We start from the raw sequence: 57,671 nt of genomic DNA, 5'->3' as shown, positions 1-57,671 counted from the left end.
GCAAAACAAAAAACAATTGCAGTAAGTCAATCCGGCAAAACTATATTTAGCGGAGCAAAAGCTTCAGTAGTTGTAAATGGTAAAACAATTTCAATAAGTTCTTATCCGAAAGCTGTTTTTGCAAAAGAAACTCTTAATGATGATTTAGGAAAAGGTCTAAAATATACGCTTACTTATAAAGATAAAAGTAAAGCGACGGTAGTTCAGAGTTTTTATACGTATAACGATCAGGACTATTTTATTACTCAATTAGAAATTTTGGGTAACGGGCAACAAATCGCAACCAACTATATTGCTCCATTAGATTTAGGAAAAATTGCTTTTGACAAAATAGAAAATCTGCAAACGGTTTTTGTTCCTTATGATAATGATGCCTTCATTAGTTATAACTCTAAAAAGTTAGATACCATTTCTTATAATACAAGTGCCGAAGTTGGAATCATATTTAATAATACTTCCCGTAACGGTTTTATCGTAGGTTCTCTTGAACATACAATCTGGAAAAGTGCCGTAAAAACGATCAATCAAAACAAACAACCTTTGTTTTCTGCCTGGGCAGGATATTCAGAAAAAGAGAACACGCGTGATAGTATTGCCCACGGGATTGTAAAAGCGGATAAAGTTGCTTCTCCAAAATTTTTCGTAGGATACTATTCAGATTGGAGAAACGGTATGGAACAATATGCGAAAACAAATCGCATTGTAGAAAAGCCTTTTGTTTTTGCATGGGACAAACCAACTCCGGTAGGCTGGAACAGTTGGGGAGTTTTGATGGAGAAAATTAATTTTGAGAACACGACTAAAGTGGCTGATTTCTTTGCTAATTCAGTTCCGGAATTTCGTGTTGGCAATACCGCTTATATTGATCTTGATTCGTTTTGGGACAATATGGTTAAAGGTGGTTTTACCGGTGATTTTAGTAAACTAAAAGAATTTGCAGATTATTGCAAAAAGAAAGGTTTAGAGCCGGGAGCATACTGGGCGCCATTTACAGATTGGGGATGGAAAGATGGCCCAAACCGCAAAGCCGAAGGAAGTGATTATACGTTTGGAGAATTGTGGACAAAAACCGGAAACACTTATTTTGATTTTGATGGCGCGAGAGCGATAGATCCTACACATCCGGGAACGCTTAAACGTGTTGATTATGTGATTAATAAACTGATAGAGTGTGGTTTTAAGATGATTAAAATCGACTTTTTAGGTCACGCAGCTGCCGAATCGACTTCGTTTTATGATAAAAATGTAACTACAGGAATGCGGGCTTATAAAGTAGGTATGGAACATTTAGTAAATGCGCTGGATGGCCAAATGCTTATTTATGCAGCAATTTCTCCAAACATGGCTACATCTCGTTATGCGCACATTCGCCGTATTGCATGTGATGCCTGGAAAACAATCGAGCAAACACAATATACCTTAAATAGTGTAAACTACGGTTGGTGGCAAACGTATTCATACGATTATATAGATGCAGATCACGTTGTTTTTGCTGATGTTACAGAAGGAGAGAACCGTGCGAGATTAATTTCGTCCGTTATTACAGGAACTTTAATTACGGGTGACGATTATAGCAAAGACGGAATCTGGAGCAAACGCGCAAAAGAATGGCTTCAGAATAAAGAAATACTTAAGATTGTAGAAAATGGTGTAGCGTTCCGTCCGGTAGAAGGGAACACAGGAAAGTTGACTACTGAAGTTTTTGAACAAAAAATAGGTAACGATTGGTACATCAGTATTTTGAATTACGGAAATACGAGTAAAACATATGCGCTTCCTTTAGAACGATTAGGCATAAAAAACGGAAATTATAAATTACACGATGTTTTTACTGCAGAAAATATTGAAGTAAAAAACAACACTATAAATCTAAGTCTTGGGGCTAAAGATGCTCGTTTATTTAAAATTGTAAAATAAATTACCGGCATGAATAAATACCTCTTAAGAAAAGCGATACTTGTATGGGTACTCTTTAGTGCATTCAATACAGCCAATGCTGCGGTAATATTGCCGTCATTCTTTACCGATAATATGGTGCTGCAACAAAAAAGTGCAGTTCCGTTTTGGGGAGAAAGCGACGCAAAATCAGTAAACATTAAAACTTCCTGGGATAAAAAATCATATACAGGCAAAGTAGTGAACGGCAAATGGAATGTAGTTTTGAAAACCCCAATTTATGGAGGACCTTATACGATTACCATAAATGACGGAACGATTAAAACGCTAAAGAATGTTTTGATTGGCGAAGTTTGGTTGTGTTCCGGACAGAGTAATATGGAAATGCCATTAAAAGGCTGGGGAAAAATTGATCATTATAAAGAAGAAATATCCAATGCCAATTATCCTCAAATACGATTATTACAGGCCGAACATATAGAAAGTACGCTACCATTAAATACACTAAAAGTACAACACGGCGGATGGAATGTTTGCAGCCCTGAAACCGTAGCTGATTTTAGCGCAACGGCTTATTTTTTTGCCAGAAAGATTTACAAAGAAAAAAATATCCCAATAGGGTTAATTCATTCTTCCTGGGGAGGAACACTAATTGAAGCATGGACAAGTTCCGGAGCGTTAACCACTATTCATGATTTTGATACCGAAATTCAGGCAATGAAATCGGAGGTTGATGCAGCAGCATTATTAAAAAAGTATAATGCTGATATGGAGGATTGGGAAATGAAATTAAGAGGTTCAGATCAAGGATTTGAGACTGGAAAAATAATTTGGGCAACACCCAATTTTGATGATTCATCCTGGAAAACAATGACATTGCCTTCATTTTTTGACAGCAACGGATTAGGCAATTTTGATGGTATTGTTTGGTTTAGAAAAAAGGTAACACTTTCAGAAAATAGTATAAAAAAAGACCTGATCATCAGTTATTATGCAGATGATGATGATATGATTTGGGTAAACGGAAATTATATTGGTGAAACCAAGGGATATAATGTAAAACGTCATTACACAATCCCCTCTCAATTTCTAAGAAAAGGCGAAAACACCATAACCATCAGGGTTTTTGACGGATCAGGAAATGGTGGAATTTACGGAGACGAAAACTTTGCTGCAAAATCAGAAAAAGAAACCATTTCGTTAGCCGGAGACTGGAAATATAATATTGGTGCAGATAGTAAAAATTTGCCTGCTAAACCGTATTTGGCTCAAGGCCAAAACAGACCAAGCGCCATATACAACGCAATGATCGCACCTTTGACAGATTATAAAATAAAAGGAGTAATCTGGTATCAGGGAGAAAGCAATGCAGAAAGAGCATACCAATATCAAAAGTTATTTCAGTTGTTGATAAACGATTGGAGGGATAAATTTAAAGATAAAAATTTGCCTTTTTTCTTTGTTCAGTTAGCCAATTACAAACAACAAAAACAAGAACCGGGAGAGTCAGATTGGGCAGAGTTGAGAGAAGCACAGTTTAAGGCTTTAAAGTTGCCAAACACCGGAATGGCGGTTACAACTGATATTGGGAACGGAGAAGATATTCATCCAAAAAACAAACAAGATGTTGGAGGTCGTTTGGCCAGTATAGCTTTGGCAAAAGTATACAATACCAAAATTGATTATTCCGGACCATTGTATAAATCCTATAGCATAAAAGGAAATACAGCTACAATAGATTTTGACTTTAATAAAAATATAAAAGCGCGAGACGATGCACTTAAAGGATTTAGTATAGCAGGATCAGACCAGAAATTTTATTGGGCAGATGCTAAAGTAGTCAAGGGAAAAGTTGAGGTATATTCTCAGGAAGTACCAAATCCGGTGTCTGTTCGCTACAATTGGGCTGATAATCCTATTGGGAATTTAACGAATGCATCAGGATTACCGGCATCATCGTTTAGAACAGATATTTGGGCAGGAATTACACAAGAAAAGAAATAGAAATAAAAATATAGTAAAAATGAAAAAACATATTACCACTTTAAGGCAATCTTTTGGGATAGCATTTTTTATGCTGGCGAGTTATTGCAGCCCGGTTACGGCGCAACAAATTATCTCAGTAAAAACAAAAAGTAATGCGCTTGTTTTGCAGGTAACTCCCGGAAAAGAATTGAACACCATTTATTTAGGAGAAAAACTGGCAAATGATTTTGAGTACGTAAAAATACAAGCTCAGTTCAAACAGGGAGTAGATTATTCGGGGATTTATAATGCAGCTTATACACCATCGGGTTCTAAAAACTTACTGGAGCCGGCAATTGCAGTAACGCATGCTGACGGAAATAATTCATTGGATTTATTATATGTAGAGCATAAAACAACAACAATAAGTACAGGGGTTTCTCAAACAGAAATTACATTAAAAGATAATGTATATCCGGTTGAGGTTCATATGTTTATTCAGTCCTACTATGATACTGATGTTATCGAGCAATGGACAACAATTAAACACACAGAGAAAAGTAACATTACTTTGAACAAATATGCTTCGGCTAATTTGTATCTGAAAGGATACAACAACTTTTATCTGAATCAATATCACGGAGACTGGGTAAAAGAAATGCAGCCTGAAGAAACAAAACTGACTCACGGTATCAAAGTATTGGATTCTAAATTAGGATCGCGTGCCAATTTGTTTCAGCCGTCGGTTTTTATGGTTTCTCTGGATAAACCGGCAACCGAGGATGAGGGGAAAGTTTTGTTTGCAGGTTTAGAATGGTCAGGAAATTTCCGTACAGATTTAGAATTGGATCCATTGAATAATCTTCGTGTTATTTCAGGGATTAATAATGCAGCGGCAGCTTATTCTTTGGCAAAAAACACAGTATTTACAACGCCTAAATTTTGGTATACATTATCTTCTAAAGGAAGAGGAAATGCAAGTCGTAATTTGCACGACTGGTCAAGGAATTATAAAATTTTAGACGGAAAAGGAAGTCGTTTGACATTGCTGAACAACTGGGAAGCTACTTATTTTAACTTTGATGAAGATAAACTAAAAGTACTTATTGCTGATAGTAAAAAACTGGGCGTTGATATGTTTTTATTAGACGACGGATGGTTCGGAAATAATTATCCTCGTAATAATGACGATGCAGCTCTTGGAGATTGGGATGTAAACAAAAAGAAATTACCAAACGGAATTGGAACTTTGGTAAAAACAGCCAAAGACAATCAGGTAAAATTCGGAATCTGGATCGAGCCTGAAATGGTAAGTCCAGCGAGTGATTTGTACAAAAAACATCCGGAATGGGTTATCAAACAACCAGGAAGAGCAGAACATTATTTCCGTAACCAATTGGTATTGGATTTATCAAACCCAAAAGTACAGGATTTTGTTTATGGAATTGTGGACAATCTTTTTACCGAAAATCCGGAATTAGCCTATATCAAATGGGATTGTAATGCAGTAATTTACAATGCGTACTCGAGCAATCTAAAAGACAAACAAAATAATTTTTATACAGATTATGTAACGGGATTGTATAATGTTTTGGAACGTATTCGTGCCAAATATCCTAAAGTACCTATGATGTTATGCTCCGGTGGTGGAGGAAGAGTGGATTATGCAGCATTAAAATACTTTACGGAGTTCTGGCCAAGTGATAATACAGATCCTCTGGAGCGCGTATTTATGCAATGGGAATACTCTTATTTCTATCCTGCTTTGACCATTGCTGCACACGTAACAGATTGGGGAAAACAACCCATAAAATACCGTACAGATGTTGCGATGATGGGAAGATTAGGTTTTGATATTGTAGTGAAAGACCTGAATGAAAAAGATTTGGCTTTTGTTCAACTAGCGATTAAAAATTATGGTGCATTGAGCAACACCATCTGGCAAGGAGATCAATATCGTTTGCAAAATCCTCTTGGTAATGATGCAGCAGCAGTGATGTTTGTAAATAAAAATGGTAACGAAGCAGTAGTATTTGGTTATTCAGTTAATTCTAGATACGAAGCGGGAACACATCTTCCGATAAAACTAAAAGGATTACAAGCAGGACAAAATTATAAAGTAGAAGAAATCAACGTATATCCGGATAAAAAGCCAGTTGTAGAGACTGCAACTTATTCAGGTGATTTTTTAATGCAGGTTGGAATTAATCCAAATGTGAATTCTTCGAATACAAGTGTTGTTTTAAAAATTACAAAGGCCTAAATCTCAAACATTAGTATATATTTGTATTATCATTTCTAAATAAATACCTATTAAAAACGTTTTATGAAGCAAATTATTCAGCAGATAAAAAATCTTGAATCTATAAATTCCTTCTCTAAACATGAACAATTGGTTCAGGGAATAATTAATTCTATTGATGAAAAAGTAGTAACCAAAGGAGATTTACTTCCGTCTGTAAATACTTTTATAAACGAGTTGGGGTTTGCGAGAGAAACCATTGCGAAGGCTTATAAAGAACTTGTTCATAGAGGCATAATCGAATCTAAAAACCGATTAGGGTATTTTGTTGCTACCAATGATGTGAAACAAGAATTAAAAGTCGCATTGCTGATATTTGCATTTGATATTTTTCAGGAAACGTTTTATGAGAATTTCAGAAAAGGTCTTGGAAAAAATATTCAGTTGGATATCTTTTTTCACCATAATAATTTTGATACGTTCGAAAGTATTGTTCAGAATATAAAAGGAAAATACGGAATGTTTGTTATTGCTCCAATTCCGAGTAAAAAAACGCCGGCTGTTTTAAAACAATTGCCTACCAACAGAGTATTACTGGTAGACCGTTTTATAGAAACAGATGAAGATTACAATTATGTTGCACAAGAGTTTGGAGATTCGTCTTACAATGCTTTTGTGCAGCTTAAAGATAAAATTAAAAAGTACGACGAAATCATTTTCTTTTTCAAACCATCGTCTGCAGAGCCTGATGAAATCTTAAATTCGTTTAAAAGATTCATGAAGGATTATGATATCAAAGGTGTTATAAAAGAAGAGTATGTGTCCGGTTCTCTGGAGAAAGGAAAAGTATATTTTACGATTCACAATCTCGAGCTTTGGGAAATGCTCAAAGACTCCAAAATAAAAGGACTCAAAATAGGTTCAGATATTGGTTTTATATCCCACAATGATGATATCGTAAAAGAAATCATCTTTGATGGCGTTACCACATTCTCAACTGATTTCTCTGAAATGGGAAAAAAAGCAGCTAATTTTGTTCTGAACCGTAAAAAAATTCAGGAGATTATTCCAACCATTTTAGTTGATAGAAATTCGTTGTAGTTTATGAGTGTATTGTCCATTGTTAGTTTTTTACTAATTACCGGTTTTATAGCCTTATTTTCAGCTTTAAAAACACGCACAAAAAAAGTACAAACCACGAACGGGCTTTTTTTTGCAGATCATAATAACAATTTTTTTATAGTAGGAGGAGCACTATTATTAAGTAATATTAGTGCAAATCAATTTATAGGCGAAAACGAATCCATATACACCAACAATATGAGCGTTATAGCATGGGGCGTAAGCTCTGTGTTTGCGATGTTGCTTGTGGCGGAGTTCTTTTTGCCTATTTATTTTCGTACCGGAGCCATGACAATTCCCGATTATCTGGGAAAACGTTACGATAATTCGACCAAAAAACTGGTGTCAATTGTATTCCTGTGCAGTTATATAGTAAATTTATTGCCAGCCGTTTTATATGGTGGTGCAGTTGCTCTTACCGGAATGTTCAATTTTTTACTGCCTTTGCAATTAACCTATTGGCAAAATATCTGGATTATGGTTTGGGTTATTGGCCTGACAGGATGTGCATATTCAGTTCTGGGAGGATTAAGGGCGATCTCTATAAGTGATACTATTTTAAGTGTTGGATTATTGACGATTGGAATTGCTTTTCCATACTTCGGATTTAAATTTTTAGGCAATGGCGATTGGTCAAAAGGATTCCATATTTTGCTTTCTCAAAATACAGAGCACTTAAATGCTATTGGAGGCGCTCATGATGAAATTCCTTTGAGTACCATTTTTACAGGTATGTTTATAATGAACCTTTATTATTGGGGAATGGAACAGTTTATCGTTCAGCAAGCGCTTTCGGCAAAAAGTTTATCACACAGTCAAAAAGGCATGGGATTAGCTTGTCTAGGCAAATTGCTTTGTCCTTTTATTATTAATATTCCCGGATTGATAGGCGTTCACCTTTATAAAAATCTTGAAAACACTGCTGAGGTTTTTCCTTTGGTTGTAAAAGATACATTGCCGGCTATTATGATTGGATTAACTGCTGCCGTTGTTTTAGGAGCAGCAATTAGTACTTTTAATGCAGGATTGAACAGTAGTAGTACACTTTTTGTCCTTAACCTTTATAAACCCTGGTTAGAGAAAAGAAACAAAGAAGTTACAGAGAAACATTTGGTATATACAGGACGTAAATTCGAGATCATTGTTTCTGCTTTGGCCATGTTTTCGGCGCCTTTTATAATGTTTAGTAAAGCAGGTTTTTATACTTATCTGCAACAGCTTGGCGGAATGTTTTGTCTGCCAATTTTTACTATTATTCTGGTTGGTTTTGTTTCGAAAAAAGTCCCGCCGCAAGCCGCTAAAATCGGAATGATATTTTTTATATTTAGTTACATCATCTTTAATTATATATTGAATATTCAGTTGCATTATTTGCATATGCTCGCAATATTATTTGTTTTCACTACAATATGTATGTTGGCAGTTTCTAAGTTTTATCCTAATTATCATTATACCGAAATCAAACTTGAATCTGTTAAACTGTCTCCATGGAAAAACCGTTACTGGTATTTTGGCGCATTGTTGATAGGTATGATAAGTATATTCGTTTTGTTTTCGAAATGGGGAATAGCTTAGGAAAGGATCAGAGGAGCAAAGGGATAAAGGAACAAAAGGTTTTCTTGTAGAGACGTACAGTTTTTTGTACGTCTTTTTTTGTTCGGTACAACCCCAACAGGATTTTAAAACCTGTCGGGTTTAAGAGCGTAAAAATCTTCGGCGATAAAGGTTTTCTTGTAGAGATGCTTTTGCGTCTTTTTTTGTGTTCAATACAAACCCGACAGGGTTTTAAAACCTGTCGGGTTTAACAGCATAAAATTCTTCGGCGATAAATAATCTCTCTTATTTCTGGGATGCATAGGTATGGCAGCGTTCCTAAATATTGTCTTTTATAAGATAAAAGTTTAATTTTTTGGTAACAGAAAGATATTGTAGCGTATTATAAAGTGTTAAATACATTAAAAATTATGTGCTAAAATTCACAAATTAGTCTCTTTGTCAGATTATTAAGAATGGTTTTGAGGCTTTTATCGCTGTTTTTTTTGTGTTTTGCTTAACATTGTGCAAAATGTAATTTGTAAGTTTTGAATTACGAGATAATCTTCATTATCACTTTTTTATAAGAGATGGTGCTTATTTATGCCTGAGATTTCTCTATTTATTCCTTGGTTTATTTATTTTTTTCTTTTTAAAGTTTAAAATTTATACTAAAGCCGAAAAAAAAACTCGAAAAAAATATCAATTTCCTAAAACATAAATTTGGATGTTATGAAAATATTTGTATGTTTGTAATGTTGTAGTATAGTATAGTATAAGTCAATTCGTTTTCTCATATTTTAAATGCTCAATATTCAAAAAACCAAACAAAAGATTTTATTAACTAAAAACCAAATCATTATGAGAATTGCAATAAGATACTTATGCTTCTTAGTAGTTATGATGTCCGCCGGTACACTTTATTCCCAAACCATCACCGGTAAAGTTACAGATAATGAAAATTTACCACTGCCCGGTGCCACAGTACTTGTAAAAGGCACACAAAACTCAACCGTAACTGATATTGACGGAAGTTACAAAATTACAAATGTTAAATCAGGATCTTCTTTAGAATTTAGTTTTATTGGATTCAATTCACAAAGTGTTTCTGCCAATAATGCAGTTGTAAATGTTGCATTAAAACCAAGCTCACAGGAACTAAATGAAATTGTTATTGTAGGTGCAAAGGTAAAACGTAGCGATCTTACGGGTGCTGTGGGAAATGTTTCGGGCGATAAATTGACTGAAACACCAACGGCCAACGTTGTACAGGCATTGCAAGGACGTGCGGCTGGGGTTTATGTAACACAAAGTGGTAAACCCGGAGATAGTGGTGATATTAAAATTAGAGGAAATAACTCGATACAATATGGTACAAAGCCAATATTTGTAGTCGATGGTCTTATTATAGAAGGTGGATTCGAATCGATCAACCCGAATGATATTGCTAACGTTGATATTTTAAAGGATGCATCTTCTACAGCTATTTACGGAGCCAGAGGAGCAAACGGAGTTGTTGTAATTACGACCAAAAAAGGAACAAAAGGAGAAGGTAAAGTAAACTTTGATACCTGGGTTGGATTGTCTGAGTTTAGTAAAATGTTACCATTGATGAACGGTCAGCAATTATTTGATCTTAGAGTTGACGCTTTTGCGAATCAATACATGGATCAGAACCCAACAGGAGATCGTGCTGCTTATATCAACCAAATTAAATCTGACGGTTCTAAGGTATTTGCTCCTTATGAATTAGACTCTTATAGAAATGGTAAAAGTTATAATTGGTTAGATGAGATCAAGCGTACAGGTGTACAGACGAATTATAATCTTTCATTTTCTGGAGGCGGAGACAAAGGTTCCTACTTTATGAGTTTCAGTTATGCTGATCAGGATGGTTTACTTAAAAATTCTTCCTTTAAAAGATATAATGGTAAAATCAACCTGACACAAGATGTAAAAACATGGTTGCAGGTAGGTACAAATACTACTTTTTCAAATAGCAAAGCTACTTACATTAATGATAGTGCTTTTCCTAATGCTTTAGGAGCGAATCCTTTATTGCCAATTGATCCTAATGCAACGTATTTGAAATACGGAGATGCTTTAAATTCAGATGCTTACAATCCTATAAGAAGTTTAACTATAGATGATAATAGTACAAAGAACCGCTTGATGTCAAGTAATTACGTAAATATTAAAGCAGCTGAAGGATTAAATTTCAGGACTACTTTTTCTGTAGATGTTCTTGATCAGGCTAACTTTAAATATTATCCATCAGATACAGGACAATCGATAAGAAATTCTGCAAGCGGAGAAGCAAATCACTATAGATATAGTGAGTTAAACTACCAATGGGACAATACGGTAACCTATAATAAAACAATTGGTAAACATGATTTAAATGCGCTTGGAGCTTTCTCAATTCAAAAAAACACAAATAACAACTCTGAAGTTACTGCAAGAGGATTTGCATCTGATGATTTTACTTATATGTATTTGGATGGTGCTTCGCAAAAAAATAATTTCACACTTAAATCTGATTTTATAACGACAACATTAATGTCATATACAGGAAGATTAAATTATTCTTACGATAAAAAATATTTCGCAACCGTTACAACACGTTTAGATGGTTCTTCTCGTTTTGGAGGTAACAATAAGTGGGGAACTTTCCCTTCTGTGGCTTTAGGCTGGGATGTTGCTAAAGAATTTTTACAATCTGTAGAAGCTATCAAATTATTAAAACTTCGTGCAAGTTACGGTATTGCAGGTAACCAAAACATTCCTAATTATGCATATGTGAGTCAATACAGACCACAATATACTAATGGAACAGCAATATTAAGATCAGATGGTCGTTTGGGAAATCCTGATTTACAGTGGGAAAAACAAAAGCAATTTGATTTAGGTTTAGACTTTGCCTCGGCGAATAATAGATTGTCTATAACTGTAGATTATTTTAATACAACAAATGATAATTTATTAATGGAAAGAACATTATCAACCGTTACCGGATTCAAGAATATGATAGATAATGTTGGTACAATGGTAAATAAAGGAATTGAATTTGGTGCCACTTATAAAATCTTAAAACAAAATGATTTGAGTTGGGATGTTTCAGGAAATATTTCATCTGCTAAAAATAAAATTACAAAATTATATGGCGGAGCAGATGTAATTTACAAAAAGGGCGGTTGGACTGGTGTCGAAATTCAAAGAGAAGGAAATTTATTTGTGGGTAAATCAATCAATTCTATTTACGTTTATCAGTTTGATAAAATTGCTCAAACAGCTGATATGGCTGAAATCAGTAAAATTGATTTTGGAGGAAGAACAGTTAAACCTGGGGATCTTGTTCCGGTTGACAGAAACAAAGATGGTAAAATCGATGATAATGACCGCTATGTAGTAGGAAATACAGATCCTGATTTTTACGGAGGATTTGCAACTGATTTTACTTACAGAGGTTTTGGATTGAATGCTGTATTTGCTTACTCTTATGGAGGAAAAAAAATCAGTTCAGCTTACGAAAGTTATATGAATTCAGGCGGAATGAGCGCTGCTCATACAGATCTTTTAGATCGTTGGACACCGGAAAATACAAATACAAATGTGCCAAGAGCGTATTATGGTGGCGGAAGATTCAATACTTACGAAACATCACTGGCCATCCAGAATTCATCTTTCTTACGTTTGAATGCACTTACATTATCTTATAATTTACCAAGTCTGTTTTTAGAAAAAGTATATCTTCAAAATCTACGTCTGTATGTTACAGGATCTAATTTATTTACGATCACAAAATACAAAGGTTACGATCCGGAAGGTGGAGATGCATATCCTAATTCAAGAATGTTTGTTTTAGGCTTGAATGTTTCATTATAACAATTGTTTTGGCAATAATTAAAAATACAATTATGAAAATAAAAATTTTAACAGCAATGGCATTCGTAATGCTTTTTGCTTCCTGTTCAGATTTTTTAGAGCAGGATCCAAATACTTCTCTTACAGAAGAACAGGCTTTTTCGACATTAAAAAATATAGACCCAATTGTTTTAGGAATGTATATCTCATGGAGAAATATACAAAAAGACAGGGGAGGCTTGATGTTTCAATTAGGAACAGATGAAACACAACAAGGTGCACTTCAGGTAATGACTACTCCCGGGCAAGCAGGATTAGATTATTATAATGGGTTTCTTTCTAAAGAGAATACCGCATTGGCAGAACAATGGGATTCTCGTTGGCCGGTGGTAAGTACTGCTGCAAAAGCCATATTTGCATTAAACAAGAATACAGAAGCTGATATTGAAAAAAGAAAAATATTATTAGGAGAAGCTAGTTTTATTAGAGCTACCATAATGTTTGAGTTAACACAGTATTGGGGAGAAATCCCAATTCTTGATGAAACACATAGCAAAGAATTAGGTCACGGAAGACAACCTTTGAAAGATGTCTATGCCTTTATTATAAATGACCTTAAGGTAGCTGAAGAAAACTTACCTCTTACACAAAAAAATCCATCTTTTCCTGTAAAATATCTGGCACAGGCACTATTGGGTAAAGTATACTTATATGCTCCTGAAGCATCTGGTGCACACGATTATACCCTGGCTAAAGAAGCATTTGCTAAGGTTATAAATTCCGGTAAATATAATCTGTTAGCAACTTATGCGGATGTTTTTAGCCCAGATCACGCTAATTCTTCAGAATCACTTTATGAGTTTCAGTTTACCAATGATTATCCGGATAACAACCAAATACAATGGCAAACAGGATCCAGAGCATTAGCAAACATAGATCAGTACGCTTATTTTGGAGGATACGATTTGTTGTTGCCTACAAAGTATTGTTATAATGATAAAACGAGCGGCGGAATTTGGGAATCTGGTGATAAGCGTAAAGATGCCAGTATCCGTTATGATTTTACTTATAAAGGTATTGTACCAACAATTCCGTCAGGTTTTGGAGGAGATGAACTAGATCCACACATAAAAAAGTATGAGGATATTCGTATCGATGGGAAACAATCGTTCTGGAATTCAGGTAAAAATAAACCTTACATCCGTTATTCAGATGTATTGCTTTGCTATGCAGAGTGTTTGAATGAATTAGGAAATACTCCTGACGCAGAAGGATTTGTAAATCAGGTTCGTAAACGTGGTTTTGGAGGATCATTACCTGCAGGAATGGAGTGGAGCGGACTTTCGAAAGAACAATTTAAAGAGCAGATGCTTGATGAGCGTATGCGCGAATTAGCTTTTGAAGGGTGGAGAAGAATGGATCTTATTCGTTCCGGAAAATTGGTACAGTACGTAAAAGCACGCAACAAATGGACTGCTGAAAGCGGTACCATTGCAGAATTCCACACTAGATATCCAATTCCTTTGGTAGAGATTCAGCTAAACGATGACATAAGCGATGCTGATCAGAATCCAGGTTATTAATATCAATTAAGACAGTTTTAATGTAATTTTTTATTTTTTGGTCTTGTGATTTTGGTTAGTCACAGTTTTGATTTGTAATGCCATTTTGGATTTAGGTAATAACAGTACTTAGGGAGTTTTCTGTTAGAAAAAACTTATTCCAAAATGGCATTCATTTTTTAATGTTTACAATTCGTAAACCAAGCAAGTAACAATATGAAGTTTAACACTATTCAGATTTATATATTTTTATTGGTTTTTACTATTTTATCATTTAGTATTTATGCTCAAAACAAAGTGAGTCTAAACTCTACTGATATTGTTTGGAAAGTCAAACCACAAGTAGAAGTAGGGCAGGACAGTCTTAAAATGCTTACATCAAATTATGCAGCTACAAATTGGGTAAATGCTGTTGTTCCCGGTACAATTTTTAATTCATATGTAGTAAGCGGATTAGAGAAAGATCCCAACTTTGGAGATAATATCTATCAGGTTGATAAAGCAAAATACGATCGCAGTTTTTGGTATCGCACGGAATTTAGCATTCCTGAAAATTTTACGAAAGATATTATCTGGCTTAATTTTGAAGGAATCAATCGTGAAGGAGATATTTACCTTAACGGAAAAAAGCTGGCGACTTTAAGCGGCATGATGCAACGTGGGAAATTTGATATTACCAAATTGATACATCGCAAAGAAAAAAACGTATTGGCAGTTTTGGTAAGTATTCCAAAAACACCTTTGAATAATTACGGAAGTCCAACTTATATTTCAAGCGCAGGCTGGGATTGGATGCCTTATGTACCGGGATTAAATTCAGGAATTACAGATGATGTTTATCTTACTAATACAAACAAAATAACCATTGCAGATCCTTGGATTCATACTAATCTGCCTTCAAACGCACGTGCCGATTTGGAAGTAAAAGTAGATCTTAAAAACTCATCTGCACAAAATCAGGAAGGAGTCCTAACAGGCGTTATAATGCCGGGAAACATTACTTTTTCTAAAAAAATCAATTTAGAGGCTAATGGGATTACCAGTATAAATTTAAGCAAAGAACAGTTTCCTGAACTTTCGATTCAGAACCCTAAATTATGGTGGCCAAATGGCTACGGAGATCCTAATTTATACACCTGTCAGTTTACTTTTAAAATAGGCGATGTCGTTTCAGATGCTCAAAAAATAACCCTCGGAATCAAAAAATACACTTACGATACGGAAGGCGGCGTTTTGCATGTTTCGATCAACGGAAAACGCGTTTTTCTTAAAGGAGGAAACTGGGGAATGAGCGAATATATGCTTCGTTGCAGAGGAGATGAATACGATCTTAAAGTGAAGCTCCATAAAGAAATGAATTATAATATCATCCGTAACTGGTTAGGTTCTACTACAGATGATGAATTTTACCAGGCTTGCGATAAATACGGTATTATGGTTTGGGATGATTTTTGGCTCAATGCAAATCCTAACTTACCCTTAGATATTCACGTTTTTAACAGCAATGTTATTGAGAAAATAAAACGTGTTAGAAATCACTCCAGTATAGCAGTTTGGTGTGGTAATAACGAAGGTTTGCCACAGCCTCCGCTTAACGGCTGGATCGCTGAAAATATCAAAACTTTTGATAATGATGATCGTTATTACCAGCCTTGTTCCAACACAGGAAACCTAAGCGGTAGCGGACTTTGGGGGAATAAAGATCCGAGGTTTTATTTTACAAAATATCCTGCAGCTTACGTGGGCACGGGAGATGGACCAAGTTGGGGTTTAAGAACCGAAATTGGTACAGCCGTTTTTCCAAACATCGAAAGTTTTAAGAAATTTATTCCTGAAAAAGACTGGTGGCCAAGAAACGAGATGTGGGACAAACATTTCTTTGGAGAAAAAGCCTTTAATGCTTCGCCGGATAATTATGATAAAAGTATCAATGAACGTTACGGAAAACTAAATAATCTCGAAGAATATACCTCAAAAGCCCAATTACTAAATATCGAAACCAACAAAGCCATGTACGAAGGCTGGTTGGATCATATGTGGGAGGATGCTTCAGGGATTATGATCTGGATGAGTCAGTCTTCATACCCTAGTATGGTTTGGCAGACGTATGATTATTATTACGACTTGACAGGAGCGTATTGGGGCGTAAAATCAGCTTGTGAGCCCATGCACATTCAATGGAATTCGGTAAATAATTCGGTTAAAGTAATCAATACAACAGGAACTGATTTCAAGAATTTAAAAGCTGAGGCCGAAGTTTATAATATGGATGGAAAACCGGTATCAAAATTCAAACAAAATGCGATTGTAGATTCGTATTCGAATACTGCGACAGAAAGTTTTGTGATTCCGTTTTATTCAAATCAAAAAGATCTTGCTTTCCAGAAAAATACGACAGCTTCTTCGACAGATGGAGGAAATACGAGAGACATTACAGACGGAGATTCTAATAGCCGCTGGGCAAGTAAAGCAACAGATGACGAATGGGTTTACGTAGATCTTGAAAATGAATACACCGTAAATCGAGTAGTTTTGAATTGGGAAAATGCATATGGGAAAGAATATAAAATTCAGGTAAGCACAGACGCTAAAAACTGGATAGATGCAAGTGTGATAAAAGAAGGAAAGCAAGGACTGGAAACCATTTCTTTTGATGAAGTAAAAGCACGTTATGTTAGAATGTTAGGCATAAAACGCGGTTCAGGCTGGGGATATTCACTGTATGATTTCAAGGTTTTTGGTGCTGATGCCAACACATCAGATTTGAGTCCGGTACATTTTATCAGATTAAAATTAAAAGACGCCCAAAACAAATTAGTGAGTGAAAACTTTTATTGGAGAGGAATCAACATGAAAAATTTTACGGATTTGAATAAACTCCCAAAAGCAAACGTAAATGTTTCAAATAAAGTGGTAAAACAAAATGGGAAATATGTTATAAAATCAAAAGTTTCAAGTCCGTCAGGGATTGCTTTTGGAGTTCACATACAAGTATTGAATGATAAAACCGAAGCCCAGATTTTGCCGGCAATTATAAGCGATAGTTATTTTACTTTACTAAAAGGAGAAAGCAAAGAAGTAACTGTAGAATTTGATGAAACACTTTTGAAAAATGGTGAAAAACCAGTAATAAAAGCAATTCCATACAATAAATAATAAGATTTGTATCCTAACAGGTTTCCAAAACCTGTTAGGTATGATTATGAAGACTTAAGAACATAATTTTAAACCTACAAGGTTGTGAAAACCTTACAGGATGCATAAAAACAATAAAAAACGACAATTATGAATATCAGAAAATTAAAAACACTGCTTTTTATACTATTGCCTCTCTTAGGCTATTCGCAAACCAATCCGTTAGAATTGTGGTACAACAAACCCGCCTCACAATGGGAAGAAACATTGCCACTAGGAAATGGACGTCTAGGTATCATGCCTGATGGCGGGGTTACAACCGAAAAATTAGTTCTGAACGAAATTACCTTGTGGAGCGGATCTTCGCAAGATGCCAACAATTATAAAGCCTATTCTTTTTTACCTCAGATCAGAGAATTGTTATTAGCCAATAAAAACAAAGAAGCCCAAAAACTGATCGATGAGCATTTTATATGCACAGGAGCTGGTTCAGGAAGCGGAAATGGAGCTGATGTACCATTTGGAGCATATCAGGTTTTGGGAAATATGACACTGAAATTTGATTACAAAACCCAATCAAAACCGGTAAATTACAGCAGGAATCTGGATATTCAAACCGCAGTTGCCGGAACTCAGTTTACGATTGACGGCGTAACGTATAAACGTGAATATTTTACAGGATTTGGAGATGATGCAGGTTTTGTAAGATTGACAGCAAGCAAAAAAGGAAAATTGAATTTCACTGTTCAATTAGACCGTCCGGAGCGTTTTAAAACCGTAAACGGTACCGATAATTCTCTTGTAATGACAGGACAGTTAAACAACGGAACTGACGGAAAAGGAATGAAATATAAAGCTAAGATAAAATCGCAGCTAATTGATGGAAATGCATCCTATACCAATAACGCAATTGAAATAAAAAACGCAACCGAAGTAATATTGTTTATCTCTGCCGGAACAGATTATAAAGATAAAAACTTCGAATCATCTGTAGATAAAATTCTGGATGCAGCAATGCAGAAAAAGTATGCCGATCAGAAGAAAAAACATATTGAAAATTATCAAAAGCTGTTCAATCGTGTGGTGCTGAACATCGGAAAAACGGCAAAAAACACATTGCCTACAAATGAGCGTTTAGATACTTTTATAAAACAGCCAGATTCAGACACGGGACTTCCGGTTTTATTTTATCAATACGGACGTTATTTAAGTATTAGCAGCACTAGACTAGGATTGTTGCCTCCAAATTTGCAGGGATTATGGGCGAAAGATGTACAAACGCCATGGAACGCAGATTATCATTTAGACGTAAATGTTCAGATGAATCACTGGGCATTGGAAACAGCCAATTTATCAGAATTGAATCTTCCATTAAAAGATTTGACTAAAGATCTTGTACCAAATGGAGAAAAAACAGCAAAAGCTTATTACAATGCTGATGGTTGGGTAGCACATGTTATTACAAACGTTTGGGGTTTTACAGAACCGGGAGAAAGTGCTTCATGGGGAATCACAAAATCGGGTTCAGGCTGGTTGTGCAACAATTTGTGGAGCCATTATTTGTACACCAATGATCAGGCATATTTGGCTGAAATTTATCCTATTTTGAAAGGAGCTGCACAATTTTATAAAAATATGTTAGTAAAAGATCCTGAAACGGGCTGGTTAGTAACATCGCCATCTGTATCACCGGAGAACTCATTTTTGTTACCAAACGGAGATGCATCTCATGTTTGTATGGGACCTACAATCGACAATCAGATTATTCGCGAATTGTTTAATAACGTGATAATCGCCTCTAAAAAACTTGGTTTAGATAATGATTTGAGTCTTGAACTAGACAAACAATTAAAATTATTACCGCCCCCGGGAGTTGTTAGTCCTGACGGAAGAATTATGGAATGGTTGAAAGATTATAAAGAAGAAGATCCTCAACACCGTCATATTTCTCATTTATATGGTTTATACCCAGGATCTTTGATTACTCCTGAAAACAAACCAGAATTGGTTGACGCAATTAAAAAAACACTTGAAGTAAGAGGAGATGATGGAACAAGTTGGTCAATTGCATACAAAATGCTGTTTTGGGCTCGTTTAAAAGATGGAAACAGAGCTTACAAATTATTAAAGACAATACTTAGGCAAACACACGATACCAATATTAATTACGGACCAGGCGGAGGTGTATATCCTAATTTACTTTCTGCAGGACCACCATTTCAAATTGATGGTAATTTTGGAGCAGCAGCAGGAATTGGCGAAATGCTGATTCAAAGTCATGCAGGGTTTATTGAATTATTACCTGCAATGCCGGATGCTTGGTTAAACGAAGGTGAAGTAAAAGGACTAAAAGCCGAAGGAAACTTTACGATAAACATCAAATGGGAAAAAGGTAAAGTAACAAAGTATGAAGTTTTATCTCCTATACCTACAAAAGTAAAAGTGAAGGTGAATGGAGAAATGAAAGAAGTTACTTCTACAAAATTATAAAATACACTTTTTAGACAATTAAGATTAAAAAAAATCGCGCCAAGCCGTAAAGCCGTCAAGTTTACACACATTTTTCTTTGCGACTCTGCGACTTTGCGCGAGATTTATTTGGCAAAGTCCCAAAGTTTAGGGATAGATATTTCCTTAATTTAATGACATTGCAAAAATGAAATTATGTTTCATAAATTCCCATCTTAAATCATGAATTTTACTAAAATAATACTCTTTGGAACATTATTATGTTCGATAGTTCTGGGAGCGCAAACCACAGAAAAAATAACCTCGCACGTAAACCCGTTTATAGGTACAGGAGCAGCTCATGGATCACCACTTTCAGGAAATAATTATCCCGGAGCAACAGTTCCGTTTGGAATGGTACAATTGAGTCCTGATACCCGTAACACACCAGATTGGAGCGTTGCAAGCGGTTATAATTATAATGATAATACGATTGCAGGTTTCAGCCACACTCATTTAAGCGGAACTGGTGTAGCTGAATTATTCGACGTGATGTTAATGCCTTTTAGTGGTACAATAGTAAAAGAAGAAGCAGGACAAAATGCGTATCAATCTAAATTTTCTCATGAAAAAGAAACTGCAAAACCGGGTTATTACAGTGTCGAACTTTTAGATTATCAGATAAAAGCCGAGCTTACGGCAACGACACACGCAGGTTTTCATAAATACAGTTTTCCTAAAAACAAAGAAGCTCATATCGTGATTGATCTGGATCATTCGATGAAAAAGTCCGATTGGAATACGCGCATTATTGCATCGCAATTGTCATTTCCTAATGATCATACGGTCGAAGGTTATCGCATTATTACGGGTTGGGCGCCAATGCGAAAGGTGTTTTTTCATGCCGAATTTTCACAACCTATAATTCGTAATCATGTTACGGATGGCGGAAATGTTTATGATAATCCCAGAATAGTCAATGGGAATGCCATTCGTGCGATACTGGATTTTGATACTTCAAAACAACAAGAAGTTTTGGTAAAAGTGGGTATCTCGGCAACTAGTATCGAAAATGCACGTCTGAATGTACAATCTGAAATTCCTGCCTGGGATTTTGATGGAACTGTAAATACTGCTGATGCTGTTTGGGAAAAAGAACTCAGTAAAATAAAAATTGAAGGTACAGCAGAACAAAAACAAATTTTTTATACGGCTTTGTATCACACTTTTATTCAGCCCAATACTTTATCAGATGTAAGCGGAGATTATCCATCAGCTGATTTTACAACCAGAAAATCATCAAAACCCTATTATTCAACATTCTCTTTGTGGGATACGTACCGTGGTGCGCACCCTTTGTACACCATTTTGCAGCCGGAACGTTCTATTGATTTTGTAAATAGTATGTTGGAATACTACAAAGTCTTTGGTTATTTACCAATATGGCAATTATGGGGACAGGAAAATTACTGTATGATAGGCAATCATGCTATTCCGGTCGTGGTTGATGCTGTGCTGAAAAATTTACCTGGCATTGATTTAGATTTGGCATTCGAAGCCGTTAAAAATTCTGCAACTCGTGAACATCCCGGATCTCCGTTTGGTATTTGGGAAAAGTACGGATACATTCCTGAGAACTTAAAATCACAGTCGGTTTCATTGACGCTTGAAATGGCTTACGACGATTGGTGTGTGGCTGAATTAGCGAAGAAGTTAGGTAAAATGGAGGATTACAATCATTTTACAAAACGTTCTCAATTCTATAGAAATCTATATGACAAGGAAATAGGTTTCTTTAGGGCCAAAGATGACAAAGGCAATTGGATTGGTCCTTTCGATCCATTGAAATATGGCGCAAATGGAGGATATCCGTTTACAGAAGGAAATGGTTGGCAATACTTTTGGTATGTTCCACAAGACGTAAAAGCATTAGTAAATTTAGTAGGAGGAGATCATCTTTTTACCAAAAAACTAGATGCTTTTTTTACATTAGAAGACAAACCCGAAGAAGTAAATGACAATGCTTCAGGATTTATTGGACAATATGCTCACGGGAACGAACCAAGTCATCATATTGCGTATTTATATAATTACGCAGGTCAGCCTTGGAAAACCCAGCAATATGTCGCAGAGATTTTGAAGAAAATGTACAACACAACTTCGTCCGGTTATTCCGGTAATGATGATTGCGGAGAACTTTCGGCTTGGTATGTCTTTAGTGCTATTGGTTTTTATCCTGTTAATCCTGCGAGTAGTGTTTATGTTATTGGATCACCAATAGTTAAAGAAGCTTCTATTGAGTTAAAAGGAGGAAAGACATTTAAAGTTATCGCAAAAAATGTTTCTGATAAAAATATTTATATCCAAAGTGCCAAATTGAATGGTAAAACCTATACCAAAACTTTTATTCATCAATCAGATATTGATAATGGTGGAGTTTTAGAATTTATTATGGGATCAAAACCAAATAAAAAAAGGGGAAGTAAATTAGAGGATAGACCAGTTAATTAGATTTAAAATTATAAAATTGCCCACGGATTATGCGGGTTGAACGGGTTTTCGCAGATTTTAATTTTATTATTAGAAAGCAATCTTGTCATCTCGACAGAGGAGAGATCACACAAGAAACTCCACAACTAAAAGAGCTGATCTTTGTCGATCTGCTGGTGTGATCCTTCGTTCCTCAGCATGACAAGATTGCGGAAATTGTATTAGTATAAAACCTGCTAGGTCTAATACTTGAATTGCCTCCGCAAGAAGCTAACATGATCTTGTCATCTCGACAGAGGAGAGATCACACAAGAAACTCCGCAACTAAAAGAGCCAATCTTTGTCGATCTTATAGTGTGATCCTTCGTTCCGCAAGATGACAAGATTGTGTCAGTTTTATTGTTTTAAAACCTGTTAGGTATAATATTTGAATTGCTTCCGCAAGAAGCTAACACAATCTTGTCATCTCGACAGAGGAGAGATCACACAAGAAACTCCACAAAAAATAGAGCGAATCTTTGTCGATCTTCTATTGTGATCCTTCGTTCCTCAGGATGAAGATTGTGTTTATCCATTGTGAGCAAAATAAAAAAATCCGTTTTTATCCGCGTTTTCGTGAAGCGAATCAGTGCGATCCGCGTGCTATATTCAATTCTCAGGATGACAAGATTATGATAAAAAAAACAAAAAGGTTTGATGAAATTAATCATCAAACCTTTTTTTGTTACTGAAGAACCAAAGTTTTCAAAACCTGTCAGGACTACATATTTAAACTACTAACTTAAACAGAAACTGATTCCTCATTCTTCAATAAAGACAAATGAATCGTAACGCCTGAATGACTTTTTTCTTCAGATAAAACACTTTCAAAAATTTCCTCAGCTTCTGCTTTTTTATCCAGACCCAGAAGTCCTAATCCCTGCATATACAAACAGTGAATTTTATTACGTTTGTCTAGATCATCTTCCCAAATCATAAGATCCGGAAGCGATACAGCAAAATAATCGATGGTAACATGATCGTTCAGATGTTTTTTTGCGTAAGCGACTAACTTCTCAAAACGTTTATCAGCTTCAGATTGTTGGTTTAATTTTAAGAAAGCCAATCCCTGATAGAAAATTTTATCCGGTTGCTGATCGTTATAGAAAATAGCAGCCGTTGGTTTGTCTAATCCCTGAGTTGCTTTATGCCACCAACTATTCGCTTGTTCTAAGTTGTTTTTCTTTTCGAAAGCAACACCCAGCCAATAATGAATGTCATTTTCCTGCGCTCCGGGTAATTTTCCTTCGCCTAAATTATCAGGATAAAATTGAGCTTGTTCCAGATTTTCGATTGCGTTATCGTAATTTCCTTCTGAGATTTGTTGTTTGGCAATTTCTGTTAAACTCGTAAGATATTGCCCGCTTACTTTTCCTTCACCGCCTTCCCACGGGTGAAAAATTCGGTTTTGTAATAAGGTTAGCGCTTTATCGTGTTTACCTAAAAGGTTGTACAAAGACACTCTTTCTAAGTAAACATCATCACGCTGAATCACCAATTCTAAATGTTTTTCTAAGAAAGCCAGTCTGAAAACCAAATCTCTATTCAAACGTTTGTACAATTGATCCAATTCCATTAGAATTCTCGAATCTTGTAAATCCAATGAAAATGCTTTTTCTAAACTGGAGAGTGCTTTTTCCGGATTGTTTAATTTATTGTAATACGCCAAAGCCAAATTACGATGTACAGTTGGGAAAGTATCATCGATAGCGACAGATTGTTCCCAACAGGATATAGCATCATCATAAAATTTTGAAGCATACCAAAAGTTTCCTAAATAATACAATGCTTTTGCGTCATTGGTTTGTTTCTGAATTACATTTTGAAGTAATAAAGCAGCTTCAATCTGATTTGGGAAACAGTAATCTGGTTTTGCCTGAGACGCCATTTTGAAGCATTTTTCGGCTTGACCTAAATCATTTAATTTTTCATAAAAAGAACCTGCGTAATACCACGCCATAGGGTAGGTTTCTTCGTCCTTAAGACCTTCACTCAATAAACCAATAGCTTGATTATATAAACCAGCCAAAGCATAATCTAAGGCATATTCTATATACGTATGAATGTTATTTCTGATCAATGAATTGAAATAATCCAACTCTTTTTTGTCATTGCTTAAAAGATATTTCTCATAAAGCAATCCGAAGTTGAAACAATCATTTTCAAGATAAGTATTCGCCAGTTTTAAAGCTTTTTCCTGTTGTCCTAATTTTCTAAGGAATGCAACCTGCAAATGTAACGCTTTGTGATCTTCGGTATTTTTAGAAATTGCCTTTTTGATATGCGTTAATGCCAATTCATAATCGCCATTTAATGCATCCAGTTGTGCAACATAGAAATAACCCTGATTTTGCCAGGCCGCATTCCACGTTGATTTGTAGAAAGCGTCGTATGCTTCTTTATTTTTATTCTGATATTTAAGACATAATCCTAAATTAAAATAAGCTTCGCCTTCATACGGATTTGGGTTTCTTTGGGTGAGCGTTTTTATAGCAGCTCTAAAATAAGGCTCGGCTTCTTCAAACTTCGCTCTTCGCATCAACCATAACCCCATCGCATTATTCGAACGAATATCTCCGGCATCACGTCTAATAGCTTCTTCGTAATAGGGAATCGGACTATAAGTGGCGTGTCTGTATTGTTCAAGATGCTGTGCGGTCAGGAACAATTGTTCGTTGTTTTCGATATCTTCAGGAGCAAGGGCAGGTTTTGCAGCTTCCGGGATTTCGTCTTCATTTGGTCCTTCGTACGTCCAGTCTACCAAAACTTTATTATCACCATCGGTTACAGAAATCGATAATCCTTCTAAAGATGTAGTATCAAAATTAATAGTTTCTTCGAATGAATTGTACGGAGAAGCATCATATTGTTTTTGAAATAAAATAGTATCGTTATTCTTTAAAGTAACCGTTGTATTTGGATAAACACCCGTTGTATAAGCTTTAATCACTAATTTATTATCGATGCTTTCGAGATTTACCATTGCATTTTTAGTCGCATTTTTCACGATACCTAGATCACGATACGGCATAAAATACTGCGTAAAATCCTTTTGTTCCCCCGGCATAATCCACGAGAAATCAGGCTGATTATCGGTGTAAACGCCACACATTAATTCGATATAAGGACCATCTTCGTCGGTAAGGTTACGATCCCACGCACGACCAAAATCTCCGTGACCCCAAGTCCATTGTTTTTTTCCGGGCGAAACATGATGATTGGCTACGTGCAATAATCCGCCTTTTGAATCATTTTCGTATCCGCCCACAAAATTATATTTAGACGCAATTGCCATATACGATGTTGGAACAGGGATGTTTTTATAACGCGAAATATCAGTTCCCGGAGAATAATCTACTTTATAATACGTTCCTTTTGCAATAGGGAAAGACGATACATCACGTTTTCCATGATCAAAAACAGCATTTACATCCGGCGGAAAAACCGATTGATAATCGTCATTTACCTTCACAGCAGGATTTGCCCACCATAAAAATGTTTGAGGAAACGAAGTTCTGTTATACAATTGTGCTTTAATTTCCAGATACGCTTTATCAGGATATAAACGGAAACCTGCCATACCTTTGGTTCTGAACATGCGCTCGACTTCGCTGCACCAAACCGTTGCGCTTCCGTCTTCGTGTTCTTCTATGTTAAAATCAACGGGATCAAAAGTGGTTGGTCTGTGGTGTTGTGGCCAGTTAAATTCGATTCCGCCAGAAATCCACGGACCTGTAAGACCTACCAAAGCCGGTTTTACAACCTGATTGTAATACACAAAATGGCGTTCTTTAGTTTTATCATATGCCATATGAACGCGTCCGCCAAGTTCAGGTAAGATCATTATTTTAACAAACTCATTTTCAAGATAAACGGCCTGATATTCTTTGTCGACTTTTTCGTCTGCGATTTTTTCAATAACCGGATAAGGATATACAGATCCGTTACTTCCCTGATACACTCTTTTCTCAATAAATACAGGATTTTTTTCAGGTTTACCCACCTCATAGGTTGGCAGGATTATTTTTTCCTTCCAAACATTTACTTTTTGCATGATGTAATGAAATTTAAATTATTGAATATTCTTTGATTTTTTATCAGCAACCATTAGTTCCTCAATCTCTTCAAGACTTTTGTTTTTGGTTTCAGGAAGTTTTTTGAATACAAACACAAATCCTAAGGCGCAGATAATACCGTACAACCAGAAAGTGCCTGATGTACCTAAGTATTCGTTAAAAATAGGGAATGTTTGCACCAATAATGCAGAGGCGATCCAGAGCGCAAATGTGGCTACAGACATCGCAACACCTCTGATTCTGTTAGGAAAAATTTCAGATAAAATCACCCATGTTATTGGAGCAAGGGACATTGCATAGATTGCAATGGCTAATAATACCAATAATAATAAAGGCAATCCGGTAACATTGGTATAATAAAAATATCCTAATAAAGCATAAATTACGGCAAGTGCACCGGAACCAAAAAGCATTAGTTTTTTACGGCCAATTTTGTCTACAGTTCCCATCGCAACCAAAGTAAAAATAAGATTGATACTTCCGGTAATGACAATATTCATGAACAAATCATTGATACTATAACCCGCCGAAACGAAGATTTCCTGCGCATAATTGAAAATGATATTAATACCGCACCATTGCTGGAAGGCTGCCAACACAATCCCGATTGTTAGAATGGGTAAAGCTTTTTTGTCCAGCAACATTCTGAAATCGGTTTTCTCGGTTTCGTGTGAGAAGGTTTCTTTTATTTTTACAATGGCATCTTTGGCATAGACCAATCCACCGATTTTAGTAAGTGTTTCTTCAGCAGTAGAATGATTTCCTTTTTTAGCCAGATATCTAGGACTTTCAGGAATTAAAAACATTAGGATAAAGAAGAGAACTGCCGGAAAAAATCCTGCCCAAAACATCCATCTCCAGCCCATTTGCCCATTCCATGAAGCCAAAATTTCGGCATGAGAATAACCTGCCGGAATAACCTCTGTAATCACCATATTGGTAATTTGTGCGGCAAGAATACCAATAACCACAGTAAGTTGGTTGATTGATACAAAAAGCCCTCGTGTTTCCTGCGGCGCGATTTCGGCAATATATAAAGGGGAAATAGTCGATGCGATCCCAATTCCGATTCCTCCAATAATGCGCCAGATGATGAATATCGTAAAAGTTTCTGACGCTCCTGTACCAAGTGCAGATATAGAGAATAATACTGCGGCAACGATTAACATAGGGCGTCTGCCATAAGTATCGGCCAGTTTTCCTGCAACGGCGGCACCCGCAACACAGCCAACAAGCGCGCTGCTCATTGCCCAGCCTTGTAAAGCGGGAGAATCTGAAATGCCAAAATAAATTTCGTAAAATGGTTTTGCACCACCTATTACAACCCAGTCGTATCCAAAGAGTAGACCACCCAATGCTGCAACAAGGCTAATTGATAGTAAAAAGGTATAATTATAGTTTTTCATAAAAAGGTTTTAATAGCTTTTGTAAAATTAGCGGAATAGGAACCTTTGATTTATGGATATTTTTTTTGAATAGATGGATTATAATCTGATTTTTTAGGCATATATACTAAAATACGAAAACAATTGCGTTACTGCTTGTATTCGGTGCGATATTGTATGGGCGAAGCACTCATTACTTTTTTGAAAAGACGAGAAAAATACAGTGGATCATTAAAGCCCAGTGCAAAGCTTATTTCCTTTATACTCATAGTGGTAAAGCTTAGATACTGACAGGCTTTTTGCATTTTTAAATAGTTGAAATAATGAATAGGAGAGTAGCCTGTTTGCTTCTTAAATAATGTAAAAAAGTGTGATGAAGAGTAATTAAAATAAGTTGCTACATCATTGATTTTTAAAGACAAATCAAGATGCTTTTTCATATAGTCAATAGCAGACTCTATAGTATTATCCTCTGAAAATATCCTGTTTTTTTTGATAAAAAATCGTTCATATAAAAAAGCATTCAGTAATTGCCACAAAGAGAGATTGGCATATTCAAGATTACTGGCACTATAACCGTCTTCCATAATATCTAGTATGTTTTCAAAAAGTTCGATACGTCTTTCTTCGAGTGATAATTGTGGAGCCGTTTCTGGATATTCAGTGATGAATTTTTCATAAAAATGTGGGGCTTGTGGTCCGGTAAAGTGGATCCAGTAAATACTCCACGGATTTTGTTTTAAAGCATAATAATCATGTGCCACTTCCGGCGGTATAATATAGAAGGTATTGGCTTTGAGTGTTATCGTTTTATTTTCTTTACTAATAATGCCTTCGCCTTTATAACAATAAATCAGGATGTATTGTTTACTTCCGTGTTTTCGTTTCATCGAGTGATGACTTGCATTTGGGAAAACACCAATATCAGTAAAATATAAACTGGATATAAGAGCATTCTTCTTAATGCTTGAAAGTATGTTTTTAGGAATCACAATCATGCGTTGGCCTAAAAAACCTTCTTTAACTTTTATTTTTTCCTTTTGTGATGCATTCTTCATTTTGATGATACTATTTTTCAAATATCGTAATTTAATCCATGCTTTTAAAAAAAATGTCCATTTTGATGATAATAATCAAAGGTACTTTTGAAATACTATTATAACCCGTTGGGTGTAATTATTTTTAACACATAGAAACATAGATTTTTTCTTAAATAGAATAAGACGTTTCACTTATTTAAAAGACACAAAGTTGGCTGTGTGATAGAAACGTGTTTCCTTTTGTATTCTTTGTTACACATAAATTCTATGTTTCTATGTGTTTAAGTGAATATTTACAAATTACGCTCAATGGGTTACTATAAAAATAGTGTTTTTTTAATCATTTTTTTTAAACAATATGAATCCTATTAATAAGATTACATACGAACCTTTTGGGGTTTGTAATGGAAAAGAAATCTTTAAATTTCAACTTACAAATAGTCACGGAAACTACGTTGAGCTTCTTAATTATGGTGCCATAGTAAAGTCCATAATAGTGCCGGATAAAAACGGAATTAAAGAGAATGTAGTTTTAGGATTTCCAACTTTAGAAGATTATCTAAAAGATACCTCTTATATAGGTGCAACAATTGGACGTTTTGCCAACAGAATCAATAATGCCGAATTTTCTATTGAAAATGAAACATATTATCTCGATAAAAACGATGGAAAAAACAACAATCATAGTGGGTCGGCAGGATTTAACAACAAAGTATTTGATTTTATAATAAAAGAAGATACTGTCATTTTTATACTTGAAAGTAAAAGTGGAGAAGGTGGTTTTCCCGGAAACCTAATGACCAAAGTCGTGTATAACTGGACGGATAAAAATGAACTGAAAATTAAATATTTGGCTTTAGCCGATGAACCAACTCCGTTAAATTTTACCAATCATTCTTATTTTAATTTATCGGCTTGTAAGGAAAAAATATACCAGCACAATCTTACGATTAAGGCAAAAAGTATAGTAGAAAGTTCTCAGGATTATATTCCGACAGGAAAAATTATAAATGCGGATTCTTATTTGTTTATAAACTACAAGTTAGCAGATGTTATGCATAATAGTGGACTTAACATCTATTACATCTTTAATAATGATAATATACATTCTGATTTTACATGTGAATTATTCGAAGAAAAATCAGGAAGAATTATGCGTGTGTTTACATCATATCCCGGCGTGCAATTATACACAGGAGACTTTTTAAACAGTACAACTATCGGAGAACATAGCAAGTTTTACGAACCTTTTGACGGACTTTGTTTAGAATGCCAATATTATCCGGATAGCCCCAATCACAGGCAATTTCCTAATACTATATTCGAAGCGGGGCAGGTTTATAATGAAACGATTACGTATGCTTTTGATGTTAAAAATTAAAAAAACATGCCACAGATTACACAGATAAAAAAGATTTTTTTAGCCACTAATTTCACAAATTTTCACAAATTAATTCGTGCTCATTCGTGCAATTTTTGGCTAAAAAACTTTGCGAACTAATAAAATTGAAACTAATCTCTAAAAACCATATAAATGAAAAAAATGTTTATTAATCGATCTTTAATTTTACTGATACCTGCAATGTTTTTTGTACAGGTCAGCAGTAAAGCACAAAATGAAGGACTTTTTCTAAAGTCTAAGGACAATCTAAACAAAATTGAATTGTCGTTAGCTAAAGATGGAAAGTTGTCTTATGAAGTTACGCGTCGCGATAAAAAGATAATTTTAGATTCTCCGCTTGGTCTAACTTTCGAAAATAATGATTTTACATCTGGTTTATCAGTTGTAAAAGTGTCGCCTGTTGAAGAAAAGCGTGAAAAGTATGAACTTAAAGTTGCTAATAATAAAGTCGCTGACCACGTTTTTAAAAGTAAAAGCATAATCTTTAAAAACAAACAAGGTGCTTTAATGACCATAGATTTAATTGCGGGAGAAGAAGGGGTTGCTTTTCGATATAAGTTTACTGAAAAAGAAAATCAATCCAGAGTTCTTAAAAATGAATTGACAGGATTTCATATTGAGCAAAATGCAAAAGGATGGTTACAGCCTTACAACAAAGCCGGAGATTATACTCCCGGTTATGAGGATTTTTATGTTGATGTAAAGTCTGGCGATCCAATAAGTGGGGCACGAAATGAATCAGTTGGTTGGTGTATGCCGGCTCTTTTTAATGTAAATGATACTAAAAACTGGGTTTTAATTGCAGAATCAGGAGCAGACGGAACATTTCCGGGTTGTCATTTACAACCTGACTCTAAGGGAGGAATTTACAGCATAGCATTTGCAAAAAAAGACGAGAAATTTACGTTGCCTTTACCGGATAAAGAAAACGCATATCCTGAGTCAAATTTACCATGGACAATGCCGTGGAGAGTGATTATGATAGGAGATAAAGCGGGAGATATATTATTGTCGACCATGATTACAGATTTGGCTCCGGCATCAAAAATCGCGGATGCTTCATGGATTGTTCCGGGAAAAGCAGCCTGGTCATGGTGGTCACATCCTGAGGATTTTACGCCTGAAATGTATAATAAATTTACAGATGTTTCAGCTTCATTTGGTTTTAGATATACGCTTTTTGATGCAGGATGGGAAAAAGCCAATAAAGAAGGCAAAATTATTGATTATGCTTTATCAAAAGGAGTTCAGCCATTGGTGTGGGGTTATTCGGCAGAATATTATGATGCAGAAAAAAGAAAGAAGAGATTTAAGGAGTTGGCTGACATGGGAGTAAAAGGGGTTAAAATCGATTTTTGGTGCTCAGACAGACAAGAAGTTATAGCAGCACTTCAGGGAGTTTTTGAAGATGCAGCAAAAGAACATTTACTGGTAAATCTGCACGGTACAACAGTACCAAGAGGATGGCACAGAACATGGCCAAATTTTGTAACGGCAGAAGCTATTTTAGGAACAGAAAGTTATTTTTACGAACCAAGATTTCCTGAGAAAGCAGCAGAACAAAATACAGTACTGCCCTTTACAAGAAATGTGGCAGGACCTGCTGATTATACACCATTTGCGCTAACTTTTAGAAAATACACGCGTTTAAACACGGCAACGCATGAGTTGGCTATGGCTATGATTTACACATCAGGTATTATCCACTTTGCCGATTCAGAAGAGGTTTTTAATTCACTTCCTGATGCACTTAAAAATTTATTAAAAGAAATGCCGGCTACCTGGGATAAGACAGAATATGTGATTGCAGATCCGGGTAAAGCAATAGTTTTAGCGCGTCAAAAAGACAATCTTTCTTACATCGTAGGGATAAATGGTACTAATACAGCATTGCCAGTTGCAATAGATCTTAAAAAATACAGCAAAGGCTTTTCGAAATTCAGGATTATCTCCGAAGGCAAAGACCCATTAATGGAATTTAATGTGCAGACTTATCCTGTAACTTCAAACTGGAAGCATAATCTAGCTCCTAAAGGTGGGTTTATTATTCAGTTTATAAAGTAATAAGACTTTTAACCTGAGTGTCTTTTTAACCGTAAAGCACGAAAAAGTCTTGTTTTATAGGGTTTTATAAAAATAAAAGTTCGCAATGCTATATGTTGAAATAGCTTTGCGAACTTTGCGCGCTTTTCGGTTAAAAAAACTTCGAGTTTAAATTATTTCTACTATTAAAATTCCTCCATCCAAAGCCAATTAGTAATAAATTTAAAATTAATAAAGGCAAGAATGCTTTTACAAAGTTTATTTTTGATGGATCGTTAAATGTTTGAACTTTAAATTTCGACCAGTTTTCTTTGCTAACATCTGCATTATCGAATATTTTTGGATAGAAATACAAACGCATTTTTTCGTGAAATAGCTTCGTTTCTTGCAAAAACAAAAGCTGGTTTTCTAAGTCAGATTGGGCAATTTCGTTCAACTTAATCTGAGTATGCAAAGTAGGAATAAATTGCGCGATCAATTGACTTGCTTGATTTCTTTGTTTTAGTTTGTTCTCTAGTTCATGAGATTGTTGTGCCGAATCATCATCACCTGCTTGTTGCATGGCATAATACCAAAGCCAGCTAAATTCAGTATTTGGCAAAGGATAATGCGCAAATTGCGGATAGTGCTGATAGAATGTATCCATTGTAATTTTTTTATCCATATCCCATTTTTCATGATAGGCATTTCGCTGTTTAACGGTCAATTCCAAAGCTTCGGGAATTGGATATTTATTTACTATATAGGTATTAATTGTTGCAGGTAAAATAATGATAAGAAATAGCCAGATTGTCAATAAAATAACAGCATTAAAGTTTGAATTTTTCTGTAATGAAACAATGAAAAAACTGATAGCAAACCAAAAAAGAATGTATAAAATTCCGAGCCCGTAAAAAGTAAAAAGTAACGAATTTAATGGAATATTCAGAAGCAATGCGGCGGCGAAAAGTACAATAGTTAATAATGCAATAAGACTTAGAATCCTGATGTAGAATAACTTCAGAATGTATAAAAAAGTGTTTTGACTTTGTGTTGCAACAATTTTCCAGGTACCGCTTTCTTTTTCTTCCGAAACCAAATTGTAAGAGAATGCAATAATTAAAAGCGGAAAAAGATAAATCAGTACAAAACTAAAATCCATATTTCCTGATAATAAATTATTAGGATTATTGAGTTCGGCATCGTATTTCTGAGCTTCCAGACCCCGAATTGTAACACTTTGTATCGACGGATTTACATCGCGCTGACCAATTGCCAAACTGTTTATGGGCAGTGTTTTATTTACCAATGAGAACTTGATGTAATAGAGCAGGAGTCCTATTTCATCTTTATGAAAAGCGGCATTTCTCGCAATGTGTTCCTTTTGATAAATTGCTGCTTCTTTAATATTATTTTGTTGTTTCTGCTGAAATTGCAGTCCAATTAAAAGACTTATAAAACAAATGATTAAAAGAAATAGCAATCCAATTTTGGTGCCCTTAGATCGTATGAAATTTTTAAAAAGTAATGCTAACATATTAGATGGCTTTAAGGTTTTTAGCTGCAATTCGAATAACAATAAACAGCATTATAATCCAGAGAGTTATAGAAATTACAGAGATAATTTCGGATTTTAAAACGTCCCAAATTCCTTTAGGTTCATAATGAAATTCGGCTACATCAGCCCAATGTTCTTTATTAATAGTCGAAGGTTTGTCGTTTGGTCCCGGTTTTTTATTACTAATGTATTTTACCTGCAATGCATTCATTTTTTGCGCCATAGTATAGCGATAAGCTTCGGCTTGTTTCTGGAAATCGATATATGAATCATAATCCGTATTCGATAATCCCATCGATAGGTTTTTGATTGCGATATACGGATTTATAAGAGAAATCATCTTAGAAAAACTGTTTTGTTTTTCATAGACATGAAGTAAGGTTTCTAAATGTTGATTGTATATTTTAGAACTTATTTTCTCGCCTTCGCTCATTATAAATCCTGAATAATTGAAAGGAAGTTTTTGTACGGAATCGACTTTGTGTACACTCAAAAGCGAATCTTTGATGGCTTTATAATGCAAATCATTTGGATTGTGACTATCTCCTTGTTTTAGAATGTCTTTTTCGATATCGCTCTGAAATTGAATTTTAGAGGGAGCTTCGTACATATATGCCCCAATTGCCTGCGTGGTTCTTGGGAGAATAATGGTGAAAACCAACCAAATTCCAATCAATGAAATCAAAGCTTTTTTAGATGTTTTGCTCGTGGTAGAAACTAAAACTGCAATCACACAAAAGAAAATCAGATAAATAAAATGAAACAGAATAAACAAAAACATTTTAATGGTTTCATCAGCAGAAATCGAGAAATTCTGAAGCAATAACCAGATAAAAACAAGTACAATAATGGTTGGGACAAAAAGAAGCATGATAACGCTGACGATTCCCAGTATTTTACCCCTTAATAATTGTTTCCAGCTAATTCCCTGACTCAAAAGCAGTTTTAAAGTTCCGTTTTCACTTTCGGCCGCGACCGCATTAAATCCCAGGAAAAAGATCAATAAAGGCAATAAAATTTGTAAAACCATCGCAATACTGATTTCACCAAACCGAAGCAGACTGTTCGAAAATCCGGCTTCAGAGAAATTGGCAGTATTTTGTTTGTGCGCTTCCAGAAAAATGGCATTCCCAAAAAACGGTTCCATTCCAAATTCAAAAATACTTAAAGGTGTACTTTTTCTGAATGCAAAATTTCCGTAATGCGCCATTCGGTGCGGGTTTTTGTCAGGATTTTTAAGCCAGTCTTCCCTGGATTCATGTTGGTATTTTTCGCTGGTTTCGTTTTGATTGGTATAATTCTCCCAGCCAGAAAACGCAGCATAAAGTAAAACAATCCCAATAAAAAGGGTAATGATAAAGACAGCCGTATTCTTAAAAACGGAATTCTTTAAATGTCCGGCGATTAAAACTTCAGTATGTAATGATTTCATCCCAATTAGAATTTATAAGTTACGGTCAGGCTAAAATTTCTGGGAGCTCCCGGAAATAGTCTCAAGTAATTCTGAGCACCTAACCAATAGGTTTTGTTGAATAAATTACCCGCATTTAGGGCAATTTGCATATTGCTTTTGTTTGGTTTGTAATACAATGCAGCATCAAAAATCATAAAATCAGGAAGTGTGAAAGCCCTTGTAAACCAAGGCACTTTGCTGCTTTGATATTGCATCCCGAAACCAACGCCCAAATCTTTTAAAGACGAATCAGAATTGAAATTATAACGGGTCCATAAATTGGCACTGTTTTTTGGCGTATTTTGTTTTCTGGCACCAATTAACGACACATCACGATCGTTGGTAATTTGAGCGTCAATATAACTGTACGAAGCGTTTATTTGCCAGTCTGCCGTGATATAACCTGCCAGATCACACTCAAAACCTCGGCTTCTTTCAGCACCTCTGGTTACCAATAAATCAGGATTTGCCGGATCATTGGCATTCATTAAAATATTACGCTGATTGATTTCGTAGATTGCCGCATTAAAACTCATCGAATTATTAAAGAAGGTCGCTTTTACACCCACTTCTTTCAAGTTACTTTTGAGAGGATCGAACAAACTTCCGGGAGATAAACTTCCTGTTTGCGGCATTAAGGTCACCGTATTTGATTGTGGCTGATAGCCTTCAAGATATGTCGTATAGACATTAATTTCATTGTTTACGGCATAAGTCAAACCTACACGAGGCAACAAAGCCGATTTTTTTACCGTTATTTCATTATTAGATTTGTAATTGGTAATGTCCTCAAACCATTCGTTACGCACACCCAGTAAAAAAGTAAATTTTTCCCACTGAACCTGATCCTGAATATATATAGCATTTGTAGTTGTCAATGCTGATGGTAATGCATTCCTGACGTTCAGTGTATAATCGTTGGCAGTTGTTATGGTGTAAGTTGGGTTGTTTAAATTAAAATAATTGACGTTTGGTTTTGGCAAAACTACTCCTTCAATCGTTGTGGTTTGATAATTTACAGCATTTGCAGGAACAAAAGCACTAGCGACAGTTCCGTCTTTTAGTAAATAACCTCTTGCAGCATTTTGTCCTCCGCCTTTAGTTTTGTTCCAACTGCTTAAATCATAGCCAGCCAATAATTTATGCCTGATTTTTCCGGTTTTTAAATCGAAATTAAAATACGTACTTAAATTGTCAATGTCCCAATATTGCTGGCGTTGAACAAATTGCATCATCGCTAAATTTGTTACCGGCTGATTGTTCATATCAACAGCAAAACCATTTGTTGTTCTGTGTTCCTGAAGATTCTCTGTCCAGGTTTGTTTCATGTACTGCGCATTAAAACCAATTTTAGAGCTGAATTTATGAGCCAAACTGGTAGTGAAAATCATTTCTTTCGATTTAAAAAAGTCACCAGGAGCACCTAAATTCAAACTTATTGGTGTTTTATTTAAGCTCGTAACTCCGGCAACAGCACCAAATATAGGTTGACCGCGGTCCAGAATTCCTGTCATATCGCTCAAAATCAATTCAGTATTGATAGCGGTTTTTTCATTTGGGATATAACTGAAGGAAGGAGAAATCAAAAACGATTTATTACTAACGAGATCACGAAACGATTTCGCTTCCTGATACGCTCCGTTTACACGGTACAAAAGTGTTTTAGAATCATTTAAGGGTCCTGTAAAATCCAAAGTTCCACGTAAAGTGCTAAAACTTGCAACACTTAAACTGATTTCCTTTCGATCAACAGCCAAAGGTTTTTTGGTAACAAGATTAATACTCCCGCCAGGATCTACAGATGAAAATGTCGCACTCGACGGACCTTTTATTACTTCTATCCGTTCGATATTATTAGTCAAAGGCTGTAGAAAATAATATTGACGTGTTCGCATTCCGTTGATAATCTGACCTTCTTCGTTTTGACTAATGCCCCGAATTGTGTATTGATTGTAGTAACTGGACGGAATTACGCCACTTGCCATTTTTACTGCATCGGCAAGATAAAATGCGCCTTTATCAGCAATTAATTCTTTTGTTATTGTCGATATTGATTGCGGAATATCTTTGTTGAGTGCTGCAGTTTTTGTGGCTGCAAATGAATAATCGCTATTGTATTTTTTTGATGAACGGCCAACAATTTCTACGGTTTGCAATTCGTTTTTTGCTATTTTAGTGGAATCCTGTGTAATAGTGTCCGTTGTTTTTTTATTAATTGTTTGAGATTTCACGCAGTGCGTCCCAATTATTAAAAATAAAAAAGGATATATATGTTTCATTTTAATGAGGATGGAATTATTCTTCCTTTTATACTGTTTGTAAATACAAATTCTCGAGTTCATTTGCTGATATCTTGTTAGCTTCGATTACCGTTACTAAGTTTCCTTCTTTCATGATGCCAATATGCGAAGCCACTTCTCTTGCTCTGAAAATATCGTGCGTAGCCATTAAAATTGCAGTTCCATCTGCGGAAAGTTCTTTTAAAATTTGAGAGAATTCATTTGAAGCTTTTGGATCTAATCCGCTTGTCGGTTCATCAAGCAGCAGTACTTTTGCCTTTTTGGCAATTGCAATGGCAATACCTACTTTTTGTCGCATTCCTTTAGAATATCCACCAAGATTTTGATCATGTGCGGCAACCTGCAAACCGGCTTTTGATAGAAAATAAGCCAGTTCTCCTTTAGAATATTTAAATCCGGCAAGAGAAGAGAAGAATTTTAAGTTTTCTAAACCAGTAAGATTGGGGTATAACATTACTGTTTCAGGAATATACGCGACATATTTTTTAGTTTCCTGAGCATTTTCTACAACTGATATATCATTGATTTTGAGATCTCCGCCAGTTGGTTCTATAAAACCTAAGAAAAGATTGATAGTCGTTGTTTTTCCGGCACCATTCTGACCTAAAAGCGCAAAGATTTCGCCTTTATTAATGGTTAGATTTAATTTATTTAAAGCGATAGTATTGCCATATTTCTTGGTCAGATTTTCAGCTATAAGCATAGTTTTTATGTATTTGGAATGATTATTAATTTTTAGTCGCAGTCGCATTGACGGTCATAGTCGTAGTGACAGTCGCTGTTAGAGAATTAAATTGTGAGGACAGGGATAGTTTACTACTGTTTCTGTAGAAAGAAATTAATTAGTATTTGAAAATAAGAATGACATTTTGCCTCTTTTTCAACACGATTTCTTGTGGGAATAGAATGCGTCAAATGAAAATGCAGTCATTTTCCTTTTACCAATTGAGAACAGGTAAGAGGGAGTAATTTTCGAAAATAAAAATGTAGTAAGCTAAATTAGGACAGGAGGTGCTCTAAGAGCAAAAAGGCTGCCTTTAAAAAATGTAGATGTATCTCTTGTATAAAAGTATACATAAGATGTTTCAGGATTTACTTTATGAAAGTATAAAGTCTCAAATGAATTTGGAATAAAAGTACTAAAAGCAAAGTGACAAACGTGACAATGACTATCAACAGAATGGGTGTGTGTTATTTGCTTTTGACCATCAACATATTGATGATCACAAGGTTTATCCGTTAATTGTTTGTAAATGTGTTCGTAAGAATGTATCGTCTGAAACAGCATTGCGAACAATACGGTTAAAGACATAAAAAGATTAATTAGGAGAATTTTCTTTTTCATTCTTGTTTTGGAAATCCTTTGTTTATTGCGAATATGTGGGTTATTAACTAACGCAACTTAGTTGCAAATATAAGCATCTTAATTAAAAAAATACTGGAATTGAATAATAATTTAAAATTATGAATAGAAAATTTTACAATATGAAACATCAAATTACTTATCTAATACTTCTTGAAATGTAGGTTTTGAAGTTTTTTTTTTTTTTAAACTTAACGTATAATCCTCAACGTATAGAAAAAAAATCTTTTTCTGATGCTTCGGTTCGAGAAATTGACACTATTATTCCTATTAACAAGGTTCTTTTTTGTTACAAATCTCAATAATCTTTAGTGTGACCGTTATAATATTTCTATTTTTACTAATAGAGTATCATTATCAGCTTAGATAATAATTGAATTTTTGATTTGGCATTAGCTTCATAAAATGCCAATTTTCGCTAACGGGCTTTCTGCTCAATAAAAAATAAATTATGAAAATAGGATTAATCGGATTTGGAAAGACTGGAAAATCAGTAGCATCAATACTACTTGAAAATAAAAAATTTTGTTTAGAATGGGTTTTAAGACAAAGTACTGTTTTAGAACACAGATCTGTTCCCGAATTTTTTGGAATTCAGTCAGACGAACCCGGATTAATTTATTCAAGCTCTAAAACTACTATGGAAGAATTACTGGATAAACATCCAGTTGATGTGATTATCGATTTTTCGTCTAATGAAGGTATTTATACTTATGGTGAACTTGCTGCAAGCAGAAACATTAAAATTATCTCAGCAATTTCCCATTATAAAGATAAAGAATTGCAGTTATTAAAGAAATTAGCACATAAAACGACTGTATTTTGGTCTCCAAATATTACACTTGGGGTGAATTATCTACTTTTTGCGGCTAAGTTTTTAAAGAAAATTGCACCGTGGGTTGATATTGAAGTCAATGAGGAGCATTTTAAAACAAAACAAGGAACTTCCGGAACAGCTGTAAAAATTGCCGAAGCTTTAGATATCGATAAAGAAAACATCAATTCAGTCAGGGCAGGAGGAATCGTTGGAAAACATGAAGTTATATTTGGATTCCCATATCAAACAGTACGTTTAATTCATGAATCGATTTCAAGAGAAGCTTTTGGAAATGGAGTTGTTTTTGTAGCTGAGAACTTAGAACACAAACAAAAAGGATTATATAATTTTGAAGATATATTGACGCCTTATTTTGCTGTTTAGCTTACTTTGTGGTTTACCACGAAGACGCTAAGGCACAAAGTTTTTCTTTTTTAAGTTTTTAACCTTAGCGTCTTTGCGATTTTGCGCGAAATTCTCGTTGAAATAACAAAAAAACAATACCCGACAAGTTTTTAAAACCTGTCGGGTTTATTTGTATGCGCTAATTTTATATAATTAATTTAAATATACTTGATATATCAAATAAATAATTATATTTGACATATCAAATACATTTAAAGATAAAGAGTTTAATATGATTCAGAAAACCCCAACAGGAACAGTTTTATATACCATAGAACAGACCATTAAAGAATATCGGAAAATTTGCCAAAGGAATATACAGAAGATCGCAGATGACATTACAGTTGATCAATGTTTAGTACTTATTATTCTAAATGATAATACGACGATTTCTCAGATAGATATTGCAAAATTAATATTTAAGGATAATGCATCGGTTACAAGGATAATTGAGTTAATGGTTAAAAAAGATTACTTGACCAGAGAAACGGATGAATTAGATAAAAGGAAATCTAAACTGATCATAACTGAAAAAGGTAAAAAAACAATTGTCTTATTGGCACCTGTTTTTAAACTTAACCGCAAAACAGCTCTTAACGGATTATCGCTTGATGAAATCGAATTACTGGACAAAATCCTCCACAAAATAATTTCAAACTGTAAAACTTCGTAAATATGAAACACCTTTTAACTTTACTATTGCTGTCAATATCAATGATTTCGGTTGCACAAAATGATATAAAAGAAGAACATAATCTTACTGAATTAAGTAAAAAACAAATTATCGATTCGCTGACCAAACAACTTGAGGAGTTTTATATACGACCAAATGCAGTTGGAGAGATTAAAAAGAAACTGAATGAGAAATATAAAAAAGGTGTTTACAGAGATATTGTAAAACTAAATGAATTTGCGGGTAAACTAAGCTCAGATCTTATAGAGGCTAGCAAAGATTTACATTTTGGAGTTGTGTATGATCCGGAATGGACGGAAAATCATCTAAGAAAAGAGAATAAAGAGGTACAGAAAAAAATTAAGGCCGAGGAATTAGCAGAAGCTAAAAAGAAAAATTTCGGTTTTCAACAAACACGAATTTTAGAAGGAAATATAGGCTATCTAAAGTTCGATTATTTTGAAGATCCTGCAATAGCAAGTGAAACTGCAGCATCGGCGATGCAATTTTTAAGCAGTACAGATGCGCTAATTATCGATTTACGCCAAAATAATGGAGGGGCTATGGAGATGGGACAGTTTTTAAGCAGTTATTTTTATTCAGGGAAAGAGTTACCTCTTTATAAATATTATTATACCGAAAAAAACAGAAAAAAAGTCGAAAGAGAAATGTGGTTATTACCGTCTGTACCAGGAAAACGTATGGAGGATGTTGATATTTATATTTTGACAAGCAACACTACTTTTTCTGCTGCTGAATGGATGAGTTACTCGCTTCAAAATTTAAAACGTGTTACTATAGTTGGTGAAAGAACGGCTGGAGGTGCGCATCCAATTGATAGAAAGGTATTACCAAATGGTTTTTTTGTAAATATCCCTTTTGGAGAAGTCAACGACCCTATTACAAATACAGATTTTGAAGGAAAAGGCGTGATGCCCGATGTTTTGTGCAAAAGCGAAGAAGCTATAAATACATCTCATATACTGGCTTTGCAAAAGCTTTCATCAAAAAGCAAAGATTTAGAAAACAATCTCGATTGGTATATTCCTATCATTAAAAACAGACAAAAAAAGGCAAGTGTTACTGATGAAATTTTAAAATCTTACCAAGGAAAGTATGGGAAAGTCGAACTGAAATTTGAAAACAACAATTTGTATTACAAATGGAATAATATAGCAACTTTATTACTGATTCCTTTGGATCAGGATTTATTTCTGCTGGATGGAATAGATGATTTCCGTATACAAATTGTTTCTGAAAATGGTGTAGTAACAGGGTTTAAAAGAATTTATCAGGTTGGGCAGGATAAGTTCTATAAAAAAGAGTAGCGATTAGTGTCTATTGACTAGTAATTATAATAATTATAGAAAAAGGCTTTAGCCAAAAAACGACATTTGGCTAAAGCCTTTCCAATGACCTTTATTAAACTCCAGCTAAAGCTGGAGTCTATTCAAAACTTTGCGACTTTTCGACTTTGCTAGATTCTTTTTTTTAAGTACAAATCACTTTCTAAAAATCAAAGCCTTAGTATATTCCGCATTCATTTTGGCGATCGAAAGGATAGAAATTCCTTGCGGACATTCGATTTCGCATGCCCTTGTATCAGAACAATTTCCAAAACCTTCAGCATCCATTTGCTGAACCATTGTTAAAACCCGTTTTGATGCTTCTATTTTTCCTTGCGGAAGTAAAGCCAAGTGTGTTATTTTAGCACCAACAAACAAGGCAGCACTGGCATTTTTACAAGTTGCCACGCAAGCACCACAACCAATACAAGCCGCAGCATCAAAAGAAGCTTCAGCAGTTTCGTAAGAGATAGGAATACTATTTGCTTCCGGTGCCTGACCAGTTGAAGCGCCAATAAAACCTCCGGATTCAATAATAGAATCAAAAGCAGAACGATCAATTTTTAAATCTCTTAAAATAGGAAATGCTTTTGCACGAAAGGGTTCAATATAAATAGTATCTCCATCTTTAAAACTCCGCATATGAAGCTGGCATGTTGTTGTGTTCTTTAATGGTCCGTGAGCTCTTCCGTCAATCATAACGCCACATTGTCCGCAAATACCTTCTCTGCAATCATGATCAAATTCAATGACACGTTCTTTTTTCTGAATGAGCGATTCGTTCAAAAGATCGAGCATTTCCAGAAAAGACATATGTTCAGAAACCCCGTCAATTTCGTAGTTTACCATTTCTCCTTTAGAAGAAGTATTGAGTTGTCGCCATATTTTAAGATATAGTTTCATATTCTTAAGCTTTTGATTATTTGTAACTTCTAACTGCCAGTTCAACCGATTCGAATACGAGCGGTTCTTTGTGTAATTCAGGTTTTTGTGCAGCGCCTTTCCATTCCCAAGCCGATACGTAACAAAAATCAGCATCATTTCGAACAGCCTCACCATCCGGAGTTTGATATTCTTCTCTAAAATGGGCACCACAGGATTCTTCTCTTTGCAGAGCGTCATGGCACATTAGTGCAGCCAATTCGATATAATCAGCAATGCGTCCGGCTTTTTCAAGTTCACTGTTTAAAGTATCATCTCCTGTTATGAGCAAGTCTTTTTCAAAAGAAGTTTTTAGAAGTTTGATTTCATCTAACGCTTCTTCGAGTTTTTCCTTACTTCTCGAAAGTCCACATTTTTCATAAAGCAATCGTCCTATTTTTTTATGAAAGTGATCTGTTGAAAGTGTTCCTTTACTGTTCAGGAATTTATCTAATTGTGCTCTTACAGCTTTTTCGGCTTCATCAAAAGCAGGATGGGCAATTGTATTTTTAGGAGCATTTAATTCTCCTGCCAGATAATTCGGAATCGTGTAAGGAGCAATAAAATAGCCATCTACACAAGCCTGAAGCAATGAGTTGGCACCCAGTCGATTTGCGCCATGATCAGCAAAGTTTGCTTCTCCCAAAGCAAATAAACCCGGAATTGTAGTCATTAATTCATAATCTACCCAAAGTCCGCCCATTGTAAAATGTGCCGATGGAGATATTAACATGGGTTCTTTGTAAGCATTGATCCCTGTAATTTTTTCGTACATCGCAAAAAGATTACTGTATTTAGCTTCAATATTATCTTTTCCCTGGGTTTTAATGGCATCCGAAAAATCAAGATAAATAGCATTTTTCATTGGTCCAACGCCATGTCCGGCATCAATTTGTTCTTTTGCCGCTCTTGACGAAATATCGCGTGGAGCCAGATTGCCAAAAGAAGGATATTTACGTTCTAAATAATAATCTCTTTCTTCTTCAGGAATTGTATTTGGGTTTCTGTCGTCTGCGGCGGCTTTTGGCACCCAAATTCGCCCGTCGTTACGAAGCGATTCTGACATTAAGGTAAGTTTTGATTGATTTTCTCCATGTTGCGGAAGCGAAGTAGGGTGAAACTGAATCCAGCTTACACCTGCCATATAAGCGCCTTTTTTATGTGCCCGCCAAATTGCTGAACTATTACAGCCCATGGCAAGTGTAGAAAGATAATATACTTTTCCGTAACCTCCTGAAGCTAAAACCACAGCATCTGCAATATGACGTTCGAGTTCTCCGGTTTCAAGATTTCGGGCAATAATACCTTTCGCTTTCCCGTCTATAACTACCAATTCCAGCATTTCGTGACGTGTATGCATAGTCACTTTTCCTAAAGAAACCTGACGCAATAAACCTTGATAAGCACCCAGTAAAAGTTGTTGTCCGGTTTGTCCACGTGCGTAGAACGTTCTTGAAACCTGAACACCACCAAACGACCTGTTATTAAGATATCCGGCATATTCCCTGGCAAAAGGAACACCCTGAGCAACAGCATGATCGATTAAAGCGGCAGAGCATTCCGCCAGACGGTAAACATTTGCTTCACGAGATCTGAAATCGCCGCCTTTTATAGTATCATAAAACATTCTGTACGTGCTGTCACCATCATTTTTGTAGTTTTTTGCAGCATTGACTCCACCTTGTGCAGCTACAGAATGTGCTCTTCTTGCAGAATCCTGAAAACAAAATGACTGAATATTATAGCCTTGTTCAGCCAATGATGCGGCACAAGAAGCTCCTGCAAGACCAGTTCCTACAACTATAATGTTCAGTTTTTTTCTGTTGGCAGGATTTACAAGTTTAGCTTTTGCCTTATAATTATTCCATTTTTCTGCAAGCGGGCCTTCAGGTATTTTTGAGTCTGTCATTTTTGTTTGTTTAAAATGAAACTTATCTTAAGAAGCTGTAATTTACTACAAAAAAATGAATTAAATCAGAGTGAATGTCTTTAAATTCAAGGATAAATGAAAAAAAAGTTAACAAATAGATGCATTTAAAATTGAAAGAGGAAGCAGGTTGCTGCAAAATCATCATTTCTTAAACCTGGGCTTCATAATAGCGAATATAGATTTCGAACTCCGTGGTTCTCTATCGTTAAAAATTAAATCCAACTGTCCCAAACCTTCAGGATAAAAACCAGGATTTTAATTTGAACATAATTATCTAATGCCCAATGATTTCTTTTCTGTGCAAAGTTCCCCATTCATTTAATGCTCCGATAACATTGTATAAAGTGTGGCTGTGTTCTGTTCTTGCATATTCAACAGTTGGCGGAAACGTGTCATAAACAGTTCTGGTAACCAGTTTATTTACCTCAAGATCTTTAAGTTCTTTTGAAAGCATTTTATCAGTAATTCCGTTTACATCTTTAGAAATTTCCTTAAATCGTTTTGGCCTGTTTGATAATGCAATCAAAATTGGCAGCTTCCATCTGCCGCTTAAAACTTCCAGAGCATCCCTTACAGGCAGTAATGCTGCCAGACATTCCTCTGGTTCGCCACAGCGTACTTTTTTTGTGAATTGGTTCTTTGTTTCCATAAGTTGATGTTGAAATTGATTTCACGCAGATTGATTTAAAAATCTGTGTAAACCTCTTATTTAAATGTCATTTTGTCTAATACTATCCTCAAGGATAGCGCTATCCTTGAGGATAGTACTATAAAAGAGATAGCAAATGTAGATAAGTTTGTATCATAAAACAAAATAGTAATAAAATGAGCAAAAAGATTCTGAATATAGTAACAAGCATCAAAGGAGATGCTTCATTTAGTAACCAATTATCCAATGCAGTTCTGGAAAAATTGTCAAGAGAATATCCGGGAAGTAACGTACAAACTTTTGATCTTTCTAAAACACCTTTACCTTATTTAAACGAATTGCAGCTTAATGCATTTTATACTCCTGAAGAAGCGTATACAGAAGCTCAGGTAGATTTTGTTAAACTTTCTGATGAAGCTATAAACGATTTATTGGAAGCTGATATTATCGTTATCGGAGTTCCTATATACAATTTTGGAATTCCGGCATTATTAAAAGGATGGATTGATCAGGTGGCAAGGCCAGGAAAGACTTTTAGTTATGGTGAGAGTGGACCAAAAGGATTGATAACGGGTAAAAAAGTATTCTTGTCTGTTGCGTCCGGTGCTGTATTTTCTGACGGTCCCTATAAAAGTTATGATTTTGCGGAACCGTATTTGCGTGTAGTTTTAAGTTTTTTAGGAATTACTGATGTAACGACTTTTAGGGTAGAAGGGACTGCAATTCCTGATTTTGCAGAAAGCGCCTTGCCAAATGCTTTGGCTGCCGTAGAAGAATTCACTTTTTAAATTGAAAATAAAAGTACGATAGTTGGACATTTTCGTATTTAGTAAACGCGACAGGTTTTTGAAACCTGTCGCGTTTGTCGTAAAATATCTTAAGATTTAAAATAAGATAAACATTTATAGCCAGCTCCATAGGAGCGACATATTTATAGATATTGAGAACAGGTTATTGAAATAAAGCTCCAGAGGAGCGATATAGCCATTTTTATTGACAACTTAATATACCACCCCGTTGGGTTCTATTGTATGAATTTTTAATTTTCTATAATTATATCGTCCCGCCGGGACTTAATATAAATTACATCAGATTAGTAAACCCGAAAGGTTTTGAAACCTGTCTAGTTTGTCTTAAAACGAGAATTTTGATCGTTGAATCTTTGTCAAAGTTTTTAAATTTTGACAAAGATAGTTGCGCATAATAAACCTATTTGGTTTGATGTAGTTAAGAATTGCGTTTAATTATTATTTCTCAATAATCATTGTAATTCCTTGTCCACCGGCAGCGCAAATGGATATAAATCCTCTTCCTGAGCCTTTTTGGTTTAATAATTTTGCCATAACACCAATTATTCTTCCTCCGGTAGCGGCAAATGGATGTGCTGCGGCTAAACTGCTTCCTTTTACGTTTAATTTTTCCCTGTCAATTGCCCCTAAGGCTTTCTTTAAGCCCAATTGTGTGCTTAATTCCGGACTTTCCCAAATTTTTAAGGTGGCTAAAACCTGAGCGGCAAAAGCTTCGTGAATTTCATAATAATCAAAATCCTGCAAAGTCAATCCTGCTTTATCGAGCATTCTGCTTGCAGCAAATAGTGGCGCTAACAAGAGGTTTTGCTGATTTTTGACGTATTCTATAGCTGCAACTTCGGCAAAAGTAATATAAGCCAAAACAGGGAGATTATTTTCTTTTGCCCATTCTTCGCTTGCCAAAAGTATACATGAGGCACCATCTGTAAGTGGCGTTGAATTTCCGGCGGTAAGTGTGCCGTTTGTTTTGTCGAAGGCAGGATTTAATTTAGCTAATTTTTCAAGAGTGCTGTCTTTTCTAAGATTATTATCTTTGTCAAGTCCGTTAAAAGGAGTAATCATATCATCAAAAAAACCTTCATCATAAGCTTTTGCCATGTTCAAATGACTTTTTAGCGCTAAGTTATCCTGATCTTCGCGAGAGATTTTATAATGTTTTGCCGTAATTTCTGTATGTCCTCCCATCGAAAGTCCGGTTTGGGATTCTTCGTTACGCGGAACTAAAGGCGTCAGATCTTTTGGACGTAATTTTAGAAATAGTTTTATTTTCTCGCCCAATGATTTTGCTTTTCTGGCATTGAGCAAAATCTTTCTCAGTTTTTCGCTCACGGCAATTGGCATATCACTTATTGAATCGACACCGCCGGCAATTCCGGATTCTATTTGTCCAAGAGCAATTTTATTGGCAATATATATAGCGCTTTCTATTCCGGTGTCACAAGCTTGTTGCAAATCACACGCAGGAGTTGCCGGATCAAGAGACGTTTTCATAACACATTCCCTAATCAAATTACTGTCATAAGTATGTTTGATTACAGCTCCTCCGGCAACTTCGCCTAATAATTTTCCTGTTAGATTGTATTTGTTTATCAGGCCGTTTAAGGCAGCAGTCATCATTTCTGTATTTCCAACTTCGGCATATGCGGTATTGGCTCTCGCAAACGGAATCCGATTATAGCCAACGATGGCAACTTTTCTAATTGTGGTGGTATTGTTCATAACTAGTTGTTTTCGAAAGATTTTAGACTTAAAGATAAGCAGACTTTTGTAATTAGATATTTTCAGATGATGATATTTTATTTTTTTAGGATGTTTATCATAATTAATATTAAATGTTATATTTATTTAGAATGATTAAAAATAATTTGGATTACAGGTTTTTAGCTATTACTTTTGCCAGCGAAATCAAAACCAAATAAAATGAATAACATGACCATAAAAAAAGTTTTATTTAGCCTGATGTTTTTAAGTTCACTATCTATGATGAGCCAGGAACTGGGAAAAATAACGGGAAAAGTCTCTTTAAGCGGTAACGTATCTGCAGAGAATGTTTCTGTCGTTCTTAAAGGAACAAAATATACCGCAATTACAAATGAACATGGACAATATGAGATTAAAAATGTTAAAACCGCGAGTTATATCATTAGTATTAGTGCTGTAGGGATTCATCCAGTCGAGGATAGGATTACGGTTACAGCGAAACAAACTACAATTAAAAACTTTATGCTTTCTGAAAGCCAGGAAGATCTTGATGAAGTGGTGATTACCAAAAACAAGTACAAGCAAGATAAGCCTTCGTTGTCATTGCGTCTTCAGACTCCTATCCTTGAGATTCCTCAGAACATCCAGATTGTTAGTGCTCAGACTTTGAAAGACCAACAAATTATTAGTATGAGTGACGGTGTGATCAGAAACGTGAGTGGTGCGGTACGTTCAGAGCATTGGGGAGATTTGTATACGAATATTAAAATGCGTGGTTCTCAAATTCAGGCTTTCCGTAATGGTTTTAATGTGGTTTCATCTTTTTGGGGACCTCTTACTGAAGATATGAGTTTTGTAGATCATATCGAGTTTGTAAAAGGACCGGCAGGATTCATGCTTTCAAGTGGGGATCCAAGCGGACTTTATAATGTGGTGACTAAAAAACCAACGGGAATTACTAAAGGTGAAGCTACTGTGATGGCAGGAAGTTATGACTTTTACAGAGCAAGTGTTGATCTTGACGGGAAACTGGATAAAAAAGGGAAATTATTGTACCGTTTTAATGCGGCAGCACAGAAAAAAGGTTCACATCGCCCTTTTGAACACAATGACCGTTATGTAATTGCTCCTGTGATCAGTTACCAATTTGATGACAAAACAAAAATTACGGCTGAATATAATTTTCAGTATGCTAATATGACTGAGATTGGTTCTTTCTACGTATTTGGTCCCGGATCTGACGGATATGCAACATTGCCTGTTGGATTTACGATGACGCAGCCAGGATTGCCGGATACGAATATACAGGATCACAGCGGATACTTGACTTTTGAGCATAAGTTTGATGATAACTGGAAATTGACGGCACAAACGTCTTATTTTAAGTATCTGCAAGAAGGATATAGTTCATGGCCAAGCGCAGTGGGTCCGGATGATAATATCGCAAAAGGAAAAGTGATTAGAAGAGTTGGTATTTGGGATGCAGATAGTAATATGTATTTAGGTCAAATATTTTTGAACGGAAAATTCAATACCGGATCAGTTACTCATAAAATATTGGCGGGTGTAGATTTAGGAAGCAAAGATTATATGGCAGATTGGGGACAAGGACATAATCTTGATACCGTAGACAGTCCATTTGATTTATACAACCCAAATTACGGAACACCATCTAATGGATTGCCTAATTTTGACCATACAACACCACTTTCTATAAGAGCAAAAGCTGCCGGTGGTTTAATGAATACGAATTATGCTGCAGGATATATTCAGGATGAACTTGGTTTTTTCGAAAACAAATTAAGATTGACTCTTGCTGCAAGATATACCTGGATTAGTCAGGCGAGTTGGGGTGATCCTGCAATAGCAGACAGCCATATTACGCCACGTGTAGGTTTAAGTTATTCTATTACAGATAGTTTTGCTGTTTACGGATTATACGATCAGGCTTTTATACCACAATCCGGTGTGATTTTAAGTGGAGAAAAAGTAAAACCTCTTACTGGTAATAATACGGAATTAGGTATTAAAAAAGATTGGTTTGACGGAGCCTGGAGTACTACATTTTCTGCTTACAGTATCTTAAAACAAAACGAACTTACATCTGATCCTCTAAACCAGCCCGGACAAATGTATAGTGTGGTTTTAGGCGAAAAAAGAGCAAGAGGTGTTGAACTTGATTTGCGAGGAAAGATTTTTGACGGCCTTAATATAATTGCTAATTATGCTTTTACAGAATCTGTGGTGTTAGAAATTGATCCTTTAGTTTCTGAGACCAGTAAAATATATAAAGGCGATATAGTTCCCGGATATGCTAAACATACAGCAAATGCATGGTTGAATTATAGTATTCAATACGGTACTTTCAAAGGTTTTGGCGCTTCTATTGGAGGGACTTATCTTGCAGGGCGTCTAACAGATAACTGGGGTACAGGTCTTGAAAAATTACCAAATTATTTTAAATTAGACGGAGGTTTATCTTATGATACTAAAAAGTTCAAAATTACTGCAAACGTATTTAATATCTTAAACGAATATCTTTACAGCGGTTCTTATGCTACTTTTCTTAAATCATATTACTGGCAAACAGAACAACCTATAAATTTTAGAGTAGGTGTAACGTATAAATTCTAATTGTTTTATACCCCAGATGACGCAGATATAAACGGTTTTTACTGGTTTTTTATTGTAGTAATTTGTAGGTCAAAAAAAAGCATCCGTCGATATGGCGGATGCTTTTTTATTTAAGGTTAAAATCCTTTTTTTACTGAGTTTTTAGCCGGCGGATTTTAACGGATTAAACTGGTATTTGCAGGTTTTTTATTAGAAAATTTTAAAAATCCGTGTTAATCCATTTAACCCGCATCATCCGTGGGCTAAATTCGCGTATTTTATCCTTGATGAATCAACGGGATTACTTTTGAGCCTATAAGTTCTATAGCATTCATTAACTGAGTGTGCGTTAATCCTGCATTATCCATTTGGAATGTAAATCTCGAAATTCCGCCAAGAGATTCACTGTGGCGTAAAATTTTCTCAGCAATTCGTTCCGGATCACCAACAACAAGAACACCCTGATCATCGATAAGCCCGTCAAACTTGTCCTTTGTTACCGGTGGCCAACCACGTTCCCTGCCTAATTTAGTCCAAAGTTCTGCATATCCCGGATAATATTCTTCTATCGCTTTTTGAGTTGTGCTTCCTACAAAACCTGGTGAATGCAAACCTACTTTAAGTTCTTCGGGTTGGTAACCAGCAGCTTTTCCGGCTTCACGATACAGATCGACTAATGGTTTAAAACGATGTGTTTGTCCGCCAATAACGGCAACCATCAAAGGCAAGCCTAAAGATCCTGCGCGAACGAAGGATTCAGGAGTTCCGCCAACGCCTAACCAGATAGGGAGTTTTTCCTGTAATGCTCTTGGGTATATTGGGAGATTGTTTAAAGCCGGACGAAATTTCCCTGACCAGGTTACAAATTCATTGTCTCTAATTTGTAATAGCAGATCTAATTTTTCACTAAAAAGGGCATCATAATCATTCAGATTAAATCCGAAAAGGGGATATGCTTCAATAGAAGATCCACGGCCTACAACAATTTCAGCCCTTCCTTTCGAAATCAGGTCGAGTGTAGCAAAACTTTGATATACCCTGACAGGATCAGCAGCGCTTAAAACCGAAACGGCACTCGATAATCGAATACGCTTGGTTCGTGCTGCGGCAGCGCTTAAAATAACGACCGTAGCCGAATCTAAAAACTCTTTTTTATGATGTTCTCCAATTCCAAAAACGTCAAGTCCGGCTTGATCTGCCAGCTCAATTCTTTGCAGTAATTGTTCCATCGCATCGACACTACTCAAAGTGTTGTTGTCTCCGTACATCGCCGAAGCAAAACTGTCAATCCCTATTTCTATCATATAGTAAAGATATTAAATTTTATTTTTGCTCTTTCTTAAATAAAATCTAATTCAGTAAATGCAACGCGAGTTTAGTTTTTAATATTCAAATAGGCAGTGGTGAAGAATAATGGATTCACTAGAAAAATATCGGTTCTGTTTTTTTGGATTACAGGCATATCATGACCCGGAAATACAATTAATTCAGGACTTTTTAGTTCCAGATTTCTAATATTATTTCTGTTTTGTGCCGCTTTTTCAGGTTGGGTTGGCAATCTTTCAACATCAGTCGATTGAAGCCAGTCAGCATGTACAACCGCATCTCCTGTTAGTAAAACAGGACCTTTGTCTAAATTTACAAGAATCATTAAATCACTATCTGTATGTCCCGGTTTTTCTATTAATTGCAGGGTTCCGTCACCAAACAAATCGTACGACTTTCCTACTACCGAGGCACTTTCTTTGAACGCGGAAGCAGCTTTAAATTCAGGAAGACTTCCTTCTTTTGGTTTTGATTCGCCATTCATGATCAATTGCGCATTTTTAAAAGCATCAACAGTTCCTATATGGTCATCATGAAGATGCGAAATAGCCAGATATTTAATTTCATCAGGATTTACACCAAACCTTTTCAGCTGATTAAAAGACAGCATTTCTGGTTTTGATTTACTTTCAAACAAAAAAGACATTGGAAATCCTAAACCACTTTGACCTTCAAGAGCTACTTTTTCTGATATTCCGGAATCAAATAAAATATAACCAAACTTAGGATGTTTAATCAGATAGATAGGGCAGGGCCTCCATTTTTTGTAAGTAGGACTCAATGCTTTTGCCATTCGGTTGAATCCGGTATTAAAAACATACAATTCGATACCGGAATTTTTAGCAAAATCTTCATTTTGAATCTCCGGATTTTCGCCTACAATATTTGTTGGCCGGTATTTGATTGCAAACGAAATTGCAAACGAAATAAGAATCAAAACAATTGCAATTATTTTTACAGTGATAGAATACCATTTGGTTTTAGAATCAGTTTTTTCAGTTTGCTGATTATTCGAACTTAATATCAAAATACAAATAAGAAGTGTTATTACAGCAGCAAGCGGAATGTCTTGACACAGAATTATAAAGAATAAGGTTAATGGTATTGGAACCAAATAAAAGTATTTTTTAAAGTTTGAAGAACTTTGTTCTTTTGATTTATAGACCATCAAAGTAAAGAATAGAAGTAAAATTACTATTGCCGGAACTTCAATATAATCAAAGAATATTTTTCGGGCGTAAATCGTTAAATATTCGCTTGTCCAATAAATTAATACATTGCCACTTAAAGCAATCGCAATAAATAGTATTGCACCATTTTTAAAAAATTGTTGACGAACAAAACGACTGCTCCAAATTGCTATCAGTAAAGAAAAATAAATAATTACAAAATAATGCCCATACTTTACGGGTTGATCCGGCACTGCATCTTCAGCCATAAATTTTGCTATTTCAGAACCCTGATTGTTCCAAATTGGGATTAAAAATAAATATAAAAGAATTCCAATCGCGCTTGCAGCAATTGCGATCCTATCCGGGCTTTTTTTTAAGAACTTAAATAATCGTTTCATCTTTTTGTCATTTTAATTTTAAAATTATTAGACAAAATAACAATGATAAAAGAACCCTTGCATTTACATATGTAAAGGATTATGTACTATTTGCAAATATGTAATTTCAGGTTCTTAAAAAATATACACAATAGGAAACTGTACCCTTAAATTAAATGATTTTTGTATCTGTGTCTCATCTCTTTTACCCATTAATTTTGTTAAAAAATTAAATAAGTATAAAGATGAAAACTAATAATACCACCAACATTCAGTTTGATCAGATCAATATATCGTCTTTAAAATCAATTGTAAATATGTATCAAAATAAAATTAATGATACTGTTAATTCTGAAGCAAGATCCTTGCAATTAGAAAATAATTTTGGGCTTCCTTTGAGCGTCGCTTCTTTTGAAAACCGTGTAGTTGGTTATGCTTTTGTTGTAATTAATAAAGTGGGAGAAACTGAAATAAATTCCTATTGGGAAAAGGATTTTTATAGTATCGAAGTAGAAAAGGATTTAAAGTTTCATGCGGAAAATACTTTTAATACGACTTTTAAAGATCCGGAATTTCGAAATATAAAACTTCAAAATGCGACGCAAAGATTATTCAATTGGTTGAATTATTGTAATTAATATTATAAAGGATACAGATTAAATTTTTGTAAATTTATCAGGTACAGATAAAGCTTAAAAAAAATGGCTAAAGAGATTTTATATTTAAAAATCGCAAATACTATTCAGGAACAAATTTTCTCTGAAACTTTAAAAATAGGAGATAAACTTCCGTCGATTCGTGCTTTGCAAAAACTGCATAATGTAAGTCTGAATACTATAAAACAGGCATTTTTAGAATTAGAAAGTAAATCGTTGATTGAGTCACGACCAAAATCTGGTTTTTATATCAGTAAAACATCAAACAGAAAGTTATCGATTCCTACTATGAACAAGTTCAAATTATCAGGAAAACAAATTACCTCTGATGATTTGATTACGAAGGTTTTTGAGAGTTTGAAAGATAAAAGCGTCACGAGATTTTCGATAGGAGTTCCTGACCCGAGTTTGTTGCCTATTGCAAAACTCAATAAGGGACTTATGAAAGTGGTACGAAATCTGGAAGAAAGCGGTACCAGTTATGAACCGGTTCAGGGAAATGTAAATTTGAGACGAAATGTTGCAAAATGGGCTCTTGTATTAGAAGGAAAACTTACAGAAGATGATCTTGTAACAACTTTGGGCGCGATGAACGCTATTTACAATTGTTTGCTGGCAGTTACTAAAAGAGGGGACACGATTGCGATAGAAAGTCCGGTTTATTTTGGAATCATTCAGATTGCACAAAATATGGGATTTAATATTATCGAATTGCCTACGCATCCTACAACGGGTGTAGATTTAGAAGCTTTAAAAAAGGTTATTCATAAAATTGATGTTTGCTGCTTCATGAGTAATTTCAGTAATCCTTTGGGAAGTCTGATGCCGGATGAAAATAAAATGGAACTGGTAAAAATGCTGACGTATCATAATATTCCTTTAATTGAAGATGATTTGTATGGCAACTTGTACTTTGGTGCAACAAGGCCTAAACCCTGTAAATATTATGACGAAGCCGGTATCGTAATGTGGTGCGGATCAGTATCTAAAACTCTTGCACCGGGATATCGTGTGGGATGGGTTGCACCGGGAAAATTTAAAGATAAAATTATTAAGCAAAAATTAGCTCAGACAATTTGTTTGCCTTCTTTATATCAGGAAGTTATTGCTGATTTTTTGGAACATGGCAGATACGATCACCATTTACGAAATTTCAGAAGTACATTGTATACTAATTCACTTCATTTTCAGCGTACGATTGAAGACCATTTTCCTGAAAATACTAAGATTTCGCAACCACAAGGTGGTTCTTTTCTTTGGTTGGAATTAGATAAAAAGATCGATACAGCAGTTTTATATGATAAAGCAATCAATCAGAAAATAGGTTTCGCTCCAGGCAAAATTTTTACGCAACACGATCAATATAACAATTGTATGCGTCTTAATTTTGGTTTAGAATGGAAAGAAAAAGTAGAACTTGATCTAAAACGTTTAGGGCAACTGGTAAAAAACAATCTTTAAATCGCATTGTATTTTATACAATGTAAATTTTTCTTAAAAGCAAAGAAACATAGATTTTTTTAAAGACAAAATCTATGTTTCTGTGTATTGTATAGCTATAAGGAACAGTTTATAATTGTTTGAAGATGAAATCTTATTATTTTTTTAATGCGAAAACCCAAAGGAAACACTTATCAGGATAATCACAATAACGATTAGTGTAATTACTACATAGAGATAATCTTTCTCTAAAAGAAAAGAAAATAAGGATAGTAAAACACGCAATACAGGCGTTAGAAAAAGTAAAATAATCCCAACGAATATTAAAGATTCTCCATTTCCCTGAATCGCACCATTATATATAGCTGAAATTACTTCGAAGATATTGCGGTCATTTTCTTTAAAAACAGAATAGTTTTCGATATCGTTGCTATGTCCCATTAAGTACACAATTCCGCCAATAAAAGCAACAGATAATGAGATCCAGACACCGTAGCGCAATAAATTACCAATGATGGTTTGAAAATCTTTTTCACCAAATTTTTCGTGTTGCATAGCTTTAGATTTTTCCATTAAGTCCGTTATATATCATGTTAACAGCAAGCACAAAAATTAGGCATGCAAAAAAGATTCTTAGTTTTTTAGGATTTGTTTTTACCAGTACTTTTGCTCCGGCCATAGCGCCAAACAAAACACCAATAACAACCGGCATACAAATTCCCGGTTCGATATATCCTTTTTGAATATAGATTACAGAACTTGCCATTGCTGTAACACCCATCATAAAATTACTGGTTGTAGTAGAAACCTTAAACGGGATTCTCATAATATTGTCCATCGCAATAACTTTAAAAGCACCGGAACCAATACCCAGTAATCCTGACATCATTCCTGCGATTCCCATCATGCTGAATCCACCAATAACATTTTTGGTTCCGTAGCTAATAACCTCTCCGTCGTGCGAAGGATAAGTTCCTGCTAATCGAAGTTTTTTGGCTAAAGGAGATGATTCCAAAACAATATGTTCTTCTTTTTTTCGAAGCGAATTTATAGCCGAGAAAATTAAGGTAAGTCCAAATAATACAGCAATGAATGAAGTAGGAGCAATGGTAGAAAGTAAAGCTCCGCAAACAGCTCCTATAGTTGTGGCAATTTCGAGAAAGATACCCAGTCGCATATTTGTGATTCCTTCCCTGACGTATGCTGCAGCTGAACCTGAGGAAGTTGCGATTACAGAAACTAAAGCCGCACCAATTGCATAATGAATATCAACGCCAAGAATGACTGTTAAAAGGGGAATTATGATAATTCCGCCGCCTAGACCTGATAATGAACCAATAAAACCTGCTAAAAAAGCACCAAGAATCATAATCAGGGTAAATGTAAGTACTGTCATTCGGATAAATTTTGTTGGTGCTAATTTACGAATTGATATTTATTCGGGAAGATTTTAGGAGCTTAAATAAAGCTTAAAAAAGCGAAAACGTTATTTTGGTAAGATTTTGGTTTCTTAATAAAGTGATTTTCTTTCCTGAACCTTCAACCTCATTTTAGTAGGCAGATGACCAAAAATCCTTTACAGCAATACTAAAATTCGACACATTGGTACCCAGAAAGAAAGCTGATTTCCTGAATAGAAAGCGTTGTATATAGTACCCAAGAGAAATCTCCTGTAAGGACTATATATAGTTTTTAAGTGTCTTATATTTATTTGGTAACAAACTATATAAAATTGGTTTTGCTCTTAATGAAGTTCCAGATACTCTGGTTTTTTTATTTTGACTCAGGTTTTATTTGTGTTGTTTACAAAGTTATCTGCAAATTAAGCCCATAAAAAGAGGCTGTCCGAAAAGTAATTTCGGGCAGTTTTTTTTTGTTTTACACATTGATTTTTCTTATATTTAAGTACTAAAATCAATGATTATGCAGCCAGTTTTTAAG

Annotated in this window: 35 protein-coding genes (1 of these 35 running past the window's edge); 19 read left to right on the top strand and 16 right to left on the bottom strand. The window is 35.2% G+C overall.

The window, feature by feature from the left end:
• The 10 genes from NJT12_RS17065 to NJT12_RS17020 all read left to right on the top strand — a co-directional run.
• Positions 1-1,917: the 3' portion of an alpha-galactosidase gene (locus NJT12_RS17065; protein ID WP_271337140.1), read on the top strand. It extends 132 nt beyond the left edge of the window; the window shows 1,917 of its 2,049 coding nt (coding positions 133-2,049); the start codon falls outside the window, past its left edge; its stop codon occupies positions 1,915-1,917.
• A 9-nt stretch (positions 1,918-1,926) separates the two neighbouring features.
• Positions 1,927-3,900 (top strand): sialate O-acetylesterase, encoded by a 1,974-nt coding sequence (locus NJT12_RS17060; protein ID WP_271337139.1) that lies wholly within the window; start codon positions 1,927-1,929, stop codon positions 3,898-3,900.
• Positions 3,901-3,919: 19 nt separating this feature from the next.
• On the top strand, positions 3,920-6,124 hold the full coding sequence (locus NJT12_RS17055; RefSeq protein WP_271337138.1) for an alpha-galactosidase: 2,205 nt from the start codon (positions 3,920-3,922) through the stop codon (positions 6,122-6,124).
• Between the two features lie 63 nt (positions 6,125-6,187).
• Positions 6,188-7,204, top strand: coding sequence for a GntR family transcriptional regulator (locus tag NJT12_RS17050; protein ID WP_271337137.1), 1,017 nt, complete (start codon positions 6,188-6,190; stop codon positions 7,202-7,204).
• A 3-nt stretch (positions 7,205-7,207) separates the two neighbouring features.
• Complete coding sequence (locus NJT12_RS17045; RefSeq protein WP_271337136.1) at positions 7,208-8,800, top strand: solute:sodium symporter family transporter; 1,593 nt, start codon at positions 7,208-7,210, stop codon at positions 8,798-8,800.
• A gap of 819 nt (positions 8,801-9,619) precedes the next feature.
• Positions 9,620-12,643: a SusC/RagA family TonB-linked outer membrane protein gene (locus tag NJT12_RS17040; protein WP_271337135.1), complete on the top strand. Its 3,024-nt coding sequence runs from the start codon at positions 9,620-9,622 to the stop codon at positions 12,641-12,643.
• Positions 12,644-12,675: 32 nt separating this feature from the next.
• Positions 12,676-14,205, top strand: a complete 1,530-nt coding sequence (locus NJT12_RS17035; protein ID WP_271337134.1) for a RagB/SusD family nutrient uptake outer membrane protein — start codon at positions 12,676-12,678, stop codon at positions 14,203-14,205.
• A gap of 195 nt (positions 14,206-14,400) precedes the next feature.
• The gene (locus NJT12_RS17030; RefSeq protein WP_271337133.1) at positions 14,401-17,340 is read left to right on the top strand and encodes a discoidin domain-containing protein; all 2,940 of its coding nucleotides are present in this window, start codon (positions 14,401-14,403) and stop codon (positions 17,338-17,340) included.
• A 129-nt stretch (positions 17,341-17,469) separates the two neighbouring features.
• A complete protein-coding gene (locus tag NJT12_RS17025; protein WP_271337132.1) occupies positions 17,470-19,809 on the top strand; it encodes a glycoside hydrolase family 95 protein in 2,340 nt (779 codons plus the stop codon).
• Positions 19,810-20,010: 201 nt separating this feature from the next.
• Positions 20,011-22,278 (top strand): GH92 family glycosyl hydrolase, encoded by a 2,268-nt coding sequence (locus tag NJT12_RS17020; protein ID WP_271337131.1) that lies wholly within the window; start codon positions 20,011-20,013, stop codon positions 22,276-22,278.
• 760 nt (positions 22,279-23,038) lie between these two features.
• On the opposite strand, the gene NJT12_RS17015 is transcribed toward NJT12_RS17020, so the two are convergent.
• The 3 genes from NJT12_RS17015 to NJT12_RS17005 form a co-directional block, all read right to left on the bottom strand.
• Positions 23,039-26,350, bottom strand: a complete 3,312-nt coding sequence (locus NJT12_RS17015; RefSeq protein ID WP_271337130.1) for a DUF5107 domain-containing protein — start codon at positions 26,348-26,350, stop codon at positions 23,039-23,041.
• A gap of 18 nt (positions 26,351-26,368) precedes the next feature.
• Complete coding sequence (locus NJT12_RS17010; RefSeq protein WP_271337129.1) at positions 26,369-27,778, bottom strand: sugar porter family MFS transporter; 1,410 nt, start codon at positions 27,776-27,778, stop codon at positions 26,369-26,371.
• Positions 27,779-27,906: 128 nt separating this feature from the next.
• Positions 27,907-28,836 carry an AraC family transcriptional regulator gene (locus NJT12_RS17005; protein ID WP_271337128.1) on the bottom strand — a complete coding sequence of 310 codons (930 nt, stop codon included), beginning with the start codon at positions 28,834-28,836 and terminating at the stop codon, positions 27,907-27,909.
• 319 nt (positions 28,837-29,155) lie between these two features.
• On the opposite strand from NJT12_RS17005, the gene NJT12_RS17000 reads away from it, so the two are divergent.
• Positions 29,156-30,178 carry an aldose epimerase family protein gene (locus tag NJT12_RS17000; RefSeq protein WP_271337127.1) on the top strand — a complete coding sequence of 341 codons (1,023 nt, stop codon included), beginning with the start codon at positions 29,156-29,158 and terminating at the stop codon, positions 30,176-30,178.
• 153 nt (positions 30,179-30,331) lie between these two features.
• Positions 30,332-32,263: a glycoside hydrolase family 97 protein gene (locus NJT12_RS16995; RefSeq protein WP_271337126.1), complete on the top strand. Its 1,932-nt coding sequence runs from the start codon at positions 30,332-30,334 to the stop codon at positions 32,261-32,263.
• 130 nt (positions 32,264-32,393) lie between these two features.
• On the opposite strand, the gene NJT12_RS16990 is transcribed toward NJT12_RS16995, so the two are convergent.
• The 5 genes from NJT12_RS16990 to NJT12_RS16970 all read right to left on the bottom strand — a co-directional run bounded on the left by NJT12_RS16990 (position 32,394) and on the right by NJT12_RS16970 (position 38,877).
• The gene (locus NJT12_RS16990; protein ID WP_271337125.1) at positions 32,394-33,758 is read right to left on the bottom strand and encodes a DUF3526 domain-containing protein; all 1,365 of its coding nucleotides are present in this window, start codon (positions 33,756-33,758) and stop codon (positions 32,394-32,396) included.
• A gap of 1 nt (position 33,759) precedes the next feature.
• Complete coding sequence (locus NJT12_RS16985; protein WP_271337124.1) at positions 33,760-35,211, bottom strand: ABC transporter permease; 1,452 nt, start codon at positions 35,209-35,211, stop codon at positions 33,760-33,762.
• A 5-nt stretch (positions 35,212-35,216) separates the two neighbouring features.
• The gene (locus tag NJT12_RS16980; protein ID WP_271337123.1) at positions 35,217-37,511 is read right to left on the bottom strand and encodes a TonB-dependent siderophore receptor; all 2,295 of its coding nucleotides are present in this window, start codon (positions 37,509-37,511) and stop codon (positions 35,217-35,219) included.
• A 28-nt stretch (positions 37,512-37,539) separates the two neighbouring features.
• Positions 37,540-38,235: an ABC transporter ATP-binding protein gene (locus NJT12_RS16975; RefSeq protein WP_271337122.1), complete on the bottom strand. Its 696-nt coding sequence runs from the start codon at positions 38,233-38,235 to the stop codon at positions 37,540-37,542.
• 291 nt (positions 38,236-38,526) lie between these two features.
• Positions 38,527-38,877 (bottom strand): hypothetical protein, encoded by a 351-nt coding sequence (locus NJT12_RS16970; protein WP_271337121.1) that lies wholly within the window; start codon positions 38,875-38,877, stop codon positions 38,527-38,529.
• Positions 38,878-39,346: 469 nt separating this feature from the next.
• Between NJT12_RS16970 and NJT12_RS16965 the strand changes: the two genes are divergently transcribed.
• The 3 genes from NJT12_RS16965 (at position 39,347) to NJT12_RS16955 (ending at position 42,118) form a co-directional block, all read left to right on the top strand.
• A complete protein-coding gene (locus tag NJT12_RS16965; protein ID WP_271337120.1) occupies positions 39,347-40,096 on the top strand; it encodes a 4-hydroxy-tetrahydrodipicolinate reductase in 750 nt (249 codons plus the stop codon).
• Positions 40,097-40,349: 253 nt separating this feature from the next.
• Positions 40,350-40,790, top strand: a complete 441-nt coding sequence (locus NJT12_RS16960) for a MarR family winged helix-turn-helix transcriptional regulator (RefSeq protein ID WP_271337119.1) — start codon at positions 40,350-40,352, stop codon at positions 40,788-40,790.
• Positions 40,791-40,792: 2 nt separating this feature from the next.
• The gene (locus NJT12_RS16955) at positions 40,793-42,118 is read left to right on the top strand and encodes a S41 family peptidase (RefSeq protein ID WP_271337118.1); all 1,326 of its coding nucleotides are present in this window, start codon (positions 40,793-40,795) and stop codon (positions 42,116-42,118) included.
• A 174-nt stretch (positions 42,119-42,292) separates the two neighbouring features.
• Here the strand turns inward: NJT12_RS16955 and NJT12_RS16950 are convergent, their stop codons facing one another.
• The 3 genes from NJT12_RS16950 to NJT12_RS16940 form a co-directional block, all read right to left on the bottom strand.
• Entirely contained in the window at positions 42,293-43,039 is a 747-nt protein-coding gene (locus tag NJT12_RS16950) for a succinate dehydrogenase/fumarate reductase iron-sulfur subunit (RefSeq protein ID WP_271337117.1), read from the bottom strand.
• A 16-nt stretch (positions 43,040-43,055) separates the two neighbouring features.
• A complete protein-coding gene (locus tag NJT12_RS16945; RefSeq protein WP_271337116.1) occupies positions 43,056-44,966 on the bottom strand; it encodes a fumarate reductase/succinate dehydrogenase flavoprotein subunit in 1,911 nt (636 codons plus the stop codon).
• Between the two features lie 295 nt (positions 44,967-45,261).
• A complete protein-coding gene (locus NJT12_RS16940; protein ID WP_271337115.1) occupies positions 45,262-45,636 on the bottom strand; it encodes a winged helix-turn-helix transcriptional regulator in 375 nt (124 codons plus the stop codon).
• Between the two features lie 176 nt (positions 45,637-45,812).
• Between NJT12_RS16940 and NJT12_RS16935 the strand changes: the two genes are divergently transcribed.
• On the top strand, positions 45,813-46,424 hold the full coding sequence (locus NJT12_RS16935) for an FMN-dependent NADH-azoreductase (protein WP_271337114.1): 612 nt from the start codon (positions 45,813-45,815) through the stop codon (positions 46,422-46,424).
• A gap of 459 nt (positions 46,425-46,883) precedes the next feature.
• On the opposite strand, the gene NJT12_RS16930 is transcribed toward NJT12_RS16935, so the two are convergent.
• Positions 46,884-48,164, bottom strand: a complete 1,281-nt coding sequence (locus tag NJT12_RS16930; protein WP_271337113.1) for an acetyl-CoA C-acetyltransferase — start codon at positions 48,162-48,164, stop codon at positions 46,884-46,886.
• Between the two features lie 201 nt (positions 48,165-48,365).
• Between NJT12_RS16930 and NJT12_RS16925 the strand changes: the two genes are divergently transcribed.
• Positions 48,366-50,780 (top strand): TonB-dependent receptor, encoded by a 2,415-nt coding sequence (locus NJT12_RS16925; protein ID WP_271337112.1) that lies wholly within the window; start codon positions 48,366-48,368, stop codon positions 50,778-50,780.
• A gap of 257 nt (positions 50,781-51,037) precedes the next feature.
• Here the strand turns inward: NJT12_RS16925 and NJT12_RS16920 are convergent, their stop codons facing one another.
• On the bottom strand, positions 51,038-52,060 hold the full coding sequence (locus tag NJT12_RS16920) for an LLM class flavin-dependent oxidoreductase (protein WP_271337146.1): 1,023 nt from the start codon (positions 52,058-52,060) through the stop codon (positions 51,038-51,040).
• Between the two features lie 74 nt (positions 52,061-52,134).
• The gene (locus tag NJT12_RS16915; protein ID WP_271337111.1) at positions 52,135-53,655 is read right to left on the bottom strand and encodes an MBL fold metallo-hydrolase; all 1,521 of its coding nucleotides are present in this window, start codon (positions 53,653-53,655) and stop codon (positions 52,135-52,137) included.
• Between the two features lie 224 nt (positions 53,656-53,879).
• Here NJT12_RS16915 and NJT12_RS16910 point away from each other — a divergent pair, with 224 nt between their 5' ends.
• Together NJT12_RS16910 and NJT12_RS16905 are read left to right on the top strand one after the other, a co-directional pair.
• Positions 53,880-54,272 carry a hypothetical protein gene (locus NJT12_RS16910; RefSeq protein WP_271337110.1) on the top strand — a complete coding sequence of 131 codons (393 nt, stop codon included), beginning with the start codon at positions 53,880-53,882 and terminating at the stop codon, positions 54,270-54,272.
• Between the two features lie 63 nt (positions 54,273-54,335).
• A complete protein-coding gene (locus NJT12_RS16905; RefSeq protein WP_271337109.1) occupies positions 54,336-55,751 on the top strand; it encodes an aminotransferase-like domain-containing protein in 1,416 nt (471 codons plus the stop codon).
• A 144-nt stretch (positions 55,752-55,895) separates the two neighbouring features.
• Here the strand turns inward: NJT12_RS16905 and NJT12_RS16900 are convergent, their stop codons facing one another.
• Both NJT12_RS16900 and NJT12_RS16895 read right to left on the bottom strand, forming a co-directional pair.
• Positions 55,896-56,285, bottom strand: a complete 390-nt coding sequence (locus NJT12_RS16900) for a DUF1634 domain-containing protein (protein ID WP_271337108.1) — start codon at positions 56,283-56,285, stop codon at positions 55,896-55,898.
• A gap of 4 nt (positions 56,286-56,289) precedes the next feature.
• On the bottom strand, positions 56,290-57,126 hold the full coding sequence (locus NJT12_RS16895) for a sulfite exporter TauE/SafE family protein (RefSeq protein ID WP_213301320.1): 837 nt from the start codon (positions 57,124-57,126) through the stop codon (positions 56,290-56,292).
• Between the last annotated feature and the right edge of the window lie 545 nt (positions 57,127-57,671).

Origin of the sequence: Flavobacterium azizsancarii, assembly GCF_027980145.1 — a bacterium.
GTDB classification, from domain to species: domain Bacteria; phylum Bacteroidota; class Bacteroidia; order Flavobacteriales; family Flavobacteriaceae; genus Flavobacterium; species Flavobacterium azizsancarii.
The sequence above is the reverse complement of the archived record's forward strand: the minus strand, read 5'-3'. Positions and strand labels throughout refer to the sequence as shown.

Excerpts from the sequence above, each read along its gene's own strand:
- NJT12_RS16985 (WP_271337124.1), bottom strand. The coding sequence starts at position 35,211 with ATGAAATCATTACATACTGAAGTTTTAATCGCCGGACATTTAAAGAAT.
- NJT12_RS16950 (WP_271337117.1), bottom strand. The coding sequence starts at position 43,039 with ATGAAACTATATCTTAAAATATGGCGACAACTCAATACTTCTTCTAAA.
- NJT12_RS17060 (WP_271337139.1), top strand. The coding sequence starts at position 1,927 with ATGAATAAATACCTCTTAAGAAAAGCGATACTTGTATGGGTACTCTTT.
- NJT12_RS16930 (WP_271337113.1), bottom strand. The coding sequence starts at position 48,164 with ATGAACAATACCACCACAATTAGAAAAGTTGCCATCGTTGGCTATAAT.
- NJT12_RS17040 (WP_271337135.1), top strand. The coding sequence starts at position 9,620 with ATGAGAATTGCAATAAGATACTTATGCTTCTTAGTAGTTATGATGTCC.
- NJT12_RS16945 (WP_271337116.1), bottom strand. The coding sequence starts at position 44,966 with ATGACAGACTCAAAAATACCTGAAGGCCCGCTTGCAGAAAAATGGAAT.
- NJT12_RS17015 (WP_271337130.1), bottom strand. The coding sequence starts at position 26,350 with ATGCAAAAAGTAAATGTTTGGAAGGAAAAAATAATCCTGCCAACCTAT.
- NJT12_RS16940 (WP_271337115.1), bottom strand. The coding sequence starts at position 45,636 with ATGGAAACAAAGAACCAATTCACAAAAAAAGTACGCTGTGGCGAACCA.
- NJT12_RS16990 (WP_271337125.1), bottom strand. The coding sequence starts at position 33,758 with ATGTTAGCATTACTTTTTAAAAATTTCATACGATCTAAGGGCACCAAA.
- NJT12_RS17025 (WP_271337132.1), top strand. The coding sequence starts at position 17,470 with ATGAATATCAGAAAATTAAAAACACTGCTTTTTATACTATTGCCTCTC.
- NJT12_RS17050 (WP_271337137.1), top strand. The coding sequence starts at position 6,188 with ATGAAGCAAATTATTCAGCAGATAAAAAATCTTGAATCTATAAATTCC.
- NJT12_RS17030 (WP_271337133.1), top strand. The coding sequence starts at position 14,401 with ATGAAGTTTAACACTATTCAGATTTATATATTTTTATTGGTTTTTACT.
- NJT12_RS17045 (WP_271337136.1), top strand. The coding sequence starts at position 7,208 with ATGAGTGTATTGTCCATTGTTAGTTTTTTACTAATTACCGGTTTTATA.
- NJT12_RS16905 (WP_271337109.1), top strand. The coding sequence starts at position 54,336 with ATGGCTAAAGAGATTTTATATTTAAAAATCGCAAATACTATTCAGGAA.
- NJT12_RS16925 (WP_271337112.1), top strand. The coding sequence starts at position 48,366 with ATGAATAACATGACCATAAAAAAAGTTTTATTTAGCCTGATGTTTTTA.
- NJT12_RS17010 (WP_271337129.1), bottom strand. The coding sequence starts at position 27,778 with ATGAAAAACTATAATTATACCTTTTTACTATCAATTAGCCTTGTTGCA.
- NJT12_RS16995 (WP_271337126.1), top strand. The coding sequence starts at position 30,332 with ATGAAAAAAATGTTTATTAATCGATCTTTAATTTTACTGATACCTGCA.
- NJT12_RS16980 (WP_271337123.1), bottom strand. The coding sequence starts at position 37,511 with ATGAAACATATATATCCTTTTTTATTTTTAATAATTGGGACGCACTGC.
- NJT12_RS16960 (WP_271337119.1), top strand. The coding sequence starts at position 40,350 with ATGATTCAGAAAACCCCAACAGGAACAGTTTTATATACCATAGAACAG.
- NJT12_RS16955 (WP_271337118.1), top strand. The coding sequence starts at position 40,793 with ATGAAACACCTTTTAACTTTACTATTGCTGTCAATATCAATGATTTCG.
- NJT12_RS16970 (WP_271337121.1), bottom strand. The coding sequence starts at position 38,877 with ATGAAAAAGAAAATTCTCCTAATTAATCTTTTTATGTCTTTAACCGTA.
- NJT12_RS16915 (WP_271337111.1), bottom strand. The coding sequence starts at position 53,655 with ATGAAACGATTATTTAAGTTCTTAAAAAAAAGCCCGGATAGGATCGCA.
- NJT12_RS17020 (WP_271337131.1), top strand. The coding sequence starts at position 20,011 with ATGAATTTTACTAAAATAATACTCTTTGGAACATTATTATGTTCGATA.
- NJT12_RS16895 (WP_213301320.1), bottom strand. The coding sequence starts at position 57,126 with ATGACAGTACTTACATTTACCCTGATTATGATTCTTGGTGCTTTTTTA.
- NJT12_RS16975 (WP_271337122.1), bottom strand. The coding sequence starts at position 38,235 with ATGCTTATAGCTGAAAATCTGACCAAGAAATATGGCAATACTATCGCT.
- NJT12_RS16965 (WP_271337120.1), top strand. The coding sequence starts at position 39,347 with ATGAAAATAGGATTAATCGGATTTGGAAAGACTGGAAAATCAGTAGCA.
- NJT12_RS17000 (WP_271337127.1), top strand. The coding sequence starts at position 29,156 with ATGAATCCTATTAATAAGATTACATACGAACCTTTTGGGGTTTGTAAT.
- NJT12_RS17055 (WP_271337138.1), top strand. The coding sequence starts at position 3,920 with ATGAAAAAACATATTACCACTTTAAGGCAATCTTTTGGGATAGCATTT.
- NJT12_RS17035 (WP_271337134.1), top strand. The coding sequence starts at position 12,676 with ATGAAAATAAAAATTTTAACAGCAATGGCATTCGTAATGCTTTTTGCT.
- NJT12_RS16910 (WP_271337110.1), top strand. The coding sequence starts at position 53,880 with ATGAAAACTAATAATACCACCAACATTCAGTTTGATCAGATCAATATA.
- NJT12_RS16900 (WP_271337108.1), bottom strand. The coding sequence starts at position 56,285 with ATGCAACACGAAAAATTTGGTGAAAAAGATTTTCAAACCATCATTGGT.
- NJT12_RS16935 (WP_271337114.1), top strand. The coding sequence starts at position 45,813 with ATGAGCAAAAAGATTCTGAATATAGTAACAAGCATCAAAGGAGATGCT.